This window comes from Agrobacterium sp. A3-95 (genome assembly GCF_053521785.1).
Window position 1 is genome coordinate 56125 of record NZ_JBNWDR010000008.1, and the last position, 56369, is coordinate 112493.

General features: G+C 60.0%; 55 protein-coding genes (1 of these 55 running past the window's edge). 17 read left to right on the forward strand and 38 right to left on the reverse strand.

The window, feature by feature from the left end:
* The first annotated feature begins 27 nt into the window (after positions 1-27).
* Positions 28-537 carry a MarR family winged helix-turn-helix transcriptional regulator gene (locus ACQZ5Y_RS19795; protein WP_004430960.1) on the forward strand — a complete coding sequence of 170 codons (510 nt, stop codon included), beginning with the start codon at positions 28-30 and terminating at the stop codon, positions 535-537.
* Positions 538-668: 131 nt separating this feature from the next.
* Positions 669-1691 carry a LacI family DNA-binding transcriptional regulator gene (locus tag ACQZ5Y_RS19800; RefSeq protein WP_004430963.1) on the forward strand — a complete coding sequence of 341 codons (1023 nt, stop codon included), beginning with the start codon at positions 669-671 and terminating at the stop codon, positions 1689-1691.
* Positions 1692-1724: 33 nt separating this feature from the next.
* On the opposite strand, the gene ACQZ5Y_RS19805 is transcribed toward ACQZ5Y_RS19800, so the two are convergent.
* On the reverse strand, positions 1725-1943 hold the full coding sequence (locus ACQZ5Y_RS19805) for a hypothetical protein (protein ID WP_174051029.1): 219 nt from the start codon (positions 1941-1943) through the stop codon (positions 1725-1727).
* A gap of 48 nt (positions 1944-1991) precedes the next feature.
* On the opposite strand from ACQZ5Y_RS19805, the gene ACQZ5Y_RS19810 reads away from it, so the two are divergent.
* Positions 1992-2954, forward strand: coding sequence for a 2-hydroxyacid dehydrogenase (locus tag ACQZ5Y_RS19810; RefSeq protein WP_174051057.1), 963 nt, complete (start codon positions 1992-1994; stop codon positions 2952-2954).
* Between the two features lie 132 nt (positions 2955-3086).
* On the opposite strand, the gene ACQZ5Y_RS19815 is transcribed toward ACQZ5Y_RS19810, so the two are convergent.
* The 11 genes from ACQZ5Y_RS19815 to ACQZ5Y_RS19865 form a co-directional block, all read right to left on the reverse strand.
* On the reverse strand, positions 3087-4214 hold the full coding sequence (locus tag ACQZ5Y_RS19815) for a Gfo/Idh/MocA family protein (protein WP_174051059.1): 1128 nt from the start codon (positions 4212-4214) through the stop codon (positions 3087-3089).
* Between the two features lie 145 nt (positions 4215-4359).
* A complete protein-coding gene (gene iolB, locus ACQZ5Y_RS19820) occupies positions 4360-5172 on the reverse strand; it encodes a 5-deoxy-glucuronate isomerase (protein ID WP_013762346.1) in 813 nt (270 codons plus the stop codon).
* Positions 5173-5272: 100 nt separating this feature from the next.
* A complete protein-coding gene (iolE, locus tag ACQZ5Y_RS19825) occupies positions 5273-6181 on the reverse strand; it encodes a myo-inosose-2 dehydratase (RefSeq protein WP_065660225.1) in 909 nt (302 codons plus the stop codon).
* Position 6182: 1 nt separating this feature from the next.
* Positions 6183-8009: a 3D-(3,5/4)-trihydroxycyclohexane-1,2-dione acylhydrolase (decyclizing) gene (gene iolD, locus ACQZ5Y_RS19830; protein WP_115064187.1), complete on the reverse strand. Its 1827-nt coding sequence runs from the start codon at positions 8007-8009 to the stop codon at positions 6183-6185.
* Entirely contained in the window at positions 8006-9922 is a 1917-nt protein-coding gene (locus tag ACQZ5Y_RS19835; RefSeq protein ID WP_019566984.1) for a bifunctional 5-dehydro-2-deoxygluconokinase/5-dehydro-2-deoxyphosphogluconate aldolase, read from the reverse strand. Before ACQZ5Y_RS19835 ends, iolD begins: the two co-directional genes overlap by 4 nt.
* 170 nt (positions 9923-10092) lie before the next feature.
* The gene (locus ACQZ5Y_RS19840) at positions 10093-10908 is read right to left on the reverse strand and encodes a MurR/RpiR family transcriptional regulator (protein WP_004430982.1); all 816 of its coding nucleotides are present in this window, start codon (positions 10906-10908) and stop codon (positions 10093-10095) included.
* Between the two features lie 320 nt (positions 10909-11228).
* Positions 11229-11945: an ABC transporter ATP-binding protein gene (locus tag ACQZ5Y_RS19845; RefSeq protein WP_004430985.1), complete on the reverse strand. Its 717-nt coding sequence runs from the start codon at positions 11943-11945 to the stop codon at positions 11229-11231.
* Entirely contained in the window at positions 11926-12690 is a 765-nt protein-coding gene (locus tag ACQZ5Y_RS19850; protein ID WP_065660227.1) for an ABC transporter ATP-binding protein, read from the reverse strand. The genes ACQZ5Y_RS19845 and ACQZ5Y_RS19850 overlap by 20 nt, the downstream gene beginning before the upstream one ends.
* Positions 12687-13694 (reverse strand): branched-chain amino acid ABC transporter permease, encoded by a 1008-nt coding sequence (locus ACQZ5Y_RS19855; protein ID WP_174051061.1) that lies wholly within the window; start codon positions 13692-13694, stop codon positions 12687-12689. The genes ACQZ5Y_RS19850 and ACQZ5Y_RS19855 overlap by 4 nt, the downstream gene beginning before the upstream one ends.
* Before the next feature lies 1 nt (position 13695).
* The gene (locus tag ACQZ5Y_RS19860; RefSeq protein ID WP_013762353.1) at positions 13696-14559 is read right to left on the reverse strand and encodes a branched-chain amino acid ABC transporter permease; all 864 of its coding nucleotides are present in this window, start codon (positions 14557-14559) and stop codon (positions 13696-13698) included.
* A gap of 82 nt (positions 14560-14641) precedes the next feature.
* The gene (locus ACQZ5Y_RS19865) at positions 14642-15814 is read right to left on the reverse strand and encodes an ABC transporter substrate-binding protein (protein ID WP_025595026.1); all 1173 of its coding nucleotides are present in this window, start codon (positions 15812-15814) and stop codon (positions 14642-14644) included.
* A 379-nt stretch (positions 15815-16193) separates the two neighbouring features.
* Between ACQZ5Y_RS19865 and ACQZ5Y_RS19870 the strand changes: the two genes are divergently transcribed.
* Positions 16194-16565 carry a hypothetical protein gene (locus ACQZ5Y_RS19870; RefSeq protein ID WP_236763065.1) on the forward strand — a complete coding sequence of 124 codons (372 nt, stop codon included), beginning with the start codon at positions 16194-16196 and terminating at the stop codon, positions 16563-16565.
* Positions 16566-16758: 193 nt separating this feature from the next.
* On the opposite strand, the gene ACQZ5Y_RS19875 is transcribed toward ACQZ5Y_RS19870, so the two are convergent.
* The 5 genes from ACQZ5Y_RS19875 to ACQZ5Y_RS19895 all read right to left on the reverse strand — a co-directional run bounded on the left by ACQZ5Y_RS19875 (position 16759) and on the right by ACQZ5Y_RS19895 (position 23750).
* Positions 16759-18492 (reverse strand): M14 family metallopeptidase, encoded by a 1734-nt coding sequence (locus ACQZ5Y_RS19875; RefSeq protein WP_174060245.1) that lies wholly within the window; start codon positions 18490-18492, stop codon positions 16759-16761.
* Between the two features lie 5 nt (positions 18493-18497).
* Positions 18498-19346: an ABC transporter permease gene (locus tag ACQZ5Y_RS19880; RefSeq protein ID WP_004430999.1), complete on the reverse strand. Its 849-nt coding sequence runs from the start codon at positions 19344-19346 to the stop codon at positions 18498-18500.
* Between the two features lie 6 nt (positions 19347-19352).
* On the reverse strand, positions 19353-20276 hold the full coding sequence (locus tag ACQZ5Y_RS19885) for an ABC transporter permease (protein WP_003499197.1): 924 nt from the start codon (positions 20274-20276) through the stop codon (positions 19353-19355).
* 76 nt (positions 20277-20352) lie between these two features.
* Entirely contained in the window at positions 20353-21888 is a 1536-nt protein-coding gene (locus tag ACQZ5Y_RS19890; protein ID WP_174051067.1) for an ABC transporter substrate-binding protein, read from the reverse strand.
* Positions 21889-21929: 41 nt separating this feature from the next.
* Positions 21930-23750 (reverse strand): ABC transporter ATP-binding protein, encoded by a 1821-nt coding sequence (locus ACQZ5Y_RS19895; RefSeq protein ID WP_060642658.1) that lies wholly within the window; start codon positions 23748-23750, stop codon positions 21930-21932.
* Between the two features lie 523 nt (positions 23751-24273).
* Here ACQZ5Y_RS19895 and ACQZ5Y_RS19900 point away from each other — a divergent pair.
* On the forward strand, positions 24274-24567 hold the full coding sequence (locus ACQZ5Y_RS19900) for a putative quinol monooxygenase (protein ID WP_013762362.1): 294 nt from the start codon (positions 24274-24276) through the stop codon (positions 24565-24567).
* A gap of 82 nt (positions 24568-24649) precedes the next feature.
* Here ACQZ5Y_RS19900 and ACQZ5Y_RS19905 read toward each other — a convergent pair whose 3' ends face one another.
* A complete protein-coding gene (locus ACQZ5Y_RS19905; RefSeq protein WP_026331045.1) occupies positions 24650-26551 on the reverse strand; it encodes a bifunctional sugar phosphate isomerase/epimerase/4-hydroxyphenylpyruvate dioxygenase family protein in 1902 nt (633 codons plus the stop codon).
* Between the two features lie 121 nt (positions 26552-26672).
* Between ACQZ5Y_RS19905 and ACQZ5Y_RS19910 the strand changes: the two genes are divergently transcribed.
* Positions 26673-27368, forward strand: a complete 696-nt coding sequence (locus tag ACQZ5Y_RS19910) for a TetR/AcrR family transcriptional regulator (RefSeq protein ID WP_004431011.1) — start codon at positions 26673-26675, stop codon at positions 27366-27368.
* Here the strand turns inward: ACQZ5Y_RS19910 and aroQ are convergent.
* The 12 genes from aroQ to pcaD form a co-directional block, all read right to left on the reverse strand.
* Entirely contained in the window at positions 27340-27783 is a 444-nt protein-coding gene (gene aroQ / locus ACQZ5Y_RS19915) for a type II 3-dehydroquinate dehydratase (RefSeq protein ID WP_004431014.1), read from the reverse strand. The two genes, ACQZ5Y_RS19910 and aroQ, sit on opposite strands and share 29 nt — an antisense overlap.
* Positions 27780-28667 carry a shikimate dehydrogenase gene (locus ACQZ5Y_RS19920; protein ID WP_013762364.1) on the reverse strand — a complete coding sequence of 296 codons (888 nt, stop codon included), beginning with the start codon at positions 28665-28667 and terminating at the stop codon, positions 27780-27782. The genes aroQ and ACQZ5Y_RS19920 overlap by 4 nt, the downstream gene beginning before the upstream one ends.
* Before the next feature lie 58 nt (positions 28668-28725).
* Positions 28726-29487 (reverse strand): amino acid ABC transporter ATP-binding protein, encoded by a 762-nt coding sequence (locus ACQZ5Y_RS19925; protein WP_004431018.1) that lies wholly within the window; start codon positions 29485-29487, stop codon positions 28726-28728.
* Positions 29488-29516: 29 nt separating this feature from the next.
* Positions 29517-30356: a transporter substrate-binding domain-containing protein gene (locus tag ACQZ5Y_RS19930; protein WP_174051069.1), complete on the reverse strand. Its 840-nt coding sequence runs from the start codon at positions 30354-30356 to the stop codon at positions 29517-29519.
* Positions 30357-30390: 34 nt separating this feature from the next.
* Positions 30391-31227 (reverse strand): transporter substrate-binding domain-containing protein, encoded by an 837-nt coding sequence (locus ACQZ5Y_RS19935; RefSeq protein WP_004431022.1) that lies wholly within the window; start codon positions 31225-31227, stop codon positions 30391-30393.
* A 43-nt stretch (positions 31228-31270) separates the two neighbouring features.
* Positions 31271-31921, reverse strand: coding sequence for an amino acid ABC transporter permease (locus tag ACQZ5Y_RS19940; protein WP_004431025.1), 651 nt, complete (start codon positions 31919-31921; stop codon positions 31271-31273).
* Positions 31922-31931: 10 nt separating this feature from the next.
* Positions 31932-32600 carry an amino acid ABC transporter permease gene (locus tag ACQZ5Y_RS19945; RefSeq protein WP_004431026.1) on the reverse strand — a complete coding sequence of 223 codons (669 nt, stop codon included), beginning with the start codon at positions 32598-32600 and terminating at the stop codon, positions 31932-31934.
* Between the two features lie 368 nt (positions 32601-32968).
* Complete coding sequence (locus ACQZ5Y_RS19950; protein ID WP_111795293.1) at positions 32969-34030, reverse strand: 3-carboxy-cis,cis-muconate cycloisomerase; 1062 nt, start codon at positions 34028-34030, stop codon at positions 32969-32971.
* Positions 34031-34048: 18 nt separating this feature from the next.
* A complete protein-coding gene (gene pcaG / locus ACQZ5Y_RS19955; RefSeq protein WP_174051071.1) occupies positions 34049-34669 on the reverse strand; it encodes a protocatechuate 3,4-dioxygenase subunit alpha in 621 nt (206 codons plus the stop codon).
* Positions 34670-34671: 2 nt separating this feature from the next.
* Entirely contained in the window at positions 34672-35412 is a 741-nt protein-coding gene (pcaH, locus tag ACQZ5Y_RS19960) for a protocatechuate 3,4-dioxygenase subunit beta (RefSeq protein ID WP_004431032.1), read from the reverse strand.
* The gene (pcaC, locus tag ACQZ5Y_RS19965; protein WP_174051073.1) at positions 35409-35831 is read right to left on the reverse strand and encodes a 4-carboxymuconolactone decarboxylase; all 423 of its coding nucleotides are present in this window, start codon (positions 35829-35831) and stop codon (positions 35409-35411) included. The genes pcaH and pcaC overlap by 4 nt, the downstream gene beginning before the upstream one ends.
* Before the next feature lie 3 nt (positions 35832-35834).
* On the reverse strand, positions 35835-36632 hold the full coding sequence (pcaD, locus tag ACQZ5Y_RS19970; RefSeq protein WP_174051075.1) for a 3-oxoadipate enol-lactonase: 798 nt from the start codon (positions 36630-36632) through the stop codon (positions 35835-35837).
* 95 nt (positions 36633-36727) lie between these two features.
* On the opposite strand from pcaD, the gene pcaQ reads away from it, so the two are divergent.
* Complete coding sequence (gene pcaQ / locus ACQZ5Y_RS19975) at positions 36728-37669, forward strand: pca operon transcription factor PcaQ (protein WP_019567002.1); 942 nt, start codon at positions 36728-36730, stop codon at positions 37667-37669.
* Here the strand turns inward: pcaQ and pobA are convergent.
* The gene (gene pobA, locus ACQZ5Y_RS19980; RefSeq protein WP_174051077.1) at positions 37666-38838 is read right to left on the reverse strand and encodes a 4-hydroxybenzoate 3-monooxygenase; all 1173 of its coding nucleotides are present in this window, start codon (positions 38836-38838) and stop codon (positions 37666-37668) included. The two genes, pcaQ and pobA, sit on opposite strands and share 4 nt — an antisense overlap.
* Before the next feature lie 118 nt (positions 38839-38956).
* Here pobA and ACQZ5Y_RS19985 point away from each other — a divergent pair, with 118 nt between their 5' ends.
* Positions 38957-39904 (forward strand): helix-turn-helix domain-containing protein, encoded by a 948-nt coding sequence (locus ACQZ5Y_RS19985; RefSeq protein WP_038495095.1) that lies wholly within the window; start codon positions 38957-38959, stop codon positions 39902-39904.
* On the opposite strand, the gene ACQZ5Y_RS19990 is transcribed toward ACQZ5Y_RS19985, so the two are convergent.
* A complete protein-coding gene (locus ACQZ5Y_RS19990; protein ID WP_038495899.1) occupies positions 39850-40611 on the reverse strand; it encodes an IclR family transcriptional regulator in 762 nt (253 codons plus the stop codon). The two genes, ACQZ5Y_RS19985 and ACQZ5Y_RS19990, sit on opposite strands and share 55 nt — an antisense overlap.
* A gap of 137 nt (positions 40612-40748) precedes the next feature.
* Between ACQZ5Y_RS19990 and ACQZ5Y_RS19995 the strand changes: the two genes are divergently transcribed.
* From ACQZ5Y_RS19995 to ACQZ5Y_RS20035, 9 genes are all read left to right on the forward strand, one after another.
* Positions 40749-41456, forward strand: a complete 708-nt coding sequence (locus ACQZ5Y_RS19995) for a 3-oxoacid CoA-transferase subunit A (RefSeq protein ID WP_019567005.1) — start codon at positions 40749-40751, stop codon at positions 41454-41456.
* A complete protein-coding gene (locus ACQZ5Y_RS20000) occupies positions 41453-42148 on the forward strand; it encodes a CoA transferase subunit B (protein ID WP_004431045.1) in 696 nt (231 codons plus the stop codon). The genes ACQZ5Y_RS19995 and ACQZ5Y_RS20000 overlap by 4 nt, the downstream gene beginning before the upstream one ends.
* 10 nt (positions 42149-42158) lie before the next feature.
* Entirely contained in the window at positions 42159-43364 is a 1206-nt protein-coding gene (pcaF, locus tag ACQZ5Y_RS20005; protein WP_174051081.1) for a 3-oxoadipyl-CoA thiolase, read from the forward strand.
* Positions 43365-43767: 403 nt separating this feature from the next.
* Positions 43768-44796, forward strand: coding sequence for a LacI family DNA-binding transcriptional regulator (locus ACQZ5Y_RS20010; protein WP_038495107.1), 1029 nt, complete (start codon positions 43768-43770; stop codon positions 44794-44796).
* A 282-nt stretch (positions 44797-45078) separates the two neighbouring features.
* Positions 45079-46020: a sugar ABC transporter substrate-binding protein gene (locus ACQZ5Y_RS20015; protein ID WP_013762379.1), complete on the forward strand. Its 942-nt coding sequence runs from the start codon at positions 45079-45081 to the stop codon at positions 46018-46020.
* Positions 46021-46162: 142 nt separating this feature from the next.
* Positions 46163-47062, forward strand: coding sequence for a sugar phosphate isomerase/epimerase family protein (locus ACQZ5Y_RS20020; protein WP_004431052.1), 900 nt, complete (start codon positions 46163-46165; stop codon positions 47060-47062).
* A gap of 10 nt (positions 47063-47072) precedes the next feature.
* Positions 47073-48083: a Gfo/Idh/MocA family protein gene (locus ACQZ5Y_RS20025; protein ID WP_174051083.1), complete on the forward strand. Its 1011-nt coding sequence runs from the start codon at positions 47073-47075 to the stop codon at positions 48081-48083.
* A gap of 9 nt (positions 48084-48092) precedes the next feature.
* Entirely contained in the window at positions 48093-48878 is a 786-nt protein-coding gene (locus ACQZ5Y_RS20030; RefSeq protein WP_174051085.1) for a TIM barrel protein, read from the forward strand.
* A 220-nt stretch (positions 48879-49098) separates the two neighbouring features.
* The gene (locus tag ACQZ5Y_RS20035) at positions 49099-50145 is read left to right on the forward strand and encodes a LacI family DNA-binding transcriptional regulator (RefSeq protein ID WP_013762382.1); all 1047 of its coding nucleotides are present in this window, start codon (positions 49099-49101) and stop codon (positions 50143-50145) included.
* A 10-nt stretch (positions 50146-50155) separates the two neighbouring features.
* Here ACQZ5Y_RS20035 and ACQZ5Y_RS20040 read toward each other — a convergent pair whose 3' ends face one another.
* The 6 genes in view from ACQZ5Y_RS20040 to ACQZ5Y_RS20065 are tightly spaced (at most 4 nt apart) and all read right to left on the reverse strand, a layout consistent with a single transcriptional unit that may run on beyond the window.
* The gene (locus tag ACQZ5Y_RS20040) at positions 50156-51214 is read right to left on the reverse strand and encodes a carbohydrate ABC transporter permease (protein WP_013762383.1); all 1059 of its coding nucleotides are present in this window, start codon (positions 51212-51214) and stop codon (positions 50156-50158) included.
* Between the two features lie 2 nt (positions 51215-51216).
* Positions 51217-52212, reverse strand: a complete 996-nt coding sequence (locus tag ACQZ5Y_RS20045) for a carbohydrate ABC transporter permease (RefSeq protein WP_004431062.1) — start codon at positions 52210-52212, stop codon at positions 51217-51219.
* A gap of 1 nt (position 52213) precedes the next feature.
* On the reverse strand, positions 52214-53320 hold the full coding sequence (locus ACQZ5Y_RS20050) for an ABC transporter ATP-binding protein (protein WP_174051087.1): 1107 nt from the start codon (positions 53318-53320) through the stop codon (positions 52214-52216).
* Positions 53320-54672 (reverse strand): polygalacturonase PglB, encoded by a 1353-nt coding sequence (gene pglB, locus ACQZ5Y_RS20055; protein WP_174060246.1) that lies wholly within the window; start codon positions 54670-54672, stop codon positions 53320-53322. Before pglB ends, ACQZ5Y_RS20050 begins: the two co-directional genes overlap by 1 nt.
* Positions 54669-55763, reverse strand: coding sequence for a beta-galactosidase BglB (gene bglB, locus ACQZ5Y_RS20060; RefSeq protein WP_038495127.1), 1095 nt, complete (start codon positions 55761-55763; stop codon positions 54669-54671). The genes pglB and bglB overlap by 4 nt, the downstream gene beginning before the upstream one ends.
* Before the next feature lie 4 nt (positions 55764-55767).
* Positions 55768-56369: the 3' portion of a hypothetical protein gene (locus ACQZ5Y_RS20065; protein ID WP_174051090.1), read on the reverse strand. Its footprint extends 1933 nt past the window's final position; the window shows 602 of its 2535 coding nt (coding positions 1934-2535); its start codon lies off the right edge, out of view — the gene reads right to left on this strand; its stop codon occupies positions 55768-55770.

Genomic DNA, 56369 nt, shown 5'->3' on the forward strand with positions numbered 1-56369 from the left:
CCGCCACAGGGTAAAAGGCACTCGCATATGAGCAAGGACAAAACTGGGCATAAGGACAAGGGCGCCAAAAAGGACAAGGGCACCAAGAAAGTAAAGGACGCCAAAAAGAGGGATGAGAATTTCAACCCTGAGGAACTGGCGCAATCCATCACCCAGGCCGCCCGTTCCATGCGCACGGCGTTGAGCCACAGCCTTGCCGAAAGCGGCCTTTATGCCGGGCAGGACGGCGTTATTCTGGCGTTGGCGCAGGAAGGCAGCCTCACGCCTGGGCAGATCGCCCAGAAACTTGGTGTCAAGGCGCCGACCATGACGCGAACCATCGGCCGCATGGAAGCCCAGGGCTTCGTGGAGCGCAGCGGCGATGACGAGGATGGCCGCGTAACACTGGTGAAACTGACGGAGACAGGCCTGAAAAGCGTCGAACATATCAACGTATCCATCGCAAATTGCGGTGCGCGGGCGATTGAGGGGCTTTCTGCCAAGGACATCAGGACGGTGGTTAAACTTCTCAAGGTGATCGATACCAACCTTCAATAATTTGTTGAGTTTTTAAAAACCACTGTCTTTTTGTTGATATTCCTTAAACCGGTTGCGGATTTTGTTTAAATTGTTTAATTGCGATTTAAACAGAAACGTCTGTCAATGACATGGGTTTGGGGAGAAATGCCGTGGCACAAAAGATCAAACTGTCGACAATCGCCGAAAGCCTCGGTCTATCGACTGCCACCATCTCCCTTGCATTGCGCGACAGTCCGCTGGTCGCCTCTGACACCCGCGACAAGATCAAGGAACAGGCACGGGCGCTCGGCTACATCTACAACCGCCGGGCCGCCAGCCTGCGCACCTCGCGCTCCGGCATTATCGGCGTGGTGTTCCACGATGTGATGAACCCGTTTTATGGTGAAATTCTCAAGGCCATCGAAACCGAGCTGGATCGCAGCCGCCAGACCTTCATTCTGTCCAACCATTATGATTCGGTTGAAAAACAGCGCACCTTCATCGAAACGCTGCTGCAACTTGGTTCTGATGGTATCATCATGTCGCCCGCCATTGGCACGCCGATCGAGGACATGACGCTGGCTGAGGAAAACGGCATGCCCGCCATTCTGGTGGCCCGCTCGCTCGAGGGCGTCGACATGCCGACCTATCGCGGCGACGACAGCTATGGCATTTCGCTTGCGACCAATCATCTGATCAGTCTTGGCCATCGCACCATCGCCATGGTTGGTGGTACCGACCAGACCTCGACCGGCCGCGATCGTTATCAGGGTTATGTCAACGCGCTGCGCAAGGCGGGAATCGAGGTCGATCCGAACCTGCGTATTCCCGGCCCACGCTCCAAGCAGGGCGGTTTCGAGGCCGCAGTGCATTTCCTGTCGCTGCCGCAGAAGCCCACCGCTGCCGTCTGCTGGAACGATCTGGTCGCCATCGGCCTGATGAACGGCATTTCGCGCGCCGGACTGGTGGCGGGCGTGGATATTTCCGTGACGGGTTACGACGATCTGGAGGAGGCGGCCATCGCCACGCCGGCGCTGACCACGGTGTCCAACGGACAGGCCGAGGTGGGGCGCCTTGCGGCGCGTGCGCTTCTGGACAGGCTGGCGGGCAGCCACGAGCCGGATGGCGTGCACCTCATCAAGCCGGAAATGCGCATCCGCCAGTCGACAGGGCCGGTGCGTCCGAGGGTTTGAGCAGCGTTTCCCTCTCTTTCGTCATTCCGGCCTTCAGCCTAAAGCCAGCCAGTTCAAGCCCTTGAGCTGGAAAGACTCTTTGCGCCCCGCCGACGCGCGCCTGAAGTCCGGCATGACGGAGGCGGGCGCGTAAAAAAAACGGCATGAAACTTCCGTCTGCCCCCATAGCTTCCCCTTATTGCCCTTTTCACGGCCGCCGTTGTTTGAAAAGATCGCGGCCCAGAAGAGCGGGATGGCGAGTGGTTCGCCCATGAATCCGCTCTGACGATATCGGAATGCAATCAGGAGGAATATCCACCCATGTCTGACAGACAAGCCGTCGTTCTCGTTCCCGGCAAGATCAACCCGCGCGTGCTCGAACGCCTCGAAGGCAAGGTCGAGATCGTGACAGTGCCCGCCGGTGCTGAGCCGGTTCTGCCTGATGGCGCGGCTGAGCGCATTAATGCCATCGCCGTTTCAGGCGTCGTCAACGCCAAATGGATCGATGCGCTGCCGAAACTCGAGATCATTGCCAATTTCGGCGTCGGTTACGATGGCGTTGATGCCAAACATGCCGCCACGCGCGGTATCGTGGTGACCAATACGCCCGACGTGCTGAACGACGAAGTTGCGGACACGACGATTGCGCTGCTGATCAACACGGTTCGTCGTCTCTATCAGGCCGAAACCTGGCTGCGTGAGGGTAAATGGGTTGGCGAAGGGCCCTTCGCGCTTTCGCCGTTTTCCCTGCGCGGCCGCAAGGTCGGCCTGTTCGGCATGGGCCGCATTGGCCAGGAAATCGCCAAGCGGCTGGAGCCATTCAAGGTGGAGATCGGCTATCATACCCGCAGCAAGCGCGATGGCCTGCCCTATACCTATTACGGTTCGCTAAAGGAGATGGCGCAGGCTGTCGACACGCTGATCTGCATCGTGCCCGGCACCCCGGAAACGCACAAGGCGATCAACGCGGAAGTCCTCTCGGCACTTGGTCCGCAGGGCGTGTTCATCAATGTCGGACGCGGCTCCAGCGTCGATGAGGATGCGCTTTTGCAGGCCCTCAAGAGCTGTGCGGTGGGTGCTGCCGGTCTCGATGTGTTCTACGCAGAACCGAAGGTGCCGGAAGCGTTCCTGTCACTGCCGAACGTTTCCCTGCTGCCGCACGTCGCCTCTGCGTCCATCCCGACGCGCAACGCGATGGCCGATCTGGTGGCCGACAATATTCTCGGCTGGTTTAGGGATGGCAAGGTGCTGACGCCGGTGCCGGAAACGCCGGTTAAGGGATAACACCTCTCCGCCGTCATCCTCGGGCTTGTCCCGAGGATCCAACCAGGTAGCGTTAAATCAATCGGTTGCAGATGCTCGGGACAGGCCCGAGCATGACGAAAGAGGCAAAGTTCCTCGCTAACCCGCCTCTGCCTATTCCGCAATCTCACTCGTCGCGACCCATCGTCCCTCGGCGAAGGACCGGGCCATGGCATGAATGCTGCGCTCGATCTTCAGGCCTTCCTCGAAGTCGATGATATGCGCCGTCTTGCCCTCGATGGCCGCGATCAGTTCCCGGCACTCGATCACCTTCAGATCGTTGAAGCCAAGCCCGTGGCCGGGTGCGGGGATGAAGCGGTCATACGGTTTGTGGTGAGGGGCGGCGAGAATGGTTCTGAAACCCTGCTCCTCCGGGCGCCCGTCCGTGGTGTAGAGCTGGAATTCGTTCATCCGCTCCTGGTCGAAAAGGATCGAGCCGGTGGAGCCGTAAATCTGGATGGCGATACGGCCCTTGCGGCCCCAGGCCGAGCGGTTGGCGATCAGCACCGCCGAAATGCCGCCTTTGAGCTTCAGAAGCACGCTGGCAAGATCATGCGTTTCCACAGCGCGCTCGCCGCCGCCACTTAGCGGCCGCGTCTCGTAAGGCTTCACCATATCGGTGATCGCGCTTTCGGCATGGCCGAAAAGGGAAAACAGAAGTGACAGCGGATGAACAGCGAAATCATCCAGCGCGCCATAGCCGGAGGAGGCTTCGCTCTTCCAGTAGAAGGGCTGGGTGGCATCCGCCATGAAGTCCTCATCCATTTCCGCACGGACATGGTAGACATTGCCGATCGCGCCTTCGTCGATAAGGCGGCGCATATGGCGGATGACAGGGTTCTGGATGTAGTTGTAGCCCATGGCCGCCGCCTTGCCCGAACGGCGGGCCGCATCGCGCATCTTCACGGCATCCTTGAAGGCAGGCCCCATCGGCTTTTCGCACCAGACGTGTTTGCCGGCATCAAGGGCGGCAATCGCCATTTCGGGGTGAAAGGCATTGGGTGTGGTGACCGAGATCACATCGATTTCAGGGTCGGCAAGCAGATCGCGCCAGTCGCCGGTCGAGCGGGCGAAACCGAACTCGGCGGCTTTCTTCGCCGCAAGCTCGGGATTGACCTCTGCCAGTGTGACCAGTCGTGGACGCTCCACATCGCCGAAAACGCTGGTGACGTTGTTCCACGCTAAAGCGTGGCACTTGCCCATGTAACCCGTGCCAATAAGGCCAACGCCAAGAGCGGCCATGGTCTCTTCTCCCCTAAATCATTACGATGAAATCAATACGTTCGATTGCTTTTTTCTCTACGGCAATCGCGACGCGGACTTTCCTCGCCCCTCATTCCTGTGACAGGCACAGGGATGAGGAGGGTGCCGTGGATGCTGGCATGCCTCAGGGATTGTCGCGCTTGAAAATCCAGTCGTGATCGGGGTGGTTCTTGAAGCGCCATTTGCGCATCGGCCCGGCCATCACGTTCAGATAATACATTTCGTAGCCATAAGGCGCGCCGCAGGGGTGGTGTCCCTTGGGAACCAGCACGACATCGCCATCCGCCACAGCCATGGTCTCGTCCAGCGACCCATCCTCGGTGAAAACGCGCTGGAAACCGAAACCCTGCGCCGGGTTGAGCCGGTGATAATAGGTCTCTTCCAGATAGGTCATATCGGGATAATTGTCTTCGTCATGCCGGTGCGGCGGATAGGACGACCAGTTGCCCGACGGGGTGAACACTTCCGTCACCAGGAGACTATCGGCGACATCGCGCTCTTCCATGGCGATGGGGAAAATGTAACGCGTATTGGCGCCTTTGCCGCGCTCGGTCAGTTGCACGCCATCGGGACCGATCTGTTGCGCTTCGCGGCTACCTTTTTCACCCGGTGCGGTGCAGACACCGACGGTGCAATCCGTCGTGGCCGTCAACGACCATTCGGAGCCGGCGGGGACATAAACGCAGTGCGGCGGCTTCCGCTCGAACACGTTCATGCGGTCGCCGAGTTCACCGAACTCCTTGCCCCCGGCGGAAATCTTCGCCTTGCCTTCGACAAGCACCAGAATGACTTCCGTATCGCCAGTCTTCTCGGCTGCGGTTTCACCGGGCTTCAGACGATAAAGGCCGAAACCGACATAACCCCAATCCGCGCTTTGGGGCGTGATGTCGTGCACCTTGCCGCTTGTCGCGACCGGCTTGCGCAGAAGTGAGGTCATGGTGGTGTTCCTTTTTGGTCAGTCGTTCAATTTATCGGGCGGCTATTCCCGCGTTTCCCTCATCCCTGTGCTTGTCACAGGGATGAGGGAGTAATGGGCCTCAAGCCGCCTGAGCCTTGTCCAGTCCGGCCTCGCGGGCAAACGCCTTCAGCGATTTCAGGCCGAGGCTCTGATATTCGAAGGGGTTGCGCACATCCGGGTCTTGTTCGGCCTCGATGACCAGCCAACCGCTGTAATTGTGCTCGGCGGCAATTTTCAGAACCGGCGGGAAGTTTACGCCGCCTTCGCTGTCACCCGGCACGGTGAACACACCGCGGCGAACGCCTTCGAGGAAGGAAAGCCGCTCGTTCCGAACCTGATCGGCAATCACCGGCCGCACGTTCTTGGCGTGGATATGGCCGACGCGGTGCATGTATTTCTGCGCGACGCGCACGGGATCTCCGCCGCCGAACAGGCAATGGCCGGTATCGAGGAGCAGATGGGTCTTCGGTCCGGTATGCTTCATCAGAAGGTCGATCTCGTCTTCGCTCTCGACCACGGTTCCCATGTGGTGATGGTAGACGAGGGTGATGCCCTGTTCGGCAGCATAGGCCGCTAGCGCCTCCACACCCGCGCCGAACTTCGCCCAGTCCTCGGCCGCAAGGCGAGGACGGTCAACCAGCGCCGTGTCGTCGGCACCGTGAATGGCGTTCGAGGTCTCGCAGACGATGATGACTTTCGAGCCCATGGCTTTCAGCAGATCGAGCGCCGGCTGCATGGCCTTCTTTTCGGATTCGATGCTGTCGGTCAGAAGGTTCAGCGAATGCCAGCCGGAGACGAAGGAAAGGCTACGCGGCGCAAGCACACCCTTCAGGCCTTCCGGGTCAGTCGGGAACTTGTGGCCCTTCTCGATGCCGTCGAAGCCGATCTTGGCGGTTTCGTCGAGGCATTGTTCAAGGCTGATATTGGCGCCCAGTGTGCGGTCGTCGTCGTTGGACCAGGCAATCGGGTTGGTTCCGTAACGGATCATCTTACTGTCTTTCCTTGATATGGTTTTCGTAGCGCGCGCGCGCCGGTCCGATTTCGGCCCGGTCGGAAACTTCGGGTACCGCCACATCCCACCAGTGGCCACCGGCCTGCGGGGTCGGATAGGGGTCGGTATCGATGACGATGACAGTCGTGCGGCTGGATTCGCGAGCGGACGCAAGCGCCGCTTCCAGCTCGGCGATGGTGGAAACCTTGCGCGCATCCGCGCCCATAGAGCCGGCATGGGCGACGAAGTCGATGGCGATGGGGTTGACGTTGGTGTGGGCGTAGAGGTTGTTGAACTCCGCGCCGCCGGTTTCCATTTGCAGCCGGTTGATGCAGCCGTAACCCCTGTTATCGGTGATGACGAGGGTGATCTTGACGCCCATGGCAACCGATGTCGCAAGCTCGGAATTCATCATCATATAGGAGCCGTCGCCGACCATGACGATCACGTCCCGGTCCGGTTCCGCCATCTTGATGCCGAGGCCGCCGGCAACCTCATAGCCCATGCAGGAGAAGCCGTATTCCATGTGATAGGAAAGCGGCAGCTTGGATTTCCACAACTGGTGCAGCTCACCCGGCATGGTGCCCGCCGCGCACATGACGACGGTATTGTCGCGCGACTGGCGCTGTACGGCGCCGATCACCTGCATGTCGGTGGGCAGGCTGTTGGCATTGTCCTCACCCGGTGCTGCCGTATCGGCATCGGCCTTCTCGAACCATGCCGCCTTGAGCTTGGCATCCGGTGCCGTGAAGCGGTGGCTGCCAAGGGCGGCCGACAGTTTTTCGAGACCGATCTTCGCATCCGCCGTCAGGCTGATCGCATCATGCTTGGCGCTGTCATAGGGCTGCACGTTGAGGGCGAGGATCTTGCGGTCCGGGTTCTTGAACAGCGCCCAGGAACCGGTGGTAAAGTCCTGAAAGCGGGTGCCGACGCCGAACACCAGATCGGCTTTCTCGCTTATGATATTGGCGCTTTCGGCACCCGTGACGCCGACCGGGCCGAAATTGAGATCGTGATCCCACGCCAGTGCCGATTTGCCGGCCTGGGTTTCGACGACCGGGATGGAATGGGTTTCCGCAAAACGCTTCAGCGTTTCGGTGGCGCCGGAAAAATGCACACCGCCGCCGGCAACGATGACGGGGTTCTTCGCAGCCTTCAGCGCGGCGACGGCCTCTTCGAATTCCACCACATCCGGTTCCGGGCGGCGTTGACGCCAGACGCGCTTTTCAAAGAAGCTGACGGGATAATCGTAAGCTTCCGCCTGCACGTCCTGGCAGAAGGCCAGCGTTACCGGGCCGCAATCGGCCGGGTCCGTCATGGTGCGCATGGCGCGGGGAAGGGCGGTCAGCAATTGTTCCGGGCGCATGATACGGTCGAAATAACGGCTAACCGGGCGGAAGCAGTCATTCACCGTCATCGTGCCGTCGCCGAAATCCTCCAGCTGCTGGAGCACGGGGTCGGGACCGCGATTGGCGAAGACATCGCCGGGGATGAGAAGAACCGGCAGGCGGTTGACATGGGCGAGCGCTGCCGCTGTTACCATGTTGGCAGCACCGGGGCCGATAGAGGAGGTGACCGCCATTGCCCGCCGGCGACGCAGCTGCTTGGAATAGGCAATCGCCGCATGCGCCATGGATTGCTCGTTCTGGCCGCGATAGGTCGGCAGTTCCTCACGAATGCCATAAAGCGCCTCGCCGATGCCGGCGACATTGCCATGGCCGAAGATGGCCCAGACACCGGCAATATAGGTCTCGCCATGCTCATTCATCTGCGCGGCGAGGTAACGAACCATAGCCTGCGCAGCCGTCAATCTGATTGTCTTCACGCTGCCTCTCCCTTTTTGGCGCGCGCCTCATCCCATATGCGGCACAGGCTGGTATAGCGCTGCGCCATGTCCTTCACCGCTTCCTCATCGGTGATCTTGCCACCGAGCCAACCCCGCGCGGCGTCGGCGAAAATCGTGCGGCCAACCGCGAAACCTTTGACCAGATCGAAACCGGCGGCAAGGCGGAAGCTCTCCTCCAGCTCGCTTTGCGGTGCGTCGAGACCAAGAACGACGATGCCGCGCACGTAAGGATCGTTGCGATGCACGGCGTCGCAGGCATTTTTCCAGGCGGCTCTGGTTTTCATCGGCTCCAGTTTCCACCAGTCGGGATAAACGCCGATCTCGTAGAAGCGTTCGATGATGCGCGCGGCGGTCAGATCGTCGGTCGGGCCGACCTTGGAGGGAATGACCTCGAGCAGCATTTCCAACCGGTTGCGGCGTGTCGCCTGGAACAGACGCATCACCGTCTCCTCCTGCGCGGCGCGCATTTCGTCGGTATCATCCGGGTGATAGAAGCACAGAACCTTGACGACATTTTCCAGCGGCCATTCGGAAAGCCCGCCGAAATCCTTGCCGAGTTCCGGTTCCAGCGTCAGCGGGCGCGAACCCGGCCATTCCACCGGCCGGCCTATCCACAGACCGGAGCCGCTGGCTGCGAAAAGCGCATCGCGTCCGAGGCGGCCATCGCAGAGAATGCCGTAACCCGCCTTGCCACCGGCGACCGTTTGCGCGGCCTCGAGGCAGAGCTTCTTGAAGGCGCCGATGCGCTCATGTTTAATGCCGAGTTCGTCGGCGATCGCTTCCAGTTGCATGCGATGGTCGAAGGCGAAGACGCGCATTGTGTCCCATTCGCCCTTGCGATTGGTTGACCAATGCACCTGTTCCAGCGCCTCATCCTTGCGCAGCGCCTTGTTGCGGATGCCGGCCTTGAAGAAATATTGCAGCTCTTCCCAACTCGGATAGGCGGGCGTGCAGCCGTGGCGGGAAACGGCAAAGGCGCCACAGGCATTGGCGTATTTCAGCGTCGTCGGCCAGTCCTCGCCGCGCAGCCAGCCACGGAAAAGCCCGGCCATGAAACCATCGCCCGCGCCGAGAACATTGAAGACCTCGATCGGGAAACCTTCGCCCGTCTCGCCATCGTCCAGGCTCGCCGGAATTTCGCCGGCGAAAACCGAAGCACCCATCGGGCCACGCTTGCACACCAGCGTCGCGTTCGACACCTTGCGTACGGCATTCAGTGCGGCCAGCGTATCGGTCGAGCCGCCGGCAATGTGGAATTCTTCTTCCGTGCCTACAATCAGATCGAAGAGATGCAGGGTGGATTGCAGCTTGGCGGTGACCTTCTGCGATTCCACGAAGCGGCTTTCGCCATCGCCATGGCCGGCAACACCCCAGAGATTGGGTCGATAGTCGATGTCGAGCGCTGTTTTCGCACCGTTTTCGCGGGCAAGTTTCAGCGCCTTCAGTACGGCCGCTTCCGTCTTCGGATGCGACAGATGCGTGCCGGTGGCGCAGACACAGCCTGCTTCGGCAATAAAGGCGGGATCGATGTCGTCTTCGCTGAGCGCCATGTCGGCACAGTTCTCGCGATAGAAAATCAGCGGAAACTGGTTCTGGTCGCGAATGCCGAGAAGCACCAGCGCCGTCAACCGCTCCGGGTCGGTTTTCACGCCGCGTACGTCCACGCCTTCGCGCACCAGCTGTTCACGGATGAAGCGGCCCATATGCTCGTCACCAACGCGGGTGATGACGGCACTGGCAAGGCCGAGCCGCGCAGCGCCGGCCGCAATATTGGTGGGAGAGCCGCCAATATATTTGGCAAAGGAGGCCATGTCCTCCAGCCGGCCGCCGACCTGCGAACCATAAAGGTCGACCGACGAGCGCCCGATCGTGATAAGGTCAAGTTTTTTCAAAAGCTTCCTCCTTCGGACCCCGCATTGAGGGAGCCTGATGCCAGTGGGCCTCCTCCGCCCACTTTCTGTCTCACCACCTTCGGGTGCATTCACGAGACGGACAATTATGGAATGCCCGTTTCATGAATTTGGATCATAAATTCTATTTTTTATGTTTTCAATAAAAATATTCAGGCTGTTTTGCGTGTTCCCACAGCGACAGCGAGTGTGATGGCGAGACAGAGCGTGGCGGAAAGCGAGCGAAATGCACCAAAATCGATTTCCGTCACCGTGAGCAGCGTCGCGCCGGACTTGCGCAGCGGATTGACGGCCGAATCGGACATGGCGACAACGGGAATGCCGTTGGCGCGGGCCATTTCCGCCAGTTCCAGCGTTTCAGCCGAATAGGGGGAGAAGGTGATCGCAATCAGCGCATCGTCGCGGGAGATGGCGCTGAGGTTGCCGAGGCCACCGACGGCGCTGTGCAAAACCGCAGGTACCTTCATTTTCTCGAAGGCGTAAGCGAGGTAACTGGCAATGGGGAAGGAGCGCCGCAAACCGATGATATGCACGGTGCGCGCCTGTGCCAGCGCCGAGACCGCCTCGTCAAGCTGCCGTGTATCGACCGATTTCAGCAGCATTTCCAATGAAGAACGGCCAGCCTCCACGAACTCCGCCAACAGGCCCGACGCGCTCTCGTCGCCCTTTTCGCGCAGGTGGTCCAGCCGGGTCGCATAATCCGGCCAGCCGCCGACATAGGAATCGCGAAACAGGCGCTGCATCTCCGAAAAGCCGGAAAAACCCATGATCTGGCAAAAGCGCATGAATGCAGACGGCTGCACGCCGGCACCTTCTGCCATTTCGGCGACCGTGGAAACGGCAATGCGATCCTGATTGGACGCGACATAATCTGCACATTGACGTAATCGTTTCGGCAGGCCTTCCGCGACCTGAAGCAACCGCTCCTCAAAAGCCTTCACGGAGTCTGGCGCATCGATTGCCGTCATTGTCGTTCCTTTGTGCAGATTGAAATCGTGTGCACTTTAACTGCAATGGAATTTTTATTCCATTGTGTTTTTTGAGATATGATTGATGGGTGAGAGTAGGGACAGGAGTAGCCAGCATATTCTCCTCATCCCTGTGCTTGTCACAGGGATCCAGTCGACGCGCGTCCCCGCGGCGAGAGAGTTCTTTAAGCCCAAGGACTTGGGCTGGCTGGATTCCTGTGACAAGCACAGGAATGAGGGGGAGATGTAGGCGCGCCTGCGGTCGCTTACTCTAAAAGCCGTTCCAACCGAAAACTCTTCTGGTTTTCAGCGAGATGGACTCAGTGCAATCCACCCACGCCAAGATGCGTATCAACAATATCCGGGTTCGCCGCAAGATCGTCGGACGGTCCTGACCAGACGATGCGGCCGCGTTCCATGATGATGGCGTGGTCGGCGAAGTCGATGGCCATCTGGATGCGCTGTTCGATGAGAAGAATGGTCATTTCGCCCGATTGCGCGAGTTTCGAGAAGGCCGCCATCAGTTCCTCGCAGATAACAGGGGCGAGACCTTCGAGGGGTTCATCGAGAAGCAGCACCTGCGGCTGGCCGAGGATGGTGCGGGCGGTGGAAAGCATCTGCTGCTCGCCACCGGAGAGTTGCGAGCCGAGATTGCGGCGTCTTTCCTTCAGGCGCGGAAACAGCGTGTAGGCTTCCTCGATGGCCGATTTCGGCCGGCCCTTGAGGCCGACGAAGAGGTTTTCTTCGACTGTGAGTGTCGGAAAGACATCGCGGGTTTGCGGCACGTAACCGAGACCGGCGAGGGCGCGGGCAGCACTCGGCAGGGCGGTGATGTCCTGCCCGCCGAGATGGATATCACCGGCAAATCGTTTCGTCTGCCCGGCAAGCGTGGCAAACAGGCTTGTCTTGCCAACGCCGTTACGTCCGAGCACCGCGAAACGCGAACCGGCGGGAACGGAGAGCGACAGACCCTCGATGACACGGGTGGGGCCGTAACCGGCGGTCAGGTTGGCGATTTCAAGCGGCGCTGCGGGCATTGGCGTAACTTCCGAGATAGGCTTGGCGGACTTCTGCGTTGCTGGTGACTTCGCCAGGCGAACCGTCGAATATGACGGCGCCTGCGGCGAGCACGACCACACGTCTGGCGAAACGGAAGACCAGATCCATGTCGTGTTCGATCATCAATATGGCGAGGTCGGCGGGCAGGCGATCGAGCGCCTGTTCGATACGCGCCGTTTCCGTCGAGGGAACGCCGGCGGCAGGTTCATCAAGCAGCAGGATTTTGGGCTTGAGCGCCATGGCAAGTGCGATCTCGATGAGCCGCTGCTGGCCATAGGCGATTTCACGGACGCGGGTTTCGGCGATGGCAAGCAGGCCAAGCGTTCCGAGAATGTCGCGCGCCTCGCTCATCACCGTTGGCATGGAGCGGTAACGGCCGAAAATCCGGCCCGTCCTGCCTTCCCTTTGCAGAATGGCGAGTGCGACATGTTCCTCCGGCGTCATGTCCTGGAACAGTCGCGTCACCTGAAACGAGCGGACAAGTCCGCGCTTCACGCGCTGACTGGCGCTGAGCCCCGTCACGTCTTCTCCGGCAATCCGCACGGTTCCGGCGGATGGCTTGATGTTTCCGGTAACGAGGTTGACGAAGGTGGTCTTGCCGGCGCCGTTGGGCCCGATCAGCACGGTGCGATCTCCGGGCGAAAGCGACAGCGAGACATTGTTGGTAACGACGAGACCGCCGAAATTTTTCTGCAGGCCGGAAACTTCGAAAATGGCGCTCATTTGCGATCTCCCCTCAGGCGCGCGATGATTTGTTCGCCCGCGCCATAAAGGCCGCGCGGCGCAAACAGCACGACGGCGATCAGAAGCAGGCCGACGATTGTGAGCCAGTGGAACGGGTTGGCGGCGGAAACGACGTCCTCGAACCACATGAAGGTGACGGTGCCGATCAGCGCGCCATAAAGCGAGCCCGCGCCACCGAGAACCAGCATGACCAGCGCTTCGGCAGACAGCGTGAAGCTGAGGCTGTCGAGGCCGACCACCTGCGTGGAGATGGCGTTCAGCGCGCCGCCGATTCCGGCAACGATGCCTGATATCACGAACATCTTCAAAATCGTGCCATTGACCGAACCGCCCATGGCCTGAATGCGGATGCTGTCCTGCTTGACGCCGCGACACAGCATGCCGAAGGGCGAATTGACGACGACGCGAAGTGCCAGAAAAACCAGAAGCAGCAGGCAGACGCCGTAGATATAGGCGGTGCGGCCGTAAAGATCGAATTCGAAGGTGCCGAACAGCGCATCGGGCGAGACGCCGGCAAGCCCGTCGCTGCCGCCCGTCCAGTCCGACGCCTTGTTGGCCGCCTCATGGAAAAGATGGACGACGGCGATGGACAGCACCAGTTGCGGCAGGCCGTGCGCGCGCAACAGAATGGTGCCGGACAGCAATCCCGCGATGCCGCCCACTGCTGCGCCGATGAGGGTCATGAAAAGCGGGTCGGTGATACCGTAGTGGGCAGCGGCAATGCCGGCGGCATAGGCGCCGGCACCGAACAGGGCCGCATGGCCAAGTGTCGCCACGCCACAATAGCCGGTAACGAGATCGATGGAGAGCACGAGAAGCGCTATCGCGATGATACGCGTCAACAGCGCCAGATTATCCGGAAACAGGAAGTAACCGGCGATGGCGGCGATGATGATGAGCAGCGGACCGCCAATCGCGCGCAGGGGCGAGCGGGCCTTCGGCGGTTTTGCCGTTTCAGTGAGGTCGTTCATGAGCACCGCCATCTCATTTCGCCCTTCCAAGAAGGCCGCGCGGAAACAGCGTGATGATCACGATGACCGCCAGATAGAAGAAGAATTCGCCGTATTCGGGGGCAAGATACCGCCCGGTCGTATCGATGGCGCCGAGCAGCAGACAGGCAATCAGCGCGCCGGGGATCGAGCCTGCGCCGCCGACGGATACGACCACCAGGAAGGTGACCATGTAGCGCAGCGCATAATAGGGTTCGACCGGCAGCAATTCTGCGCCGATGACGCCGCCCATGGCGGCAAGGCCGACGGCGATGGCGAAGCTTACGGCATAGATGATTTCGGTGCGCACGCCGAGGGCTGCTGCCATGGCCGCATTGTCCACCGCTGCCCGCAACTTGATGCCGAAGGCGGTCTTTTCGAACGTGAACCAAAGTGCCGCCGCCACCACGAGGCCAGCGACGATGGCGAAGATGCGGTGGGTGGCGATGGTGCGAAACCCGAGATCGGTGGGACCGGCCAGTTCCTGCGGCAGCGGAATGGTTTTGAGCGTTGGCCCGAACACGAAATTGGCGATGCCGATGATGCAGAAGGTGATGCCGATGGTCATCAGCACCTGCGTCAGTTCAGGTGCGCCGTAGATGCGCCGGTAGAGAAACCGTTCAAGCGGTATGGCGATCACGATGGTGCCGACAATCGCAACGAGGATTGCCGCCGCGTAACCAAGGCCGAGGCCATGGGCGGCATAGGAGGCGAGATACCCGCCGATCATGGCGAAGGCGCCGTGGGCGAGATTGACCACACGCATCAGCCCCATTGTCACGGATAGGCCGATGGAGATGATGAAAAGCACCATGCCATAGGCAAGCGCATCGACAAGGATGCTGAAGACCGTCTGCATGTTCGAAAGCTCCTCCCGATGCGATTGCGCGCTTGCCGGAGCCGCCCGCAAAAGGCGGCGCCGGTCATTTCCGTCTCAATGCTTACTTGGCGGCGGCAAGGCCCGGATCGCCCTGTTTTTCGAAAGTCTGGACTTCCTTGTTGTAATAATTGCCGTCATCGCCCTTGGAGACTTCGCGCAGATAGATGTTCTGCGTGATGTGGCGGCTCTGCGGATCGATGCTGACAGGGCCGCGCGGGCTTGTCCAGGAAAGACCCTTCACCGCCTCGACAGCCTTTTCCGCATCCTGTTTGCCGCCGGTCGCCTCGATCATCTTGGTGATGACGTACATGCCGTCAAACGCGCCGACTGCGGGGAAGGACAGTTCCTTCTGATTGCCAATGGCCTTGGTTGCGGCCTCCACGAAGGTCTTGTTTTCGGCTGAATCGTGGGAGACGGCATAGTGGAAGGTAGTCTGCATGCCGAGTGCTGCTTCGCCAAGGGCCGGCAGATCCGATTCCTGTGTAAGATCGCCCGGCGCGAAAAGCTTGATGCCTGATGATTTCAGGCCGTTGTCGTTGAAGGCCTTCACGAAGCCGAGCGTCGTCGGGCCGGAGGGCAGGAAGGCGAAGACGCCTTGTGCGCCGGAATCCTTCACGCGCTGCATGATGGGGCTGAAATCATTGGTGGAAAGCGGCATGCGAATGCTTTCCACAACTTCGCCGCCAGCGGCGGTGAAGGCTGCCTTGAAGGCGTTCTCCGCGTCAACGCCCGGGCCGTAATCGCTGACCAGCGAAATGACCTTCTTGACGCCGCCATCGAAAGCCACCTTGGCGATGGGCGTGGATGTCTGCCATGTCGTGAACGAGGTGCGCACCACGTAGGGGCTTTTGGTAACGATGGCCGATGTGGCCGCATTCATGATGACCATGGGCACATTGCCCTGTTTCAGCAGTGGCGTAACCGCCATGGCGTCGGGCGTAAAATAGAAGCCCGCGAGATATTGCACGCCTTCCTTTACAACCAGCTCCTGCGCCAACGCCTTGGATTGCGCCGGATCGGCCTGCGGCACATCGCGGTAGACGACTTCGACAGTGTCATTGCCCACCTTGTTGCCGTGAAGCGAAAACCAGGCGTCTATGCCAGCCTTGAAGTTCTTGCCCTGCAGCGCGAAGGGGCCGGAGAACGGGCCGACCACGCCGACCTTGATCGTCTCGGCATAGGCAACGGAACTGAAGCAGATGGCCGCGATTGCGGCGGTGATCCGTAATTTCATGATTTCCTCCCAATTGATCCGTGGCTCCCTCCACCGATCCAGCCAGTCAAACTGGTAAGTGCGATGGCCAAAGTAAAATGAAAAAAAGGGGGCAATAAATAACCTGATGGTTATGGATCGCCGCCTTACCCGGTTCTGCTCGATATTGGATCATACAATAGGGATAGTCTGGCGATTCTCAATTGCCGCAGCCGCTGCAGCCATCACGAATGGTCCCGTTTCAGCATGCTGCTTCCAAATGTCGCCGTTATGAAAAATGCCCTGCGCCACGGGGCCGGAAAATGACGATAATATGCACGTAATCCCGGTGCCTTAACCAGTTCTAAGGGGATTGCCCGTAGTCTCCCGAAGCATATTTTGAATTTCATTTGGTGTCTTGATGGGCGAATACCAGAATAAAGCCGTTGATCTTATACGGAATCGCGTTGGCGACAGTATACTCAACAACAAGATCGAGCGCCGCGAAGCTTTTCTCCGCAAGGCGCTGGCGCTGTATCACGTCATGGGCGGCGAGGCGGATGGCATGCGCGCCGCGGTGGAAGATGTTGTGCACCTGCCGAAGCCGAGCGTCGATGTCGCTGTTGGCGACGTGATGCATGAACTGGCAGCAATCGGTCACGTCGCCGATCTCGATATTATCCAGGCCGGATATAACAAACTTGATGCCGCCAATCTGCATATTTTGAGCAAGGGCAAGCGGCTTTTGCAGAAGCAGCAGGAAAAGAAGCTTGCCGCCACGGCTGAGAAGTAAGCCGTACAAGGGCAACTGAGGGTGATGACAAAGCTCCCTCACACCCGGCGTCATCGCTGGATTGCCCCAAGGATCCAATCACGTCCAACTAGATCAAGACGTTGCAGCTGCTCCGGACAAGCCCAAGCATGACGGACGAGGGATTCGGGACTTCGCCATCATTCTGAGGCCCCCAATCGGGGGCGCTTCGAAATCAGGCAACGTCCGCGACGAAAATATCCTGCCAGGCGTCGTAAGCGGAAAGAACCGTTTCCATCTGCGCCGTGTGGCCGGTGATAAAGTCATCGCCGTAGATCGTCTCATCAGGATATTCGGTAATCAGCGTCATCGGCACTGTGTGGCGGTCGTCGATGGACGACAGGCACGGGAAACCGTTGATGATGCGGAAACCGGTTTCACCGGCGTGAATCTCATAAAGCGCGATCTGGCGGTTGTTGTAATCCAGCAGGCCCGGAATGGCGCCGAGATGGCGGGTAACCCGGTCGAGCAGGGCTTCCGCCTGCTTTTCCCAATCCGCATGGTGGCGGATGATCAGGAAAAAGCCCTTCGGCAGCGTCCACATGGCGAAATTGCGCGGCACATAACCGGAAAGCGGACGGGTCCATTCGTGCGAGGGATAACCGTGCAGGTTCACATGCAGGCTCGCGCCGCTCATCTCCTGCGCGCTGAAACGGATTGCCTTCTCGTTGAGATGGACGCCCGAATTTTCCCGCGTGCGATATTCGAGATCGTCGCCGAGCGCCGTGTACCGCGCCGCATGGTGCATGTGGCGTGGATTGTCGGCGCGCAGCCGCTGGTGCAGGGCATAACCATCGGGGTTTTCCAGCGGCGAAATGGTGAAATGCGCGCCCTGTCTTTCCGCAAGTTTGCGGGCGGCGCGGACGGCGCCAACGATGCCGGTGGTTTCATTGGGATGCTGGCCGCCGCTGATCATCACGGCGGCATCGCTGCCCGCGACATAACGGGCGGCAAGAACGCGGCCCGACCGCGAGCGGGCCTCGAACGCCTCGCCGCCGATCTCGGCAAGCATACGCGCGATCTGACCCGCCGCCACCGGTTCGCGGGCCTCGTCGATCCGCTGTTCGCCGCCATCCAGGAAAGTGGTGGTGAGTGCACGGGTCTCGATACGGACCGAAACGTCGCCGTTGCTTTTGACGACTTCCGGAACGATCTGGCCGGGTTTCAGGCCCCGGTCGCCCAGCGGCCGGCCGGACTTCTTCTGGAAGAATTCCAGGAGGGAGAAATAGAAATCCTCGTGCAGCGCTTCACGCAGGCTGATCACCTCGTCCCCGACCGGCAGCGCCATGTCTTCGGACGGGTGCGTGACGCGGATGTTCAATTCCTCGAAATAGGGTTCCTCATCGTCCCAGCCGTGATTGGCAACGGCATTGATTGCCGCTTCGAAAAGCTGCTCGTAATCCGTCTCCAGCCGCTCGCCCGTAGTGTCACCGGCCGGACGGAACCAGCCGGTTGGCGAGACATTGGTTTCGCCGACGATATCGGTATGAACGCGGTTGGGAGCGAGAACCTTCAGGGTTTCCTTCTTGCCGTTGCGGCTCAGCGTAACGTCATAATGAAGGGCGTCGTCGTCGCGGGCGATAAAATCGATCTTCGCGTCGCCGGCTAGTGCCGCCAGCGGATAGGCCTCCAGCCGGAAACGATTGGCGGGTGCATTGGCGTGCACCGGGTAATGCACCTCGATGGCATCGACGCCACCAAGATTGATCTCTTCCAGAAAGGTGAAGAGAAGCGGCTTGTAGGCGCTGCGGATGCGGGCACTGACGCCTTTTTTCTTCAGCCTTTCTTCGGCTTCGCGGCGGCTTTTGGCGTCATCGAACGTCCATGCCTCGAAGGACTGGCCGGGCGCGGAGTTGGCGAGAAGCACATCCAGAGTACGCTTGAAGGTCTGGTCGAAAATCTGGCTCATCACGATCACCTTGAGGTTCTGCCGGTGGGGTCGAGGCTGTCGCGCAGCCAGTCACCGAGAAGGTTGAGGCCAAGCACGGTCAGAAGGATGGCAAGACCGGGGAAGACGCTGACCCACCATGCCGTCTGCAGATAGGTGCGGCCATCCGCCAGCATGCCGCCCCAGCTCGGAATGGTCGGATCGACACCGAGGCCGAGGAAGGTGAGGCTGCTTTCCAGCAGGATGTTGTTGGCGACGTTGAGCGTCATCAGCACGATGACCGGGCCGATCAGGTTCGGCAGAAGGTGCTGGAGAATGATGCGCCAGTCCTTCACGCCAATGGCGCGGGCGGACAGGATGAATTCCCGTTCGCGCAGCGTCAGCACCGAGCCGCGCACCAGACGGGCATATTGTACCCATTGCGAGACGATCAGGAGGATGATGGTGTTGGTGAGGCTGCCGCCAACAATTGCGATGAAGGTGATGGCCAAGAGAATGAAGGGCATGGCGAGCTGGATATCGGCAAAGCGCATGACCAGCATGTCCCAGAAGCCGCGATAATAACCGGCGACCAGGCCGACGATCACGCCGAAGACCACGGCCCCGATGACCGAGGTGAAACCGACGAGCAGCGAAATCTTGCCGCCGGCCACGACACGGGCCAGTACGTCACGGCCGAGCGGATCGGTGCCGAGCGGATGGGCGGCGCTAGTGAAGGGCTTGGCAAGGCGCGCCATCAGGTCGATCTTTTCGGCACCGCCCGGAAACAGCACGTCGGAAAGAAGAACGGCAAGGCAGATGACGACGGTAAGCAGGGCGCCGAGGATGAATTCGAGATTGTTGAAGCGCGACAGGCGCGAGGTTTTGGCAGCCATCGTCAATTACTCCGTGCGGATGCGCGGATCGACCAGCCCGTAGGCGATATCGACCAGAAGGTTGATGCCGACGATCATCAGCGACAGCACGGTGATGACGGCCTGAAGCACGGGATAGTCGCGCGCGCCCACCGCATCGAAGGCGAGCGTGCCGAGACCCGGCCAGTTGAAGACGCGCTCGATGACGACGATGCCGCCGAGAAGTCCGCCGAATTGCAGGCCGAAATAGGTAATCAGCGGAATGGCGCAGTTACGCAGCGCATGCTTGTAGAGCACCTTGTTTTCGCTGAGGCCCTTGGCGCGCGCCACCATGACATATTGCGAGCGCAGCGTATCGAGCATCGCCGTGCGCACCAGACGCACATTGGTAGCCGTCAGGATAACGCCCATGGTGACCGATGGCATGATGTAGCTTGCAAAGCCGCCCATGCCGCTTGGCGGCAGCCAGCCGAGCGTGATGGAGAAAAGCAGCACCAGCATGGTGGCCAGCCAGAAATTGGGGAATGACAGGCCGACGAGCGAGAAGATACGGATCACCTGATCGGCCGTCTTGCCGCGCGAGGTCGCGGCCTTGATGCCGAGCGGAATGGAAAGCGCAATCGACACCGCCATGGAGATGAAGGCGAGAAGCAGCGTGGCGGGCAGGGCATCGGCGATGAGCCGTGATACCGGCGTGCTGCCAGTGAAGCTGCGGCCGAAATCGAGCGTAACCAGGCCTTTCAGGAAGCTGAAATATTGCACGAAGAACGGCCGGTCGGTTCCAAGCGCCGCACGAATGCGCGCCAGATCGTCTTCCGTCATGCTGCCGCCGCCCTGGAACATGGTGACAGCCGGATCGCCCGTCAGGCGGATGGCGAAGGAAACGAGAAGGGTGATGGCGATGACGACGAAAATCGCCTGCAGCAATCGCTTGATGAGGAAACCGGCCACGTTTTTTACCTTGAAGAGAGACCCGACCTTGCCCGCGGGATGGCGGGCAAGGCGCTTTTGGGGAGGATAAGCCTGATTATTCGACGGTGACGTCGGTCAGCTTCAGGCGGTTATCCGGCGGTGCCACGAAACCCTTGACCCGCTTGTTGATGCCGTAAATGGCATTGGTGTTGTAAAGCGGAATTTCCAGCGCGCGCTCGGCGGCATAGGCGCCGACTTGCTTGAGGATCTTTTCGCGCTCGGCTCGGTCAGTCAGCGGGCGCTGCGATTCCAGCAGCTTGTCCAGCTTCTCGTCCTTGTCGTAAGGATTCCACTTTTCACCCGAGTGGTACATGGAATAGGCCGTGTTGTCGTAATCGAAGGTCCAGCCGCCCCACTTCTGCTGGAACATCGCGCCGGTCTTGCCCTGCGGGATGATGTCGTTCAGGAGCACGTTGGTCTCATAGGGCTTGATGGTGGCGGTGATGCCGACCATGGACAGATAGCTGGAGATGACCTGCGCGACTTCGTTCATCGTCGCATCGTTGCCTCTGATATCGATCTGCAGCGCCGCACCCGGCTTGACGCCGGCTTCCGCGAGCAGCTTCTTTGCGCCTTCCGGATCGTAAGGCAGCGGCTTCAGATCGGCGTCGTAGCCGAAGGACAGCGCGCTCTGGAAGCTGGCGATTTCCGAGGCCTGACCGGCAAGGATCGACTTGACGATCGTGCCGCGATCAACGGCCATGATGATTGCCTTGCGCACCTTGGGATCAGCGGTGATGCCGTCACGAGTGTTGAAACGCAGCGCATCCACCGTCGGGCCTGGAACGCTGACGATCTCCAGCTTGGAATCGCCTTCGATGACCGGGATCATGCCAATCGGGATGGTGGGAGGAATGACGAGATCGACGCGGCCGGCCTGCAATTCGGCAACCGCGGTCGCCGGCTCGGCGATGAAGCGGAATTCCAGTTCGGAGAGCTTTGGTGCGCCGCCCCAGTAATCCGGGTTGGCTTCAAGCTTGATGTTGGTCTTCGGCGCGTAGGTGACGAATTTGAACGCGCCGGTGCCGACCGGGTTGAGGTTGAAGTTGTCCTCGCCCTTTTCCTGAATGTATTTCGGCGGCACGATCATGCCGCCATAACCGGCAAGCTTGGTCAGAAGCACCGGATCGGGGGCCTTGAGCTTCATGTCGACGGTGTAGTCGTCGATGACGTCGACGCTTTCGATGGCGACATAGTTGGAGCGCTGCGGGCCCTTGGCACCCTGTTCGCCGAGAAGGCGCTCGAAGGTGAACTTGACGGCGGCGGCGTTGAAGGGCTCGCCATTATGGAACTTGACGTTCTGGCGCAGCTTGAAGCGGATGCGCTTGCCTTCATCCAGCTCTTCCCAGGATTCGGCAAGGCCGGGCACAAGTTTCAGGTCCGGACCGCGATAGGTCAGGCCATCAAAGATGTTGGTAGCTACAGCTGCCCATTGCACCAGGAAGGTGTCGATCGGATCCCAGCTGCCGGGGTCCTGCGGGCTGGAAATGGTCATCTTGCCAGCGGCGAAAGCCGGCGCTGCGGTGAAGGCCGTGCCGGCCAGCGCAAGCGCGACGAACGTTGCCGTCATCCCCTTTTTGATTTTTGTCATCTACCTGTTCCTCTTCAGATGGTTACGGTTTTGGTTATTGTTCAGGCACTCTTGGCGATGAAGTGGCCTGGATTGATTTCCTCATGGGCGAGAATGGCGGGCTCATCGCCGACGCGGCGCACGGGATTGGGAATTTCGCCCTCGATCATGGCGATGCGGCGCTCGATCAGGGGATCGGCAACCGGCACTGCGGAAAGCAGCCGGCGCGTATAATCATGCGTGGGCGTTTCGAAGACCTGCTGGCGGCTGCCCATTTCCATGATCTGGCCGAGATAAAGCACCGCGACGCGGTGGCTCATCTTTTCCACCACCGCCATGTCATGGCTGATGAACAGGTAAGCAAGACCACGTTCCGCTTGCAAATCCATGAACAGATTGATGATCTGCGCCTGGATGGAGACATCGAGCGCCGACAGCGCTTCGTCGGCGATAATGAGCTTAGGATCGGAGGCGAGCGCGCGGGCAATGCAGACACGCTGCCGCTGGCCGCCCGAAAACTCGTGCGGATACCGCGATGCATGTTCCGAACTCAGACCCACCCGTTCCAGCAGCTCATCCACCCGGCGGCGCACCGCCTTGGCATCGTTGATCAGGCTGTGGGTGTTGATTGGTTCGGCGATCGAGAAGCCTACCGTCTTGCGCGGATCGAGCGAGGCGAAGGGGTCCTGGAAGATATATTGCACTTCCTGCCGCATGCGGAAACGTTCCGCCGCCGACATCTCAGAATAGCTGCGGCCGTTGAAGGATATTTCGCCTGATACCGCCGATTGCAGCTGCTGGATTGTGCGGCCGATGGTGGATTTGCCCGAACCGGATTCACCGACCAGCGCCAGTGTCTCCCCGGCGTGGATGTCGAAGCTGACCTTCTGCACGGCGCTGCAACGGTGCGTCGCCTTGCCGAACAGGTTCTTGCGAATATCGAAGCGAACGAACAGGTCGCGAACCGAAAGCAGCGGCTTCTCATCGTATTTTGCGGTGTTCTGCACCCGTTCCTCGCCCACCACGACCGGCTGGCCATCCTGCAGGACGGTGAGCGGAAGGCGCTTGGGAAACTCTTCGCCGGTCATGCTGCCGAGGCGCGGAACGGCGGAAAGCAGCGCCCGCGTATAGGGATGCTGCGGATTGGCGAAGATGTCCTTGACCGGGCCTTCCTCAACCTTCCTGCCTTTCCACATGACGACGACGTCATCGGCCATTTCCGCCACCACGCCCATGTCATGGGTGATGAAGACCATGCCCATGCCGAGCTTCTTTTGCAGGTCGCGCATGATGTTGAGGATCTGCGCCTGAATGGTGACATCAAGTGCCGTCGTCGGTTCGTCGGCGATCAGCAGCTTCGGCCGACAGGCAAGCGCCATGGCAATCATCACGCGCTGGCGCATGCCGCCGGAAAGCTGATGCGGATAACGGTGCAGAAGCTCGGCCGCATCCGGCAACCGCACCATGTCGAGCAACTTTTTTGCCTCGGCCATGGCCGCCGCCTTGCCCATTTTCTCGTGCAGGACAAGCACTTCGCAGATCTGGTCACCGATGGTGAAGACCGGGTTCAGCGATGTCATCGGCTCCTGGAAGATCATGGCGATCTCCTTGCCGCGGATCGACCGCATTTCCTTCTGCGATGCCTTCAGCAGATCCTTGCCTTCGAACATGATGCGACCGGCGGGGTAAGTCGCGCCCATCATATCCGCAAGACGCATGGTCGAGAGCGACGTGACCGATTTGCCCGATCCGGATTCTCCGACGATCGCCACTGTCCTGCCGGCTTCCACGGCAAAGGAAATATCGTCCACGACGCGGCTGTCGCCGAACTCAACGCTCAGGTTTTCAACCGAGAGGAGGGCGTTGCGGTTTGCGGCGGTCATATCAGCGTCTCCGGCTTGGCATGCGCGGCAATGCCGGCGCGGCCATCTGAAATAGTGAGGGGGCAAGGGCGTCGGGCAGGCGCGCGGGATGAAACGCTGTGCCGGAGGATGGGAGTGTCAAAAAGAAAGCGCATGGCGTTTCAGGCGCGATGTAGATTGGCTGCTGCCGGTCGATACGGGAATTGCGACCTGGTCGAAGTGCTATGGGCGACCTCACCGGTGCCGGTAAAATGCCTGGTGCCAGTCTCAGAATCGATGATGCGCATGAACTTGTATTCCCCACCCCTTGTTTTACAAAAAAGCTAACAAAACAGGACAATCATGTCCAGAGTGTTGAACAATTTTTGTATACTGCTCTACAAATACGCAAGTGCATTTATTTTGGGCGCGGGTGTGCCGAAGGGCCGGACCCCGATTAAGGGATGTTTTTAGTCTGTATTGAGGATGTATCGATTTCAGTGGTTGCGGGTGCCGCTGCCCGTGATACAGGCCGGACGAAGACCATTGAAAAAGGATACCGGGTATGACGAATAGAACGGGTGCGGTCAGGCTATCCGGCTTCCTGCGTTGCGCATCGGTGCAGGATGTCCAACTTGTAGAAAGCCATCTACCCGATCACATTCGCCTGACCAGAGCGGAGCCGGGCTGTATTTCCTTTGAGGTATCGCAGACCGAAGACCCCCTGATCTGGAGGGTGGAAGAGCTTTTTGTGGACCGCGCTGCTTTCGATTTTCATCAGCAGCGCACGCGCGCATCTAAGTGGTTTGTTGCCACCTCCGCCATTCCACGGGACTATGAGATAGTGACGCTGGCGTAAATAAAGACAGGGGCCGCAGCGGCATTTCTGCTGGCTGCGGCCTGTTTGCATTTTTGAAGCACCAGTGGACTGGTGTCTGCGCCTATTCCTTCGGCATGCCGATCGGTGGCGCAAGACGCCGCTGCGCAGCGATGCGGAAGGGGGCGTTCATCGCGCCATATCCGCCGTAGGCACCGCGCCTTTCGACGATTTCGAAGAAGAACCCTTCGCCGAAGGTGCGGCTGTAGATCTGGAAATATTCGCCGTTGTCGTCCCGGTCGTAGAGGATGCTTGCTTCCCGGAGTGCGTCGGAGAATTCCGGTTCCAGCCCGAAGCGGGCCTCCAGATCGTCATAATAATTGCGCGAGATCGGCAGGGCGTGAAAGCCGCGCGCATGCAGAGCCTTGGCGGTGGCGAAGATATCGTCCGTGGCGAAGGCGATGTGCTGGATGCTGGTGCCGAAACCTTCCGCCAGAAATTTGCCGGCGAAGGTCTTTCGGTTGTCGGCGCCGTTCATGGTCAGGCGGAAACGCGGGGAGGGCACGCTTTCTATGGCCTGGCTGCGCACCAGACCGCCGGGATCGACCACATCCACCATCGGCGTGCGGCGCGTTGAAAACAGCGATGTGTAAAACAGAAGCCAGGTCAGCATTTCATCGTAATGCGTGGTTTGCGCAAGATGGTCGATGCGGGTCAGTCCGGTATTGCCTGCCGGTGCCGTCGCATCTACCGGTGCGAATTCATTGTCCCAGATGGAGGCGAGCGCCGTGGACCCGTCGAGGAAATAGATCACGCCATTGCCCACGCCCTGAATGGCTGGAACCGCGACTTCGCCGGATTTGCGCGGTTCGGCGAATGTCGGCGCGCCCAGCGCTGCCGCACGCGCAAGCGCTGCCTGCGCATCATCGACCTTCAGGCCGAACGCATAAGCATTGGTGCCGTGGATGGAGTACGATGCACCGGCGAAACTCTCACCGGTACCGCCGGTATTGATGACGATGCGAATGTCGCCCTGCGTATAGAGATCGACATCACGATTGCGGTGCCTCGCGGTTTTATCAAAACCGAGTGTGGCGAGCAGCGCTTCCAGATTGGCCTTTTCCTCCGGTGCCGTTGTGAACTCGACAAACTCCACGCCTTCCGTCTGCACCCGCTCAGGCATGGCGGGCGCCTCGATGCGGATGTCGGGCTCCAGACGGCGCACCTGATCCATGAGGTTGATGAGCGAACGATGGCCGTCCTCAGCCAGCAGGCGCGCCGAGCCACCGCGGAACTGGTCGTTGAAGATTTCGAGCGACAGCGGGCCGCTATATCCGGTTGCGGCGACAGCGCGCATGAAATCCACCACTGGCAGATCGCCTTCGCCGGGCATGTTGCGGAAATGGCGGCTCCAGTACAAAAGGTCCATGTCGATCAGCGGTGCGTCGGCCAATTGCACGATGAAGATCTTGTCGCCGGGAATGGAGCGGATGGAGTTGGGATCGATCTTGCGCGACAGCGTGTGGAAGCTGTCGAGGATGATGCCGACATTGGGGTGATCGGCGCGGCGCACCACTTCCCACGCATCGCGATGATCGCTGATGTGCCGGCCCCAGGCCAGCGCCTCGTAACCCACGCGAACACCATGCCTGGCCGCAAGTTCGCCAAGCTCATGGAAATCGGCGGCGGCGCGGTCTATGCCACCCAGCGACACCGGCGAGACATTCGAGCAGATCAGCATCAGATCGGTCCCGAGTTCGCCCATGATGTCGAATTTACGCCCTGCGCGCTCGAAGGCGCGGGCGCGGTGCGGTTCCGGCATGCCTTCGAAATCGCGGAACGGCTGGAAAAGCGTGATATCCAGCCCATGATCCGCCGCAAGGGCCTTCACCTCGCGCGGCGAGGCGTCGTAGGTCAGGAAATCGTTCTCGAAAATCTCCACGCCGGTGAAACCGGCTTTCGCAATGGCCGCCAGTTTCTCCGGGAATTCGCCGCTGATGGAGACGGTGGCGATGGAAGTACGCATTGGCACGCCCTGTTTGCCTGTGTCATAGCTCGCCATATTGCGTTCCTTTTCAGCGTTATGTACTAATTGGTTAATAATAGGGGTGCGGCGGCAAGCCGTATACCCTGCTGATGGATGGATCATGACAAAAAGCGCAACTTCGAATGGCACCAGCGAAACCCGGCAGGCGAAGCGCGATCCGGAAGGCGTGCGCCGAGACATTCTTTCCGTTGCGATGGAGGAGTTTTCGCAAAACGGCCTGTCGGGGGCGCGCATCGACGAGATCGCCGCCCGCACGCGCACGTCCAAGCGGATGATCTATTATTATTTTACCGACAAGGAAGGGCTTTACCAGCGCGTTCTTGAAGAAGCCTATGCCAAGGTGCGTGGCGGCGAGAGCGATCTGGAGCTGGACGGTCTGGAGCCGGTTGCGGCGCTCGAAAAGCTCTGTCGGTTCACTTTCGATCACCATCGCCGCAACCCGGCTTTCATCCGCATGGTGATGATCGAGAACATTCATCACGGCCGGCACATGCAATCGTCCGGAACGATCCGTCAGCTCAACCGGCCGGCCATCGATGCCCTGGAAAGTGTGCTGCTGCGCGGCCAGAAGAGCGGCATTTTCCGCAACGGAATCAATGCGCTGGAATTGCACTGGCAGATCAGCGCGCTGTCCTTTTTCAACGTCTCGAACGTCGCAACCTTCTCGTTCATCTTCGGCGACGGGCTGTTTACCGAGAAGGGTCAGCAAACATTGTCGCATCACGTCAGCGACATGGTGTTGCGATATGTGCTGAGCCCGGACCATATCACGAAGATCGGGAAAGACGGCCGATGAGGTGGCTGAGCGCCACCCCGTAACCTTCGATGCCGAGACCGGCGATCACGCCTTCGGCGCGCGTCGAGATATAGGAATGGTGGCGGAAGATCTCCCGTTTGTGGATGTTGGAAATGTGAACCTCGATCACTGGTGCCTCGAAGGTATTGAGTGCATCGAGGATCGCCACCGAGGTATGGGTAAAGGCACCGGGATTGATGACGATCCCTGCCGATGTGCCGCGCGCCGCATGGATCCAGTCGATCAGCTCGTATTCCCGGTTGCTCTGGGCAAAGAATATCTCGTGGCCCGCCGCCTCGGCAATCGCGCGGCAATTGGCCTCCACATCAGCCATCGTCTCGTAGCCGTAGATTTCCGGCTGGCGTTGGCCGAGCAGGTTGAGGTTCGGTCCGTTAAGTATGGTGAAAAGGCTCACGCCACACCCTCTTTCGTGCAAATTTCGGTAAAATGTGCCGTCATGCGTTCGGCATCAGGTTCACGGCCGCAGAACAGCCGAAACGCGCCAACAGCCTGAAACACCGTCATGCCGCCGCCGGGCAGGGTGCGACAGCCTTTTTGGGCCGCCGTCGCCAGAAGCTCGGTCACCAGCGGCATATAAACGATATCGGCCACCCAGTGCCGTTGTTCAAGCAGGTCGGCCTTGACCGGCATGCCGGGATGGGCGGGCATGCCCATCGGTGTGGCGTGGATCAACCCATCCGCGAAGGGCAGGGAATCTGCCGGGTCTTTCACGGCAAAGGCGTGGCCTTCGCCAAAACGGGCGTTGAGTTCGGCAGCCAGATGCTCGGCGCGGCTGAAATCGCGGTCGCAGATATCGAGATGGGTAATGCCGAGTTTCAGCGCCGCATGGGCCACCGCAACGCCTGCACCACCAGCACCGACCAGCAGCGCCCGGTCGCGTTTCGCATCCGGCAGGCCGCGCATGAAGCTTTCGTAAAATCCGTACCAGTCCGTATTGTGCCCAATGCGACGTCCGTCCTTGAAGACGACGGTGTTGACCGCGCCGAGCATGCGGGCATCATCAGACAATTCATGCAGGTGCGGAAGCACTGCTTGCTTGAAGGGATGGGTAATGTTGGTGCCGGCAAAGCCGCGCGATTCCAGCTCATTGAGCAGATCGGGAAGCGCGCTTTCCGGCAGCTTGCGCGCCACGACATCGACAAGCTCATAGGAATAATCGAGGCCGTGGGCAGCCCCTTCGCGCATGTGCAGCGCGGGAGATTTGGAAAGCTGGATGTCGGCGCCAATCAGGCCGACCTTGAAGGATTTGGTGTCTGTCATGATCAGGTCATCGCTCATCGAACGTGGTGGGAGAGGCGGGGGTCATCCCCGCCTGCCTGTCGGCTCCGGGTGAGCCTTAGTGATGGGCGAGAATTTCGCCGAGGAACGTGCGGGTACGCTGATGCTTGGGATCGCGGAAGAACTCGTCCGGCGGGCCTTCCTCGATGATTTCGCCTTCCGACATGAAGACCACACGGTCGGCAACCTGCCGGGCAAAGCCCATTTCATGGGTCACGCAGATCATCGTCATGCCGTCGCGGGCAAGACCGATCATCGTGTCGAGCACTTCCTTGACCATTTCCGGATCAAGCGCCGAAGTCGGCTCATCGAACAGCATGGCTTTCGGCTCCATGCAGAGCGCACGGGCAATCGCTGCGCGTTGCTGCTGGCCGCCGGAAAGCTGCGCCGGATATTTATCGGCCTGATTGAGAATGCGCACGCGCTCCAGATATTTGCGCGCGGTCGCTTCCGCATCGGCTTTCGACAGGCCCTTCACCCGCATGGGCGCCAAGGTGCAGTTTTCCATGATAGTCTTGTGCGGGAAGAGATTGAAGCTCTGGAACACCATGCCCACTTCACGGCGAACCGCATCGATGGCGCGGGTCGAATCCGAAAGCGTGGTTCCCTCGACCGTGATCTTGCCCTCCTGGATTTCTTCCAGATGGTTGATGCAGCGGATAAGGGTGGATTTTCCTGAACCCGACGGGCCGCAAAGAACGATTTTTTCGCCTTTGCGAACCGTCATGTTGACGCCTTTCAGCGCATGGAAGGCTCCATACCACTTTCCAACCCCTTCAAGGGCGATCAGCGGAGCCTGTGCGGCGGAGGATTGCGACATGGAACTTTCCTTCATGCTGGGAAGCAGCGTTAGTTAACGGTGTAGGGAATGTCAGGAAGCGAGGCCGGGAAGTCCGGAACCGGGCGCTTCATCCATTTGGCATAGACTTTTGCGAGCTCGCCATTGGCCTTGGCTTTGTCGAGCCAAGCGTTGAGTGCCTCGTTCCAGTCCTTTTCACCGGGGCGCGTGGCGGCGCTGTTGTAGAGGGTCACGAGGTCGAACTTCACCTCGTAATCCTTGCCGCCAGCCGCTGCGAGACGGTCACCATAAAACTGGTTGCCGCCGATTGCCTCGATCTGGCCCGACAGGATCGCCTGAATGGTGGCGGCGTCATCGTCGAAACGCAGAATTTTTGCCTTGGTGCCGGCACCTGCGGTCAACGCCGTGTCCATCGGACTGGATTTCGGCGCGCCGACGGTCATTCCCGTGAGATCGTCGAAGTTGGCGATCTTCTTGTCCTTGGTGGCATAGACCGACATGACGTTATGCGCGTAAGGCTGCGCATATTGTACGTTTTTCGCGCGTTCCGGCGTCATCCCCATCGACGCGAACAGGGCATCGACCTTTCCGGTGCGAAGCGACGGGATGCGGTTGGCGACGGCAAGCGGTACGAACTCCACTTTCAGTCCAAGATAGTCCGCAAACCCGCGGGCCAAATCCGCATCATAACCTTCCTGAACACCAGAGGAATTTATGAAGCCCCAGGGCGCGTTGTCGCCCTGAATGCCGATGATGATCTTGCCGCTGGACTTTGCTTCTTCAAGTGTTCTGGCTTCTGCACTTGCGGGTATCAGGATTGGCAGCAAAGCTGCTGCCAATCCGACGGCGATGGCTGTTCGCCAACGCGTCTGTCTGTTAAAGATTCCCATTGGTTACTCCTCCCAATCCAGCCTCTTCCGGTCTTCACTTCACGGTGAAAGGAATATCCGGCAGGCTTTCCGGGAAAGCGGGAACTTCGCGCTTCATCCACTTGTCGTAGATCTTGGCAAGCTGACCATCCGACTTGATCTTGTCGAGGAAGGCGTTGACGGTCTCGTTCCAGTCCTTTTCACCCGGACGGGTGCCGGCGCCGTTGTAAAGCGTCGTCAGGTCGAACTTCGGCTCGTATTTGCCGTTGGCAGCCTGATTGAGGCGGTCGCCATAAAACTGGTTGCCACCGACAACCTCGACCTGGCCGGAAATCAGCGCCTGAATGTTGGCGGCATCATCGTCAAAGCGCAGGATCTTGGCCTTGGAGCCTGCACCTGCCGTGATCGCCGTGTCCATGGCGCTGGACTTCGGAACGCCGACGGAAACGCCGGTCAGATCGTCATAGTTGCCGATCTTCTTGTCCTTGGGGCCGTAGACGGAAAGCACGTTACCGGCATAGGGCTTGGAATACTGGATGGTCTTGGCGCGCTCGGCGGTCATGCCCATGGTTGCGAACAGCAGGTCGACTTTGCCCGTCAGAAGGGCCGGAATGCGGTTTGCCACGGCAAGCGGTACGAATTCGACCTTGACGCCGAGATATTCGGCAAACGCCTTGCCGATATCGGCATCGAGGCCGTCCTGAACGCCGCTCGAATTGACGAAGCCCCATGGCGAATTGTCGCCCTGAATGCCGATTACGACCTTACCCTTTGCCTTGGCCTCATCCACCGTGCCGGCGAAGGCGTCGACCGGTGCGATAAAGGGCAGGGCGACCGTTGCTGCGGCGAGCGCGAGCAGGGTGCGACGTGAGAATTTACCGTTGGATTTCATCTTTTGCTCCTCCTTACAAAGCTTGATGACATGTTGATGGGTATTAGCGGGAAGCGGCTTGCATCCGCTTTTCTACACTGGCGCCCCACAGGGAAAGCGGCCAGCAGATCAGGAAATACATGATGCCGACGATGGCAAAGACCGTCAGCGGGCGGAACGTCTGGTTGGAGACGATCTGGCCGGCGCGGGACAGTTCGACGAAGCCGACAATGGCGGCAAGCGACGTGCCCTTTATGAGCTGCACCAGAAAACCGATGGTGGCGGGCAGCGAAATCTTGAAGGCCTGCGGCAGAACCACGTCCTTCATACGCGACACGTAGTGCAGGCCAAGCGCGTTGGCGGCTTCGGTCTGACCCTTCGGCACAGCCTGGATGCCACCGCGCCAGATTTCACCCAGAAAGGCGCTGGCATGCAGGGTGAATGCGATGGCGACCGCAATCCAGGCATCGACATTCAGGCCCGCAAGCGCCACGCCGTAATAGACGACGAAAAGCTGCATCAGGAGCGGTGTGCCCTGGAAAATCGCGATGAAGCCGGTGCTGGCGCGCTGGATCGCCGGGGTTTCGGCAACGCGGCCAAGCGCGACGCAAAGGCCGAAAATGCCGCCACCGATGAAGCCGATCAGGGTCAGCGCAAGGGTCCATTTCAGGCCCTGCAGCAGGAAGAACAATTCGTTGGAACCGATGGATGCCATTGTCTTTTCCTCACTTGACCGGATAGCTGAACGATGTGCGGGAGATGAGGGAAAATACCCCCATCATCAGCGAGGAAATGACCAGATAAAGCAGCGTGATCGAGAAATAGACCTCAAAGGAGCGGAAGGTGTCCGCTTCGATCTGCTGGGCCACCGAGGTCAGCTCGTAAGCCGCAATCGAGGTACAGACCGAAGTGGTCAGCGTCAGCATGATGAACTGGCTGGTGAGTGACGGATAGACCGCCCGAAGCGCCGGCTTCAGAATGATGTGCCGGAAGATCTGCGCCCGGTGCAGGCCAAGCGCCAATCCCGCCTCAACCTGACCCTTGGGAATGGAATCGACGCCGCCGCGAATGATTTCAATGGCATAGGCGCCGCCGTTCAACGCAAGCGCAATGATGGCCGTGACCGTGGGGTTAAGCTTGATGCCGATTTGCGGCAGGGCGAAGAAGATGAAGAATATCTGCACCAGAAACGGCGTGTTGCGAATGGCTTCCACGAACCCGATTACCAGACCGCGCAGCAGCTTGAAGCGCGAGCGGCGGGCCACGACGCCGAGAACCCCGATGACGGTGGCAAGCGACATGCCGGCGATTGCAAGGCCGATCGTTGCAAGACAGGCCAGAAGCAGCTCGGGCAGACGGTCTATGACCGCCGAAAAATCGAGACTGTAAGACATATTTCCTCCCAACCCGTTCGGGTCCGAACAGACGTTTCGCCTTGTTCGCATCGCTTTGGAAACCCTGTGGCTCCAAAGCCCTCCGTTTGTTTTTACCGTGCCGGGGAAGCTCCACACTTCTGTGCCAGCATAGCGTTAACCTGAATGTTTGTACCAGTTAGTTCAATTTTGTGTCAAGCGCCAACTCCGGTTAGAAACAGCTTAAAGATCACTTTTTCTTCATTCATCTTGTTCAAGAAAGTCGTTTTTTATCAACGACTAATGTGATTGGTGGCAAGCGTTTTCATCGCACGCCCGCGCCATTCCCATCTCGCTGGCAAAAGCGCCCGAAGGCCGCTCAGTCTTCGCGAAAATCTGTCATTCCCTTTTTATTCTTCGCTTGCTCCCAGCCGGTCGATCTGCCCCGCGAGGCGCTCGGCGATCAGGAGTGAGGACCCCGTTGCCGTCACCATTTGCGGCAGCGACAGCCATTCGAGCATCCAGCCCGCGCCCGAACGTTCCTGTTCGTGAACGAGAGACTGGTGCAATGCCGAAATCTGCACGGCGTTGAAGCGTGCCAGCGTCACCAGCGTTTCCGCATTGACCGGGTTCTGCTTGTGCGGCATCGCCGAGGAACCACCCCCGCCGCTCATGCGAATTTCGGCGCCGACTTCGGCCAGAAGCGCGATATCCTGCCCGAACTTGCCAAGCGTGCCGGTGACGAGCGACAGCAGATTGGCAAGCTCGGCGATACCGTCGCGCTGGCTGTGCCACTGCGGCCTGTCAGAAAGGCCGAGACGCTTTGCGAGATCGGCGCGGACAGTGCCGGCATTGTCGCCGAGCTTTTCCAGCGTGCCGGCCGCGCCGCCGAACTGGACGGCAAAACCGTGCTGCAAAAACGTGTCGATCCGAACCAGATGCCGTTCCAGCGGATCGATCCAGCTTTCCACCCTGTCGCCGACCGTGATGGCGATGGCGGCCTGCATGCGGGTATATCCCGTCAGCGGGTTGCTGCCATCGCGGGCCGCAATATCACCCAGCGTATCGATGAGGCGGCCGAGCCGTGCCGCGATGATTTCCGCTGCCGCCTTCAGCCGCAGCATCAGGCTGGTATCGATGACATCCTGGCTGGTGGCGCCGAAATGCAGCTTTTCCGCCGCAGTACCGGCAACCGCCGCCCGCATCTGCCGGACAAGTTCCGGCACCACAACGCCGTCCTTGGCGACGCCATGGCGAAGCGCGGTGGTATCAGCGGCAAAATCGGAAAGGCGCGAGACGATCGCATCCGCCGCATCCGCTTCAATGACGCCCGCCCCGGCTTGCGCCTGCGCCAGCGCCGTCTCGAAACGGATCATGGCGTCGATATCCGCTCTGGCCGAAAACAGCTCAACGATTTCGCTGTCGCCAAAAAGGCCGGAGAGAAACGGATGTTCGAAGGGGGAAAGGCTCATCTCAGGTTACAGCTCCGCTCAGATATCGAAAAACACGGTTTCGCCCTCGCCCTGAAGGCGGATATCGAAACGATAGATGTTTCCTTCCTCCTTTTTGGCGACAAGGGTGGCGATGCGGCTTTTCTGCTCGACGCGGGCAAGGACCGGATCGGCGGCATTGGCCTCCTGCTCTTCGGGAAAATACATGCGGGTTTGCAGGCCGATATTTATACCGCGCGCCACGATCCAGAAAGTGATGTGCGGCGCCATCCACCGGCCGTCGCGAAAGGGCACCTTGCCGGGCTTGATGGTCTCGAAGATGAATTCGCCGGTATCCATGTCGCCGGGCGAGCGGCCCCAGCCGGTGAAATTCGGATCCGCCTTGCCGCGTGTTTCGCTGGGGCTGTTGTAATAACCGTCCGTATCCGCCTGCCAGATTTCGATCAGGGCGTCCTTAAGCGGCATGCCAGCGCCGTCGTAGACCGTGCCACGCACGCTTATGCGTTCGCCGCGAGCCTCGTCGTTATAGAGCGCGCCGGAGCCCAGGTCCTTTTCGAACACGCCCTCGATGCCAACGAAATTGGGGGTGCAGCCGATATGGACATATGGACCTGCCGTCTGCGACGCTGATTCCTTGAGATAACCGAGCGGCTGGACCATGATCAGTTGCCTTCCTTGCGATTTTCGAAAAACGTGGAGCGGCGGCCGCGAAGCACGATGTCGAACTTGTATGCCAGCATGTCCATGGGAATGTTTGAATTCATATCCAGCGGCGCGATCAGCCGCTTGATCGCATCCTCGTCCGGGATGGTTTTGACGATCGGACATTTCCAGATCAGCGGATCGCCTTCGAAATACATCTGGGTTATCAGCCGCTGGGCAAAGCCGTGGCCGAAGACCGAGAAGTGGATATGGGCAGGCCGCCAGTCGTTGACGCCGTTCGGCCAGGGGTAAGCGCCAGGCTGGATGGTCTTGAACCAGTAATAACCGTTCTCATCCGTGATCGTGCGGCCGACGCCGCCAAAATTCGGATCGATGGCGGCGAGATAGGTTTCCTTCTTGTGGCGATACCGCCCGCCGGCATTGGCCTGCCAGAATTCCACGAGCGCACCGTCCACGCCGCGGCCGCGCTCGTCCAGCACCCGGCCGTGGACCAGAATGCGCGGGCCAATCGGCATTTCGCCAGGGCGGGCATAATTGAGGATCAGGTCGTTATCCAGCTCGTTCAGCAGGCTGTGGCCGAAAACCGGCCCGGTGATCTCGCTTTTGGTGCCTTCCAGCGAAATCAGGGCGCGCTGCGGAGAACGCAGGATAGAGGTCTTGTACCAGGGAGCATAGGCCAGCGGATGAATGTCGCGGTCGCGTGCGAAGAACGGCCCGGTTTCGGGCTTTGTATTACTCATTTCGTCTCCTCCTCGTCGCTGGAACTATCGGCTTTCATGTCGGCCAGAGCAAGCTTGGCGGTCTTGAAAGCGTGGTTGGCGGCGGGCACGCCGGCATAGATTGCGACATGCAGCAGCGCTTCGCGAATATCCGCTTCGGTGGCGCCGGTATTGGCGGTGGCGCGCACATGCATGGCAAGTTCCTCGTCCTGCCCGAGTGCGGCAAGCAAGGCGATGGTGACCATCGAGCGCTCGCGCTTCGTCCAGTGGTTACCGGACCACACCGTGCCCCAGGCCGCTTCGGTGATGAGCTGCTGAAACGGCTGGTCGAACCCCGTCGTCACCGTCTGCGCGCGGTCGACATGCGCGTCACCGAGCACGGCGCGGCGCGTTTTCATGCCCTGCTCAAATCTCTCGTTCTTATCGATATTGTCCGCCATCTGTCAGTGCTCCGGCAAGGTCTTCAGAAAATCACCGACCGCCTGCGCATAGGCGAGCGGTTGTTCAAGGCATGGAATGTGGCCGCAGCGTGCAATGGTGGCGAGACGGCTTGCGGGAATGAGGTCCGCCAGCGATTGCACCAGTGCTGGCGGTGTCGACCCGTCTTCATCGCCCGCCACGCAGAGCGTCGGAACAGCGATGCGGCCCGCTTCGCGCGTGAAATCGGCATCGCGTATGGCGGCGCAGGTGCCGCTGTAACCGGCCTCCGGCTGTTGGGAAAGCATGTTGCGCGCGCTCGCATAAACCACGTTGTCCGGCTGGCGAAAGGCTGGTGTGAACCAGCGCTCCATCACCGGATCGATCAGCGAGGCAAGGCCGTCAGCGGCGATCTTGTCGATGCGCGCGTTCCACATCTCGGCGGTGCCGATCCTGTGGGCGGTATTGCTGAGCACAAGGGCACGCACGAGATCGGGACGCCGGGCATAAAGTCCCTGTGCAACCAGTCCACCGACCGACAGACCCCAGATAACCGCATTGTTGACGGAAAGATGATCGAGGATGGCAATCAGGTCGTCCGCGTGATCGTCTATCGAATAGGCAGGGCGGCCGATATCGGACAGGCCATGGCCACGTTTGTCGTGCAGGACGAAAGCATATTTGTCGCCAAGTTCCGCGATCACCGCATCCCAGATACGGAAATCGGTGCCAAGCGAATTGATAAAGGCGATGACCGGCTTGTCGCTTTCCAGTTCGTGCGCACGATAATGGATCGCGTTTTCGCCACAGCGCAGAAAATGCATGATGTAAGTCCTCCTGTTGACGATATTGCAAGCACGTTCCGGTTAAGTAAAATGACATTATCGGTGAAAAATATAACCAATGGATTATATGTTCGATGGTCGAGCAGCGTATAAAGTTCCGGCATCTTCAGACCTTCGTGGAGGTGGCGCGCCAGAAAAGCGTCATTCGTGCTGCAGAAATCCTGCATGTCAGCCAGCCGGCGGTAACGAAAACCATCCGCGAACTCGAGGAGATTCTCGGCGTCTCGCTGTTCGACCGCGAGGGGCGCGGCATCCGCATCAGCCGCTATGGCGAGGTGTTCCTGCGCCATGCCGGGGCAACGATGACGGCACTTCGCCATGCGGTCGATTCCGTCTCGCAGGAGGCGGCGCGTGCCGGCCCGCCGGTTCGCGTCGGTGCCTTGCCGACCGTATCGGTGAGGATCATGCCGAAAGCCATGGCGGGATTTCTTTCGGAAAAAACCGGCAGCCCGGTCAAGATCGTCACCGGTGACAATGCCGTTCTTCTGGAGCAGTTGCGCGTCGGCGATCTGGATCTCGTCGTCGGGCGCCTGGCTGCGCCGGAAAAGATGGCGGGCTTTTCCTTCGAGCATCTCTATTCCGAAAAGGTGCGGTTCGTCGTGCGCGCCGGCCATCCGCTGCTGTCACCGGGCATTTCGGTTTTCGATCACCTGCACGAGTTCCCGGTATTGATCCCCACCCGCCAGTCGGTGATCGGTCCCATCGTCGAGCAGTTCCTGATCGCCAATGGGGTGCCGGCCTTGCCGATCCGCATCGAAACGGTATCGGATGCGTTTGGTCGCGCGTTCCTGCGCACCAGTGATGCCGTCTGGATCATTTCGGAAGGGGTGGTCGCAGGCGATGTGGCGGATGGAACTCTGGCGATCCTGCCGGTCGATACCGGCGATACCAGCGGTCCGGTCGGCTTGACGGTGCGGGCCGATACACAGCCCTCACTGCCGCTGTCGCTACTGATACAGGCCATTCGCGAAGCTGCGCGCGAACTGCTCGACCCGAAGCCTGAAACTGTTTCCTAATAGGGAAGCCCGACATAGTTTTCCGCAAGCGCCGTGGAGGCCGCGCGGGAATGCACGAGGTAATCCAGTTCCGCTTCCTGAATGCGCTGGCCAAATTCGCCTGTATCGGGAAAGCGGTGCATCATTGTCGTCATCCACCAGGAAAAGCGCACGGCCTTCCAGACGCGAGATAGCGCTTTCTGCGAATAGGAATCGATGCCCGCTTCTGACCCTTCACGATAAAATTCGATGAGCGCCTCGCTGAGATAATGCACGTCGCTGGCAGCAAGGTTGAGGCCCTTGGCGCCGGTCGGCGGCACGATGTGGGCGGCGTCGCCCGCCAGAAACAATCGCCCGAAGCGCATCGGTTCGCACACGAAGGACCGAAGCGGTGCGATGGATTTTTCAAACGACGGTCCGGTCACCAGGGCATCGGCATGGTTTTCCGGCAGGCGGCGGCGGATTTCATCCCAGAAGCGCTCATCGCTCCAGTCCTCCGGCCGGTCTTCCAGCGAACATTGCAGGTAATAGCGGCTGCGCGTGTGCGAGCGCATGGAACAGAGCGCAAAACCACTGGGATGGTTGGCATAGATGAGTTCGTGGCTGACAGGCGGCACTTCGGCCAGAATACCGAGCCAGCCGAAGGGATATATCTTTTCGAATTCCTTGATCGAGCGCTCAGGCACGGATTTGCGGCTGACGCCGTGAAACCCATCGCATCCGGCAATAAAATCACAATCTATCCGATGGCTTACGCCGTCTTTCTCATAGGTGACATAGGGGCTGGCACCATCGAAATCATGAGGCTCCACATTCGAGGCTTCATAGATTGTGGTAAGCCCCGCTTTTTCGCGGGCATCCATCAGGTCGTGCGTCACCTCCGTCTGACCGTAGACCATTACCCGTTTGCCGCCGGTCAGATCGAAGAGGTCGATACGGTGATCGCGCCCGTCAAAGGTCAGCGAGAAACCGTCATGTGGCAGACCTTCCTTGTGCAGGCGTTTGTCGGCGCCAACCTTTTCCAGAAGGTGCACTGTACCTTCTTCCAGCACCCCGGCGCGGACCCGACCGAGGATGTAGTCCTTGCCGGCCCGGTCGAGAATGACGGTATCGATGCCTTCATTGGCAAGCAGCTGACCAAGCAGCAGACCCGAAGGGCCGGAGCCGATGATGACGACCTTGGTGCGCATTATTTTCCTCCCGGAATTGTCTCCTGTCAGGAAATTGACCAAAGCGCGCGACAAGCTCAATGGACTTTCTGATCCGTAAATTGCACAATTCGACCATGATGCGGGGAGCTGGGGTGACATGCGGGTTGCGGCGAATGAAGGCCTATATGGCGAGGAGACTGCGCAAGGAACCGCTTTCCGCTTTCATTGCGAGACGCTTTTTTCCAGAAGCAGCCTGCATCGCTTTGAAATCGGCCTGCACCGGCATGCCGCGTTCCTGCAAATCTTGTACATTTGGGGCGGCGAGGGCGATGCATTGCTGGATGGCCTCACCGAGGCTATCCGCCCACCGGTCGCCATTGTCGTACCGCCGGGTTTCGAGCACGGCTTTCGTTTTTCGCGTGATATTGGCGGGGTGATCGTCACCGTGCTGCCGGGCGCGCTTGCCGCATCCGTGCAGGCGCTGCTGCTGCGGAATTTCCAGCAGCCCGTGTTGTTGCCGTTACAGGATTTCTCCGAGGGCGAGCGATTGCGCAGGGATTTCGAACATATCTCCGCGGAGTATGAAAGCCACGAGATAGGCCGGGAGGCGATGATCGAAGGTCAGCTTGCCACCGTGGCTGCACTTCTTGCACGAGCGGCGCGGCCTCTACTGGAAAGAACCGGGGAAGGCCCTGCGGAACAGCGCTTCGAACTCCTGCTGTCACTGATCGCCCGACATATTCGCGAGCCGCGCAAGGCGGCGTTTTATGCGCAGAAGCTCGGCCTTTCCGAGACCCATCTCAACCGTCTCGTCCGTTCCGTTTCCGGCCTCAGCCTGCAACGGCTTGTTGCCAGGCGCCAGATCGAGATCGCCCAGCAGGAACTGATCTTCACCGTATCGACCGTGCAGATGATTGCGGAAGATCTCGGTTTTGCCGACCCGGCCTATTTCAACCGCTTCTTCAAGCGGGAAACAGGCATGACACCGCGGGCATGGCGATTGGCTGAACGGCGGAAAATGGGAGATGACGGCGCGGCTTCGGCCTCACCTCAGGCAAGCATTCTTCCCAGCTCACGCTGGACGGAAAGCAGTGGCGGCAAATAACGTTCCACCAGATCCTCCATGGACGCTACCGAGGCGGCAAGCCCGACATTGAGTGCTGCGACCGTCTGCCCGCGCACGGTTTTCACCGGCACGGCAATGGAGCGAAGGCCGATCTCCACCTCCTGATCGATCAGGGCATAACCACGATTGCGGGTCGCCTCGAGTTCGTCAAGCAGGGCGTCGATACCGGTCATCGTCTTTTCCGTCCGTGCCACCAGCCGCGAGTGTTCCAGGACCTCGCGCTGCCGTTCCGGTGTAAGGGCTGAGAGGAGAACGCGGCCCATGGAGGTGCAATAGGCGGGCAGGCGCGAGCCAGGCATGAGGGCGATGGACATGACCCGCTGCTGGGCGGCGCGCGCCACATACACGATTTCGGTATCGTCCAGAATGGAGACTGATGTGCTGTGGCCGATCTCTTCCGAAAGACGGTCGAGAAGGGGCTGGACGATGCGCGGCAGCGGCATGGTGGCAAGACAGCCGGTGCCAAGCCGCAGCACCTTGGGCGTCACAGTGAAGAACTTGCCGTCATAGGCGGCGTAACCCATTTCCGACAGTGTCAGCAGACAGCGCCGCGTGGTGGCGCGGTCGAGCCCGGCGATTTCTGCCGCGTCGGAAATGGAGAGGCGTGGACGCTCGGCGCTGAACGCCTCGATCACCTTCAGCCCCTTGGCGAGACCGCCCATCATATCTCTTTCATTGACGGCCATGTCGCGGCTCCATTTGTGCGATATACGAACAAAAATCATATAACGCACAAAATTGTTGCCGTCGAGGCGGATTCGGATTTAGCTCTGCGCCAAGCAGCCTTGCGAGTTCCCATTGCTGGGCTGGATGGAGGATTGATATGGACAAGACAATCAAGAGCGCGACTGATGCCATTTCCGGTATCGGCGACGGCGCGACGGTGATGATCGGCGGTTTTGGCGGCTCCGGCGCGCCCATCGAGCTGATCCACGCCCTGATCGACAAGGGACCGAAAAACCTGACGGTCATCAACAACAACGCCGGCAATGGCCGTATCGGCATTGCCGCAATGATCGATGCGGGCATGGTCAAGAAGATGATCTGCTCGTTTCCGCGCTCTTCCGATCCGCGCGCTTTCACCGACAGATATCTGGCCGGCGAAATCGAGCTGGAACTTGTGCCGCAGGGCACGCTTGCCGAGCGTATCCGTGCCGGTGGCGCCGGCATTCCGGCATTCTACACCCCGACTGCCTTTGGCACGGAGCTTGCCAATGGCAAGCCGATCGCCGAATTCGACGGCCGGTCGTATGTTCAGGAACGCTGGCTGAAGGCGGATTTCGCCATCGTCAAGGCTGAGCTTGGCGATACCTACGGCAATCTCACCTATAACAAGGCGGGGCGCAATTTTAACCCGCTGATGTGCATGGCGGCAGCCACCACCATCGCCCAGGTCTCGAAGATCGTCGCTGCCGGCGAGATCGACCCCGAGCATGTCGTCACGCCCGGCATTTTCGTCAACGGCGTCGTGGAAATCGCCAATCCGCAACAGGAAGAAGTCCTCATTCGTGCGGGAGTAGCCTACGCATGACCCAGCCAATCAACACTCGCGACGATATCAAGCTCTCCAACGCCCAGATCGCCTGGCGCGCGGCGCAGGACATTGAGGATGGCGCTTACGTCAATCTCGGTATCGGTTTTCCCGAAATGGTCGCCCGTTACCAGCCGCCCGGCCGTCAGGCTATCTTCCACACCGAAAACGGCATCCTGAATTTCGGCGAAGCGCCGCCGGAAGGTGAAGAGGACTGGAACCTCATCAATGCCGGCAAGAAGGCGGTGACGCTGAAGCCGGGTGCCTCCTTCTTCCACCATGCCGACAGCTTCGCCATGGTGCGCGGCGGGCATCTGGATGTGGCGATCCTCGGCGCCTATCAGGTGGCGCAGAATGGTGATCTCGCCAATTGGCGCGTTGGCTCCAAGGGCGTGCCCGCCGTTGGCGGTGCCATGGATCTGGTGCATGGCGCCAAGCAGGTTTTCGTCATCACCGAACACGTGACGAAGAACGGCGAGCCGAAGCTTGTCGAAAAATGCGCCTTTCCGCTGACTGGCGTCGGCTGCATCACCCGCATCTACACCAGCCATGCGGTGATTGACGTCGTGGATGGCCGTTTCGTTTTGCGCGAAAAGCTGGCGGCGATGAGCTTCGATGAATTGCAGGCCATGACCGGCGCGCCTCTCCATGTCGATGGCGAAGTCGCCGATCTTGTCGCCCCGGAACTTTGAGGAACAACCGATGACCGATGCATTCATCTGCGACTATATCCGCACACCGATCGGCCGTTTCGGCGGTGCATTGTCTTCAGTGCGGGCTGACGATCTCGGTGCTGTGCCCTTGCGGGCGCTTGTCGAGCGTAACCCGTCCGTGGATTGGGAAGCCGTTGAGGACGTGATCTTTGGCTGCGCCAACCAGGCGGGCGAAGATAACCGCAATGTTGCCCGCATGTCGCTGCTGCTGGCCGGCCTGCCGGTTTCGGTGACCGGAACCACGATCAACCGGTTGTGCGGTTCGGGCATGGACGCTGTCATCGCCGCTGCCCGTGCCGTCAAATCCGGCGAGGCGGAATTGATGATCGCAGGCGGCGTGGAAAGCATGAGCCGCGCGCCCTTCGTGCTGCCCAAGGCCGAAAGCGCCTTTTCACGCAACGCCGAAATCTACGACACGACCATCGGCTGGCGTTTCGTCAACCCGCTGATGAAGGCGCAATATGGCGTCGATTCCATGCCGGAGACCGGTGATAACGTCGCCGTCGATTATCAGGTCTCCCGCGAAGATCAGGACGCCTTTGCCGTTCGCAGCCAGCAAAAGGCAGCCGACGCGCAGGCCAATGGCCGCCTCGACAAGGAAATCGTCTCGGTCACGATCCCGCAGCGCAAGGGCGATCCGCTGGTAGTGTCTAAAGACGAACATCCGCGCGCGACGAGCCTTGAAGCTCTTGCAAAGCTGAAGCCTGTCAACAAGCGCGACAGTGCGACAGTGACGGCGGGCAATGCATCCGGCGTCAATGACGGTGCGGCGGCCCTCATCATCGCTTCGGCTGAAGCCGCAAAGAAATACGGCCTGACGCCGATTGCCCGCATTCTCGGCGGAGCAACGGCCGGCGTTCCGCCGCGCGTCATGGGCATTGGCCCCGCGCCTGCCTCAGCCAAGCTTCTGGCGCGTCTCGGCCTGAAACAGGAAGAGCTTGACGTGATCGAGCTGAACGAAGCCTTCGCCAGCCAGGGTCTCGCAACGCTTCGCCAGCTCGGCATTGCCGATGACGATGCGCGGGTGAATGCAAATGGCGGCGCGATTGCGCTTGGGCATCCGCTTGGGATGTCCGGTGCGCGCATTGCCGGCACCGCAGCACTCGAGCTTTCTCTGACCGGCAAGCGTTATGCGCTTTCGACCATGTGCATCGGCGTCGGGCAGGGCATTGCCGTGGCGCTCGAGCGGGTCTGACGGGACCGCGGCATTCGGTTCTGTTGAACGGTCCGGATGCCGCTGCCGCCGTGTCTTCACCTATGTCGGCAGGTGCTCAGGAACTCCACGCATGATTTTCTCGCGGTGGTGCATTCCAACTCCCCTCATTCCTGTGCTTGTCACAGGAATCCAGCCGACGCGCGTCTGCGCGGCGGAGGGAGTCTTTTCAGCCCAAGGACTTGGGCTGGCTGGATCTCTGTGACAAGCACAAAGATGAGGGACGTGGAAAAGCAGGCCTCGCACCAGACACCCCAGCCATCAATATTTATGCCGCGTGCTATGGCACCCCTCGCCGAAATCTCGGTTTGCGTTGGATTCTATCATGATCCGTGACATGTTTTGCGGGGTATGACAGGATTCTTTCCGTGTAAGGGGTGTCTTCATGAAGCGTCCGACAATCACAGATGTTGCAAACGCCGCCGGCGTCAGCGTTGCGACTGTCGACAGGGTATTGAATGGTCGCCTGCCGGTGCGGGAGGAAACCTCGCGGCGGGTGTTCGAGGCGGCGGAAAAGATCGGTTTCCATGCCACCAACATCATCCGCCAGCGCATGCTGGCCGATCTGCCGTCCTATAATCTCGGAATCATTCTGCGGAAAGAACGGCACTCCTTTTACCAGGCATTTGCCGATGAGCTGGAGCTTGCGGCGCGCAACGTGAGGGATCGCCATCTGAACCTGCGCATCGAATTTGCGCAGTCGGGCGAGCCGAGCGAGCTTGCGGCCCTTCTGTCCGGCATGAAAGGTCGGGTGCAGGCCGTTGCGGCCACCGGTCCTGACCATCATGACGTTACGGCGGCCGTTGAGGCGCTGAAGGCGAAGGGTATTCCCACCTTTTCCCTGCTTTCCGATTTCGCGCAGGGTGTGCGGGAGGCCTATCTTGGCGCGAATAACATGAAGGTTGGGCGCACGGCGGCGTGGATGATCTCGCGGCTGGCGCGCAGCAAGGGCAAGGTGCTGCTATTGCTCGGTGGCCACCGTTTTCACGGTCATTCGCTGCGGGAAACCGGCTTTCGGAGCTATATCAGGGAATATGCGCCGGAATTCGAGGTGATGGACGCGCTGATCACGTTGGAAACGCGGCGGCTGACCTACGAGCTTGTCATGGACACCATCGCCAAACACCAAGATCTCGTCGGCATCTATTGCATCGGCGGCGGCATGGAAGGTGTGATCGAGGCCTTGCAGCAGGAGAACCGCCAGGAAACCATCGTCTGCCTCGTCAACGAGTTGACGCCGGAATCCCGTCAGGCGCTGCTTGAGCGGCGTATTACCGGCGTGTTCCAGACACCGCTTCGCGAACTGTGCACGGATCTTGTTGCCACGATGGTTCACACCATCGAACACGGCATGGCGGAAACACCGGGACAGAGATTTGTGCCCGCTCATCTATGGGTTCCTGAGAGCCTTTGATGGTTTGATAGATTCTATCATAAATGCCGCGTCTATTTCTATCAGCCATGATGGTTTTGCCCGCCGAAGACGCGTTGACGCCGGCCCCGGACTAGGATCATGTTGCCGGCATGTGGAGCGGGCAGGAGGCTGATCCACGACAATAACGATGTTTCAAGGTTGCCAAACGCCGCAGATTTCCATCTTCGGCGACGGGTATCCTTTTGCCGGCGATCGGCTGTGGCGCAATGCACTTGCGGCTGTGCGACCGGTTTCTTTTCAAGAGTTTCGGAGGAGGATGACATGAAAAGACATTTTGCGATTGCGGCTCTGGCCACCATGCTGGCGACCACGGCTTCGGCTCAGACCATCGGCGTTTCGATGGCCCTGTTCGACGACAATTTCCTGACCGTGCTGCGTAACGGCATGATCGACTATTCGAAGGGTATGAACGGTGTCTCGCTGCAGATCGAGGACGCCCAGAACGATGTCGGCAAACAATTGAGCCAGGTGCAGAACTTTGTCGCGGCTGGCGTCGACGCCATCATCGTCAATCCCGTTGATACGGATGCGACGGTGGCGCTTTCGCAGGCGGCCGCCGCAGCCGGCATTCCGCTTGTCTACGTCAACCGCCAGCCGGTCAATCTCGACAACCTGCCGGACAAGCAGGCCTTCGTCGCTTCCGATGAAAAACAGTCGGGAACGTTGCAGACGCAGGAAGTCTGCCGGCTTCTGAAAGCTGCCGGCAAGACGGAAGCCAAGGCCGTGGTGATGATGGGCGAGCTCTCCAACCAGGCGGCGCGCATGCGGACTGAGGACATCAAGGAGGTCGTCGCCACTCCGGATTGCAGCTTCATCAAGCTCGTTGAGGAGCAATCCGCCAACTGGTCGCGCACGCAGGGGTCGGACCTGATGACCAACTGGCTCTCGGCTGGCGTTGAGTTCGATGCGGTGATTTCAAACAATGACGAGATGGCGATCGGCGCGATCCAGTCGTTGAAGGCGACCGGCCGGCCGATGGACGGCGTCATTATTGCGGGTATCGACGCGACCCAGGATGCACTTGCCGCGATGGCGGCGGGCGAACTGGATGTCAGTGTTTTCCAGAATGCCGCCGGCCAGGGCAAGGGCGCGGTGGATGCCGCGCTGAAACTCGCCAAGGGCGAGACGATCGACAAGAAGGTCTTCGTGCCCTTCGAACTCGTCACGCCCGCCAACCTCAAGGATTATCAGGCGAAGAACTGAGGCCGGCATTCACTGGGAATGCCAGGAATAAACCAGGGGCCGCTCATGGAAAAGCAGGCCCAAGGCCGCGGTCTCTTCTCCCGGACCGCGGCCTAACCTGTCCGCAACGACCTCAACAGATACCGACGACAAGGAAGCGTAAATGCGCATCGCCATCGACCCGTTCATGCACCGCCATCTTAGCCTCGAAGCCCTTCCCGCCAAAGTTAGGGAGCTCGGCTACGACTGGATCGAGCTCAGCCCGCGCGCCGATTTCCTCGAATGGTTCAAGGCGCCACGCGTGTTTCCCGAAAGGATCCGCTCGTTCAAGAAGGCGCTGGCGGCCGAAAACGTCAAGATTGCCTCGCTGCTGCCGATGTATCGCTGGGCCTCCAATGACGAGACCGAGCGGCAGGCGGCAGTGAAGCACTGGAAACGCGCCATCGAGATCGCCGTCGAACTGGAGGTCGATACGATGAACTCCGAATTTGGCCGTGGACCGCATCCCGACAAGGGTTCCTGCTATTGCTGCCATACCGGCTCGATGATCGAGGCCTGCGAGGATGCCTGGTGGCGTTCAATGGAAGAACTTGTGCCGATCTTCGAGCGCGAAGGCATCAATCTGCATGTCGAGCCGCATCCGGAAGACTGGTGCGAGACACTTCAGCCGGCGCTTGACATCATCCGCACCGTCAATTCGAAGAATGTGAAGTTTCTCTATTGCGCCCCGCACACCTTCTATTTCGGCGACGACACCAAGGCGATGCTGCGCGAAGCGAAGGATGTGCTCGCCCACGTGCATGTCGGTGACACCTTCAATCACAAGGCCAGTTCAGGGCTGCGCTACATTCTCAACCCGCCCGGCACGCAGGCGCGCGTGCACCAGCACCTGAACATCGGCCAGGGTGAGGTGCCGTGGGACGACTTCTTCGGCACGCTTTCCGAAATCGGCTTCGACGGCATCATGACCTCCTGTGTTTTTGCCTGGGAGGACAGGGCCGATGAATCGGGCAGGTTCATGTGCGCCGAGATCAACAACTATATCGAAAAATACCGCAAGTGAGGTTTTTCCCATGACTGTGAGAATTGGTGTCATCGGCACCGGGGCGATTGGCCGTGACCATGCCCGCCGCATCAACAAGGTCCTCGGAGGCGCAAAGGTCGTGGCGCTGAGTGACGTCAACCCTGCATCCGCCGAGGCGGTGAAGAACGACATTGCTGCGGACGCCTTCATTTTCGCCACCGGCGAGGAACTGATTGCATCGCCGGATGTGGACGCCGTTCTGGTGACATCCTGGGGTGCCACGCATGAGCAATATGTGCTGGCCGCCATTGCCGCCGGCAAGCCCTGCTTTTGCGAAAAGCCGCTGGCGACAACGGCGGAAGGGGCAAAACGCATCGTTGACGCCGAGGTGGCGCAGGGCAAGCGGCTGGTTCAGGTGGGCTTCATGCGCCGTTATGACGCCGGTTATGTGGCGTTGAAACAGGCCGTCGACACCAAGATCGGCGCGCCGATCATGGTGCACGCCGCCCATCGCAATCCGGCGGTTCCGGAGCAATATGTGACTGCTATGGCCATCCACGACACGATGATCCACGAGATCGACGTGCTGCGCTGGCTGCTCGACGATGATTATGTTTCGGCGCGGGTCCTCTTTCCCCGCTCGGCGGCCAGAAGCCATGCGCGGCTGAAGGATCCGCAGATCGTCGTTCTGGAGACCACCAGGGGCACGCTCATCGACGTCGAAATTTTCGTCAATTGCCATTATGGCTATGATATTCAGTGCCAGGTGGTGGGAGAGGATGGCATCGCCAGCCTGCCAGAACCGATGTCCGTCCAGACCCGCCTTGGCGCCAAGCTACAGAACGATATCCTGACAGACTGGAAGGATCGCTTTATCGCGAGCTATGATGTCGAGCTGCAGGATTTCATCCATGCGGCGGCGAAGGGGACTGCGGCCGGACCGAATTCCTGGGACGGTTACGTCGCCGCCATCACATCCGATGCCTGCGTCACGGCGCAGGAAACCGGTGGCGCTGCGGTCGCCATCGACCTTCCCGCGCGTCCTGCCCTTTATAAGTGAGGATATCTCATGCGTTTTGCCATCAACCACATCACCGCACCAAAACTCTCCCTCGAGGACTTCTTCGCGACAGCGCGCAATCTTGGCCTTAGCGAAGTCGAAATCCGCAACGACCTGCCTGACATCGTCGGCACGGTGGACCCGGCTGCCGTGAAGGCCGCGGCCGAAAAGGCCGGCGTGACCATCATCTCCATCAACGCGCTATACCCATTCAACGTCTGGTCGGGCGATCTGCCAAAAAGGGCAGTCGTGATGGCTGATTACGCCGCCGCAAGTGGCGCGAAGGCGCTTGTCATGTGCCCGCTCAACGAGGGCCGACAGGTACCCTTCGACGATCTCGTGGCCGCGCTCAAGGCCATGAAGCCCATCCTCGAGGAGCGTGGGCTGACCGGCCTTGTCGAACCGCTCGGTTTCCCCGTCTCGTCGCTGCGCACCAAGGCTGAGGCCGTCAAGGCCATCGACGCGGTAGGCGGGGGCGATGTCTACAGGCTGGTGCACGACACTTTCCATCATCATCTGGTAGGAGAGACGGTGTTTTTCCCCGAACGCACCGGCCTCGTCCACATATCAGGCGTGACAGACCCCGCCGTCTCCGTCGCCGACATGCTGGACGCCCACCGCGTTCTGGTGGATAGCGACGACCGGCTGGAGAATCTTGCCCAGATCAGGACGCTGGAGGCCGCTGGCTACAAGGGGCCTTACAGCTTCGAGCCTTTCGCGGCTGAGGTGCATGAGTTGAAAGACCCGGCTGCTGCCGTCAGAGACAGTATCGACCATATCTCCCAGGCGCTATGACCGCCTCACCGCCTGCGGTTTGCTGCAGGCGGTGCTTGCGTTCGAATACAGGCTGATTGGTAGAAAACACAGAGAAATCAATTCCGCTTTTACGGATGATGCTGTAATCTTTGCGTGACAAAACAGAGCAGCAATCGGGCTCGGGTATTCTTGAAATCAACTGCTTTGTGCCGGTTTCTTGCCCGCCCCATCCTTAAAAGAGTGGGTGAATTTCCCTTTTATGAAAATAGACAGGAAAACGACGCTTAAGGATGTGGCGCAGCAGGCGAATGTTTCGCTTAGCACCGCTTCGCACGCCCTTAACGGCACGGCCCCCTTGACCACGCTGGTGCGCGAGCGGGTGCTGGAAGCGGCCCGTTCGCTCGGTTATCTCGAAAACCGCCGGCAGAAGGCGACGATTGCGACCCTGCGCGTGGTGTTGCTGGCAATGACCAACGATGCGGCTCCGCAAAGTGATCTCAACATGGTCAGCTGGACGATGCTGAACGGCTTCCGGCGCGAATGCGAACGGCGCGGCATTCGCATCGTTCCCTTCGTCAGCGCCACAAGCCGGCTTGACCCTGTCGCGGTGGCGCAGGCGGCGGATGCCGACAATGTGGATGGCATCGTGGTGTTGAACGATGACCGGTCGCAACTGGTTCAGGCGCTTTCGGCGCTCGGCAAACCGGTGGTGCTGATCAATGGCGAGGACCCGGCCATGATCGTCGATACGGTGACGGCCGAGAACCGTTTCGGCGCCCGCCTTGGCATCGAGCACCTGCTTTCCCTTGGGCATCGCAATATTCTGCACATTACCTGGAAGGGGCGCACGACGATCCGCCGCCGTTACGACGGCTATAGCGACGCATTTCTTGCGGCGGGGTTTCCGGTGCCTGCGGATATGGTCATTGAGGTGGAGAGTTATGAACCCCAATGGGGCGAAACCGCCATTCGTCGCCTGCTGGCCGAGGAGCGCCCGCTCAGAAATGCAACGGCGATTTTCTGCGCTGCCGACAATCTGGCGCTCGGCTGTCTGAAAGCACTGACGGAAGCCGGTGTCCGGGTTCCCGATGATGTTTCGGTATTGGGTTTTGACGATATCATGCCGGCGGCCTTCAGTGCGCCGCCGCTCAGCACCATTCAATTGCCCGCCGACAGGCTGGGTGGTGCGGCACTTTCCCTGCTGGAGCAGCGGCTTGTCGCCGCCGACCCGACCCGGCCTGCGCACCGGCTGGAACTTGGCTGTCGACTTGTGCTGAGGGGCAGCATCGCACCGCCCCCCAAGTGATACCGAGCTTTTACTTCATGCCCGTCCCAGCAATGCCTGTCGTGATATAGCGTTGCAGGAACAGGAACACGACGGTAACCGGCGCCAGGCTGAGGAAGGTCATGGCGAGAATATAGTGCCATTGCACCGAGAACTCGCCCTGGAAGGCGTTCAGGCCCACCTGCAGTGTGAAGTTCTCGCGGCTGCTGAGGACGATCAACGGCCAGAGGAAGTCGTTCCAGCGCCACAGCACCGAGAAGATTGCGAGAACCGCTAGTGCAGGTGCCGTCAGCGGCAGGATGATGCGCCAGAAGATGCGGAACTCGCTGGCCGCATCGACGCGCGCGGCTTCGATGAGTTCGTCGGGGATCGTCAGCATGTATTGCCTGAGCAGGAACACGCCGGTTGGCGTCGCGACGGTGGGAATGATGACACCCCAGAGATTGTCGACGAGGCCGACACCGACGATAACAAGATAGGCTGGCACCATGACGACGGTAAGTGGGATCATCAGCGTCGAGATGATCAGCACGAAAATCGCCTTCTCGCCGCGGAAGCGGTATTTCGAGAGAGCAAACGCCGCCATGGCGTTGACGATCAAGGTTAAAACCGTCGCGACAACAGTGACGAAGACTGAGTTTTTCAGGAAAGTCAGGAAGTTGAACTGGGTCAAGGGATCGGTGAAATTCTGCGTCGCGATCGTCAGTTTCTGGACGGGCGACATTTCGCGTGTGTCGACGCTGACCGGCGGGCCGGGATTGGCCGGATCCACCATCTGCGCCTTGATGCCAACGCGCCGGACCATGGCCATCTCCCGCTCCATGCCGTCGATGGTGACGGTCCAGAGGCTGAGCGGCCTGTCATAACCTGGAACTTCCACCTGCACGGCGGCGCGCGGCAGAAGGCTCGGCGGAAACCGTGTGATCTCGGCTTCCGGCTTCAGCGAGGACATGGCGGCCCAGACAACGGGTATGAGCACCGCGAGCGTGCCGCCGATGAGCCACACCCACGAGAGAATATCGGTGAGACCGATCCTGCCGGGGCGGCGGGTTCGCGTCAGGAAAGTGACTGCGTTTATATTGCCGGACATGATCAGGACTCCATCTTTTTGCCGAGGCGCAGTTGCACGAGCGTCAGCGCGAGAAGAACAAGGCCCATAAGAACCGATGCGGCGGATGCGAGGCCGAAGAGCCTGAGATCGCTGCCAAAGGCCATCTGGTAGATATATTGCACCACGAACGTGTTGGCCGTGCCCGGCCCGCCGCCATTGGTCAAAACCCAGGCTTCATCAAATATTTGCACTGAGCGGATCATCAAAAGGATCAGTACGACGAGAAGGTTGGGAGCCAGCAGCGGCAGGGTGATGCGCAGCAATGTGCGTCGGGGCGAAGCGGCGTCGATTGCGGCTGCTTCATAAAGGTCTTTGGGAATGGCCTGCAGCCCGGCCAGCAGGATGAGCGTGTAAAAGCCCATGTGGAACCAGACGGATACGACCACGACGAAGAAGCGCGACCAGCCGACATCCAGCAGGAAGATTTCCGGCGGCACGCCGAGCATCTGGAAGAAGGCGTTCAGCAGTCCGTTGCGGTCAAGAAACCATTTCCAGATGAGGCCGATGACGACAGGTGACAGCAGCACGGGATAAAAGAACATGGCGCGGAAGAAGCCGCGCGCGGCAATCGCCCTGTTAAGAATGAGGGCCGTGACCAGCGCGACGAACAGCGTGGCGACAACGTTGAAGCCGACAAACCAGAGCGTGTTCCAGATCGCTGTCCAGAACAGCGATTCCCGGCAGCTTCCGGGGTCCATATAGCTCTGGCAATCGAGCAGCTTGCCGAAATTCTCCAGACCGACAAAGGGGCGGTCGGTGATCAGCAGCTCGGTGCCGCCGGTAAAGGCGTAACCGACGGCAATGGCAATCGGCAGGAAGGTGAAGATGCCGAAGAGAACGAGGTTCGGCATCAGGAAAATATAGGGCATGCGCCTTTTGCCGATCAGCCGCTCTATGAGGTTGAGCGGCACTTCGGCGATTGCCATCACGGCGTCGAGCACGCGGTCGGACAGTCTCGCAAGCGTCGGATTGGCCATGCTAGTCTCTCCCGTGGCTGTCGAGGCGCGGCAGCGCCAGTTCGGTTTCGGGGTCGAAGACATGCACCCTTTCGCGCGCCGGCATGATGTTCAGAATTGAGCCTGAAGCGGGTGCGAAGTGGCCAGCCTGGTGAACGATGATCTGCTCTTTCTGGCCCTGAAGATTGCCGTAGAGATAGGTCTCGGTGCCGAGGCTCTCGTGATACTGCACCTCGAAGGGCAGGCCCTTTTCCTGCGTGATGACAAAATGCGAGGGGCGGATGCCCGCCAGAACTGCCTTTCCGGGGGTAGCCACGGCGGGATCGACGAGGCAGGGCAGGGACACGCCGTATCCGGAGTCGATTGCGAAACCGCCGTCGCTGCCGGCGACGAATGTGCCCTTCAGTATGTTCATGCGCGGTGAACCGAGGAAGCCGGCGACGAAGAGGTTGCGCGGATTGTCGAAAAGCTCGAGCGGGCTGCCCACCTGTTCGATGCGGCCTGCACGCAGCACAACGATCTTGTCGGCCATGGTCATGGCTTCCACCTGATCGTGGGTCACATAGATCATCGTCGTCTTGATATCGCGATGCAGCCTTGTGATTTCGGCGCGGGTCTGCACGCGCAGCGCCGCATCGAGGTTCGACAGCGGCTCGTCAAACAGGAAAATGTCAGGCTCGCGCACGATGGCGCGGCCGATGGCGACGCGCTGGCGCTGGCCGCCGGAAAGCTGTTTCGGCTTGCGGTCGAGATAGGGTTCGATAGCCAGCATGCGTGCCGCCTCGTTGATGCGGCTTTCGATTTCCGCTCGCTTGAAACGCAGGTTTTCAAGGCCGAAGGCGAGGTTCTTGCGCACACTCATATGCGGATAGAGCGCATAGGACTGGAAGACCATGGCGATCTTGCGCTCGGCCGGCGAGAGCGCGCTGACATCGCGTCCGCCAATGCCGATGGTGCCTGACGTCACATCCTCAAGGCCGGCGATGATGCGCAGCAGCGTGGATTTTCCGCAGCCGGAAGGACCGACGAAAACGACGAATTCCCCGTTCTGGATCTGAAGATCGATATCATGCAGGACATGAACGGCACCGAATGCCTTGTTGAGGTTTTCCAGCTTTAGACTTCCCATTACCTGCTCCCTTCGGGCAAGGTCGTCTCTGCGACGATCTCTTTTGCATTCCAGCCCTTGGGTAAGGGCATCGTTCTTCCAATGGCAACGTCGCGCGCAGAAAATCCGTGAACGCCGGACAGATAGACCGCAGGCATGCCGCCGGGGTAATCTTCAAGTCCGACGATCCTGCCGTCGGCGCTGCGTGTCCAGGCATTGGCGCGGCCGGCAGCTTCCGGGCTTGGTGCAATGTCCGCATTGGTCGGGCGAAGATCATATTGCAGGCCGGTGCCGAGTTGGCCGGGCTGCTGCGACAGTGAAATGCGCGCGAGCGTGACATTGTGGATGCCGGCGCTCGAGGTGGCGACGAGGTTTATCGCCCCTTCCATCGAGCCGCTCAGGTCTTCCACCACAAGGTTTTCAACCTTACCGGCCTGACGTTCCGGCCGGCGGTCTACCACGGTGACAGTCACGGCTTCGCCCGATCCCCAGAAACCGCCCGGCGTTTCGTGGCACTCCGCCTCGATCCGCGAAAAGCGGATATTGCGCATGGCGCCGCCATCGCGGGAGAAAAGGCCGATGCCGCGATTGGATGCGATGACTTTGCAGTCCTCGAACGCCACATCGGTGAAATCGCCGAAGGATTCCGTGCCGAGCTTCAAGGCGCAGCTCATGCTTGAGACAGTGCAGCGGCGAACCGTGATATCAGCGCAGGCGCCAACAGCCTTGCCATCCGGTCCGGCGCTGGTCTTCAGGCAGATACCGTCATCGGCGGTGGAGATGGAGCAATCCTCGATCAGTGCGCGCCGGCAGGCATCCAGCACGATGCCGTCGGTGTTGGGCAGGCGGCGATCGTTTTCGACACGGATGTTGCGGAAACTCAGATCTTCGCAATCGACCATGTGCAGGGTCCACATTGGCGAACCGCTGACGACGAGGTTTTCAAGGCGAACGTCGCGGCAGGATTCCAGAACCATGACACGCGGCCTCTTTTTCGCGGGCACATAGGTTCCCATGGCTTCGTCGTCACCGATGATGAAGTTCTCACCGCCAGCCTCGATACGGCCGGGGCCGGTGACGGCGATGTTGCTCGCGCCCTTTGCGACGATCATGCCGCGGTCGGAATCCTCGGCGATGACAGAAACGGACGTATGGGCAAAGGCGTCGTAGTCGGAAATCGGCGCGAGCACCGCGTCTTGTGCAAGGTGAAGTTCCACGTCGCTTCTAAGATGAAGGCCGCCGCTGACATGCCGTCCGGCCAAGAGCGACACGACGCCGCCGCCTGCGGCCGATGCTGTATCTATTGCCTGCTGGATATCGGCAGTGGCGTCACGGCCCTCGGCGGCTATGGTGATATTGGTGTGAGCACTCATGATGCCTGCGGCCTCTTCAGAAAGACGTCGATCAGCAGCAGCATCGTCAGCGCCTGCCCATAGGGTGTCGGCAAATTGGGAATCCGGCGGTAGAAATCGAGGTCGTGGCCCATGGGCGTTCCGTCCGACACACCGTGCACGACGCCTTCGTCATCGATATTGCCCAGCACCGCCTTCAGCGCCCGCTCGGCATGGGCGCGGTTTTCTTCGCCGAGAATACCTGCCTCGATGCCGCGCAGAATGCCATAGGCGATGCCAGCGGTTGCCGACGTCTCGACCGGCGAAGTCGGATCGTCGAGGAGCGTGTGGAACATGCCATCCTCGCGCTGATACTGGCGCAGCGAACGCACCTGGCTTGCAAGCACATTGGCGAGGAAACGTTTGTCCTTTTCGGCAAGCGTCGGCACCAGTTCGAAGAGTTCGGGGATTGCAACGGTGATCCAGGAATTGCCGCGTGCCCAGAAGGCATGCGCAAAATTGTGGCGTCCGATGAAGGTCCAGCCGTGATACCACAGCCCGGTTACGGGGTCTGACAGGTAACGCGCATGGATCATGAACTGGTAGACTGCCTCATCGATCCAGTCCTGACGTTTGCAGACCACACCTGCGCGGGCAAGGAACAGACAAGCCATGAACAGCGTGTCGTCCCAGAGTTCACCCTCGTTAAGCCGCTCCTTTACCACGTGCTGGAAGCCGCCATCTTCGGTTTTCGGCAATTTGTGCACAAGCCAGTCGGCCCAGTCTTCAACCAGCGCCCGGAAATCCGGCCGGTCGACATGTTCGGTGAGGATGACGAGCGGCAGCATTGGCGCCGAACTGTTGATCTGGCGTGGCGGCAGGCCACGATCGATCTGCCAGCTGTACCAGGTCACGAGATCGTCCAGAGCTTTCTGGTCGTTTGCGGCAAGCGCCCGGCGCAGGAAGCCGTAAAGCCCAACGCCCACTTCCCAATCCCATTCATCGAACTGAATCTTGCCGTCGGAACTGCCGCTCGCCAGGCCTTCCTGTATGCCCTTGAGGCGGCTGAAGGCGGCGGCGACGCTGTCGATCGTCGTTCTGAGAGTGTCTTTCTCGATGCTTTGCTGGTTCATCTGGTCATTCCGCATAGGAGTAAAATGGCTGTGCCACGCCGTTGCCTGCGGCGGTTTTGGCACTGTCGAAGGTGATCTGTGGCTGTGGCTGCTCGTGGTCGAAGGCCATGGCGTGCCCGCCGATGGTGAAGTTGCCCTCCCAGTTGAGGGAGAGTTCGGGGCCACCGGGCGGCGTGACAGACAGCAGGCGCCTGTCGGCGTCGAACATGACCTGCGTGGCGAGAATTCTTTCGCTGAAGTGCGCGAATGCGTTCGTATCTCCGCAGCCGATAATGCCGATCCAGCCAGCGCGGCGGCCAGGTGATCTGATCTCGCGGTCGGCGGTGGCGCCTGCTGTTACAGGTTCAAGCCCATTGGTCGCATAAAGTGCTGCAAAGCCGCGGCCCGCGCGGGTGATGAGCCAGTTACCCTTCGTCACCACCTCGTCCAGCCCGTCGCGACCGAGATAGGCATGGGTCCAGTCGTTGCGGTGATCATCCGTATCGAAGATCATCATGGCGATATCCCGGTGCTGCGCCACGCGCGGCAGGATGCCGCTGCCGGCCCAATAAGAGGGGCGCTGTGTGCCCCACGGATCATCTTCGCCGGGATGGTTGACCCACAGCC

Bases quoted from the DNA above. Each gene is read 5' to 3' on its own strand.
- ACQZ5Y_RS19905 (WP_026331045.1), bottom strand. From the start codon at position 26,551: ATGCGTACTTCCATCGCCACCGTCTCCATCAGCGGCGAATTCCCGGAG.
- ACQZ5Y_RS19805 (WP_174051029.1), bottom strand. From the start codon at position 1,943: ATGGGCGAACCACTCGCCATCCCGCTCTTCTGGGCCGCGATCTTTTCA.
- ACQZ5Y_RS19930 (WP_174051069.1), bottom strand. From the start codon at position 30,356: ATGGGAATCTTTAACAGACAGACGCGTTGGCGAACAGCCATCGCCGTC.
- ACQZ5Y_RS20020 (WP_004431052.1), top strand. From the start codon at position 46,163: ATGCGCATCGCCATCGACCCGTTCATGCACCGCCATCTTAGCCTCGAA.
- ACQZ5Y_RS19910 (WP_004431011.1), top strand. From the start codon at position 26,673: ATGACAAAAAGCGCAACTTCGAATGGCACCAGCGAAACCCGGCAGGCG.
- ACQZ5Y_RS19880 (WP_004430999.1), bottom strand. From the start codon at position 19,346: ATGGCTGCCAAAACCTCGCGCCTGTCGCGCTTCAACAATCTCGAATTC.
- ACQZ5Y_RS20035 (WP_013762382.1), top strand. From the start codon at position 49,099: ATGAAAATAGACAGGAAAACGACGCTTAAGGATGTGGCGCAGCAGGCG.
- ACQZ5Y_RS19865 (WP_025595026.1), bottom strand. From the start codon at position 15,814: ATGAAATTACGGATCACCGCCGCAATCGCGGCCATCTGCTTCAGTTCC.
- ACQZ5Y_RS19945 (WP_004431026.1), bottom strand. From the start codon at position 32,600: ATGTCTTACAGTCTCGATTTTTCGGCGGTCATAGACCGTCTGCCCGAG.
- ACQZ5Y_RS20025 (WP_174051083.1), top strand. From the start codon at position 47,073: ATGACTGTGAGAATTGGTGTCATCGGCACCGGGGCGATTGGCCGTGAC.
- ACQZ5Y_RS19895 (WP_060642658.1), bottom strand. From the start codon at position 23,750: ATGACCGCCGCAAACCGCAACGCCCTCCTCTCGGTTGAAAACCTGAGC.
- ACQZ5Y_RS20045 (WP_004431062.1), bottom strand. From the start codon at position 52,212: ATGGCCAATCCGACGCTTGCGAGACTGTCCGACCGCGTGCTCGACGCC.
- ACQZ5Y_RS20010 (WP_038495107.1), top strand. From the start codon at position 43,768: ATGAAGCGTCCGACAATCACAGATGTTGCAAACGCCGCCGGCGTCAGC.
- ACQZ5Y_RS19925 (WP_004431018.1), bottom strand. From the start codon at position 29,487: ATGTCGCAATCCTCCGCCGCACAGGCTCCGCTGATCGCCCTTGAAGGG.
- pcaD (WP_174051075.1), bottom strand. From the start codon at position 36,632: ATGCATTTTCTGCGCTGTGGCGAAAACGCGATCCATTATCGTGCGCAC.
- pcaF (WP_174051081.1), top strand. From the start codon at position 42,159: ATGACCGATGCATTCATCTGCGACTATATCCGCACACCGATCGGCCGT.
- ACQZ5Y_RS20015 (WP_013762379.1), top strand. From the start codon at position 45,079: ATGAAAAGACATTTTGCGATTGCGGCTCTGGCCACCATGCTGGCGACC.
- pcaC (WP_174051073.1), bottom strand. From the start codon at position 35,831: ATGGCGGACAATATCGATAAGAACGAGAGATTTGAGCAGGGCATGAAA.
- ACQZ5Y_RS19810 (WP_174051057.1), top strand. From the start codon at position 1,992: ATGTCTGACAGACAAGCCGTCGTTCTCGTTCCCGGCAAGATCAACCCG.
- ACQZ5Y_RS19860 (WP_013762353.1), bottom strand. From the start codon at position 14,559: ATGCAGACGGTCTTCAGCATCCTTGTCGATGCGCTTGCCTATGGCATG.
- ACQZ5Y_RS19845 (WP_004430985.1), bottom strand. From the start codon at position 11,945: ATGCCCGCAGCGCCGCTTGAAATCGCCAACCTGACCGCCGGTTACGGC.
- ACQZ5Y_RS19840 (WP_004430982.1), bottom strand. From the start codon at position 10,908: ATGACGGCAATCGATGCGCCAGACTCCGTGAAGGCTTTTGAGGAGCGG.
- ACQZ5Y_RS20030 (WP_174051085.1), top strand. From the start codon at position 48,093: ATGCGTTTTGCCATCAACCACATCACCGCACCAAAACTCTCCCTCGAG.
- ACQZ5Y_RS19900 (WP_013762362.1), top strand. From the start codon at position 24,274: ATGACGAATAGAACGGGTGCGGTCAGGCTATCCGGCTTCCTGCGTTGC.
- iolE (WP_065660225.1), bottom strand. From the start codon at position 6,181: ATGATCCGTTACGGAACCAACCCGATTGCCTGGTCCAACGACGACGAC.
- ACQZ5Y_RS19985 (WP_038495095.1), top strand. From the start codon at position 38,957: ATGCGGGTTGCGGCGAATGAAGGCCTATATGGCGAGGAGACTGCGCAA.
- ACQZ5Y_RS19795 (WP_004430960.1), top strand. From the start codon at position 28: ATGAGCAAGGACAAAACTGGGCATAAGGACAAGGGCGCCAAAAAGGAC.
- ACQZ5Y_RS20050 (WP_174051087.1), bottom strand. From the start codon at position 53,320: ATGGGAAGTCTAAAGCTGGAAAACCTCAACAAGGCATTCGGTGCCGTT.
- ACQZ5Y_RS19890 (WP_174051067.1), bottom strand. From the start codon at position 21,888: ATGACAAAAATCAAAAAGGGGATGACGGCAACGTTCGTCGCGCTTGCG.
- ACQZ5Y_RS20000 (WP_004431045.1), top strand. From the start codon at position 41,453: ATGACCCAGCCAATCAACACTCGCGACGATATCAAGCTCTCCAACGCC.
- ACQZ5Y_RS19920 (WP_013762364.1), bottom strand. From the start codon at position 28,667: ATGAGCGATGACCTGATCATGACAGACACCAAATCCTTCAAGGTCGGC.
- ACQZ5Y_RS19855 (WP_174051061.1), bottom strand. From the start codon at position 13,694: ATGGCGGTGCTCATGAACGACCTCACTGAAACGGCAAAACCGCCGAAG.
- pglB (WP_174060246.1), bottom strand. From the start codon at position 54,672: ATGAGTGCTCACACCAATATCACCATAGCCGCCGAGGGCCGTGACGCC.
- ACQZ5Y_RS19950 (WP_111795293.1), bottom strand. From the start codon at position 34,030: ATGAGCCTTTCCCCCTTCGAACATCCGTTTCTCTCCGGCCTTTTTGGC.
- pcaG (WP_174051071.1), bottom strand. From the start codon at position 34,669: ATGGTCCAGCCGCTCGGTTATCTCAAGGAATCAGCGTCGCAGACGGCA.
- pobA (WP_174051077.1), bottom strand. From the start codon at position 38,838: ATGCGCACCAAGGTCGTCATCATCGGCTCCGGCCCTTCGGGTCTGCTG.
- ACQZ5Y_RS20040 (WP_013762383.1), bottom strand. From the start codon at position 51,214: ATGTCCGGCAATATAAACGCAGTCACTTTCCTGACGCGAACCCGCCGC.
- ACQZ5Y_RS19935 (WP_004431022.1), bottom strand. From the start codon at position 31,227: ATGAAATCCAACGGTAAATTCTCACGTCGCACCCTGCTCGCGCTCGCC.
- ACQZ5Y_RS19995 (WP_019567005.1), top strand. From the start codon at position 40,749: ATGGACAAGACAATCAAGAGCGCGACTGATGCCATTTCCGGTATCGGC.
- ACQZ5Y_RS19990 (WP_038495899.1), bottom strand. From the start codon at position 40,611: ATGGCCGTCAATGAAAGAGATATGATGGGCGGTCTCGCCAAGGGGCTG.
- pcaH (WP_004431032.1), bottom strand. From the start codon at position 35,412: ATGAGTAATACAAAGCCCGAAACCGGGCCGTTCTTCGCACGCGACCGC.
- iolB (WP_013762346.1), bottom strand. From the start codon at position 5,172: ATGACCTCACTTCTGCGCAAGCCGGTCGCGACAAGCGGCAAGGTGCAC.
- ACQZ5Y_RS19940 (WP_004431025.1), bottom strand. From the start codon at position 31,921: ATGGCATCCATCGGTTCCAACGAATTGTTCTTCCTGCTGCAGGGCCTG.
- ACQZ5Y_RS19815 (WP_174051059.1), bottom strand. From the start codon at position 4,214: ATGGCCGCTCTTGGCGTTGGCCTTATTGGCACGGGTTACATGGGCAAG.
- ACQZ5Y_RS19870 (WP_236763065.1), top strand. From the start codon at position 16,194: ATGGGCGAATACCAGAATAAAGCCGTTGATCTTATACGGAATCGCGTT.
- pcaQ (WP_019567002.1), top strand. From the start codon at position 36,728: ATGGTCGAGCAGCGTATAAAGTTCCGGCATCTTCAGACCTTCGTGGAG.
- ACQZ5Y_RS19875 (WP_174060245.1), bottom strand. From the start codon at position 18,492: ATGAGCCAGATTTTCGACCAGACCTTCAAGCGTACTCTGGATGTGCTT.
- bglB (WP_038495127.1), bottom strand. From the start codon at position 55,763: ATGAACCAGCAAAGCATCGAGAAAGACACTCTCAGAACGACGATCGAC.
- ACQZ5Y_RS19850 (WP_065660227.1), bottom strand. From the start codon at position 12,690: ATGAGCGCCATTTTCGAAGTTTCCGGCCTGCAGAAAAATTTCGGCGGT.